Annotated in this window: 50 protein-coding genes (1 of these 50 running past the window's edge); 20 read left to right on the forward strand and 30 right to left on the reverse strand. The window is 59.3% G+C overall.

Features of this window, described 5'->3' with window-relative positions:
- Positions 1 to 143: 143 nt before the first annotated feature.
- The 7 genes from CU102_RS18580 to CU102_RS18615 form a co-directional block, all read right to left on the reverse strand.
- Positions 144 to 551: a F0F1 ATP synthase subunit epsilon gene (locus CU102_RS18580; RefSeq protein WP_106712602.1), complete on the reverse strand. Its 408-nt coding sequence runs from the start codon at positions 549 to 551 to the stop codon at positions 144 to 146.
- Positions 552 to 683: 132 nt separating this feature from the next.
- A complete protein-coding gene (gene atpD / locus CU102_RS18585) occupies positions 684 to 2,294 on the reverse strand; it encodes a F0F1 ATP synthase subunit beta (RefSeq protein ID WP_106712603.1) in 1,611 nt (536 codons plus the stop codon).
- 18 nt (positions 2,295 to 2,312) lie between these two features.
- Positions 2,313 to 3,191: a F0F1 ATP synthase subunit gamma gene (locus CU102_RS18590; protein ID WP_106712604.1), complete on the reverse strand. Its 879-nt coding sequence runs from the start codon at positions 3,189 to 3,191 to the stop codon at positions 2,313 to 2,315.
- Between the two features lie 22 nt (positions 3,192 to 3,213).
- Positions 3,214 to 4,743 (reverse strand): F0F1 ATP synthase subunit alpha, encoded by a 1,530-nt coding sequence (gene atpA / locus CU102_RS18595; RefSeq protein ID WP_106712605.1) that lies wholly within the window; start codon positions 4,741 to 4,743, stop codon positions 3,214 to 3,216.
- The gene (locus CU102_RS18600; protein WP_106712723.1) at positions 4,743 to 5,303 is read right to left on the reverse strand and encodes a F0F1 ATP synthase subunit delta; all 561 of its coding nucleotides are present in this window, start codon (positions 5,301 to 5,303) and stop codon (positions 4,743 to 4,745) included. The genes atpA and CU102_RS18600 overlap by 1 nt, the downstream gene beginning before the upstream one ends.
- A 246-nt stretch (positions 5,304 to 5,549) precedes the next feature.
- The gene (locus CU102_RS18605; RefSeq protein WP_106712606.1) at positions 5,550 to 5,939 is read right to left on the reverse strand and encodes an AGROH133_08824 family phage infection protein; all 390 of its coding nucleotides are present in this window, start codon (positions 5,937 to 5,939) and stop codon (positions 5,550 to 5,552) included.
- Between the two features lie 168 nt (positions 5,940 to 6,107).
- Complete coding sequence (locus tag CU102_RS18615) at positions 6,108 to 8,291, reverse strand: primosomal protein N' (RefSeq protein ID WP_106712608.1); 2,184 nt, start codon at positions 8,289 to 8,291, stop codon at positions 6,108 to 6,110.
- A 90-nt stretch (positions 8,292 to 8,381) separates the two neighbouring features.
- Here CU102_RS18615 and fsa point away from each other — a divergent pair, with 90 nt between their 5' ends.
- A complete protein-coding gene (gene fsa / locus CU102_RS18620; protein WP_106712609.1) occupies positions 8,382 to 9,035 on the forward strand; it encodes a fructose-6-phosphate aldolase in 654 nt (217 codons plus the stop codon).
- 130 nt (positions 9,036 to 9,165) lie between these two features.
- On the opposite strand, the gene CU102_RS18625 is transcribed toward fsa, so the two are convergent.
- From CU102_RS18625 to leuS, 7 genes are all read right to left on the reverse strand, one after another.
- Entirely contained in the window at positions 9,166 to 9,963 is a 798-nt protein-coding gene (locus CU102_RS18625; protein ID WP_106712610.1) for an ATP-binding cassette domain-containing protein, read from the reverse strand.
- 9 nt (positions 9,964 to 9,972) lie between these two features.
- Positions 9,973 to 10,752: an ABC transporter permease subunit gene (locus CU102_RS18630; protein ID WP_106712611.1), complete on the reverse strand. Its 780-nt coding sequence runs from the start codon at positions 10,750 to 10,752 to the stop codon at positions 9,973 to 9,975.
- On the reverse strand, positions 10,749 to 11,912 hold the full coding sequence (ssuD, locus tag CU102_RS18635; protein ID WP_106712612.1) for an FMNH2-dependent alkanesulfonate monooxygenase: 1,164 nt from the start codon (positions 11,910 to 11,912) through the stop codon (positions 10,749 to 10,751). The genes CU102_RS18630 and ssuD overlap by 4 nt, the downstream gene beginning before the upstream one ends.
- A gap of 171 nt (positions 11,913 to 12,083) precedes the next feature.
- Positions 12,084 to 13,040 (reverse strand): aliphatic sulfonate ABC transporter substrate-binding protein, encoded by a 957-nt coding sequence (locus CU102_RS18640; RefSeq protein ID WP_106712613.1) that lies wholly within the window; start codon positions 13,038 to 13,040, stop codon positions 12,084 to 12,086.
- A gap of 221 nt (positions 13,041 to 13,261) precedes the next feature.
- Complete coding sequence (locus CU102_RS18645; RefSeq protein ID WP_106712614.1) at positions 13,262 to 14,416, reverse strand: AAA family ATPase; 1,155 nt, start codon at positions 14,414 to 14,416, stop codon at positions 13,262 to 13,264.
- A 59-nt stretch (positions 14,417 to 14,475) separates the two neighbouring features.
- Positions 14,476 to 15,051, reverse strand: a complete 576-nt coding sequence (locus CU102_RS18650) for an LPS assembly lipoprotein LptE (RefSeq protein WP_106712615.1) — start codon at positions 15,049 to 15,051, stop codon at positions 14,476 to 14,478.
- Positions 15,038 to 17,656 carry a leucine--tRNA ligase gene (gene leuS / locus CU102_RS18655; protein ID WP_106712616.1) on the reverse strand — a complete coding sequence of 873 codons (2,619 nt, stop codon included), beginning with the start codon at positions 17,654 to 17,656 and terminating at the stop codon, positions 15,038 to 15,040. The genes CU102_RS18650 and leuS overlap by 14 nt, the downstream gene beginning before the upstream one ends.
- A gap of 132 nt (positions 17,657 to 17,788) precedes the next feature.
- Here leuS and CU102_RS18660 point away from each other — a divergent pair, with 132 nt between their 5' ends.
- On the forward strand, positions 17,789 to 18,451 hold the full coding sequence (locus CU102_RS18660) for a YggS family pyridoxal phosphate-dependent enzyme (protein WP_106712617.1): 663 nt from the start codon (positions 17,789 to 17,791) through the stop codon (positions 18,449 to 18,451).
- Positions 18,452 to 18,453: 2 nt separating this feature from the next.
- Here CU102_RS18660 and CU102_RS18665 read toward each other — a convergent pair whose 3' ends face one another.
- Positions 18,454 to 18,990: a YcbK family protein gene (locus CU102_RS18665; protein WP_106712618.1), complete on the reverse strand. Its 537-nt coding sequence runs from the start codon at positions 18,988 to 18,990 to the stop codon at positions 18,454 to 18,456.
- Between the two features lie 296 nt (positions 18,991 to 19,286).
- On the opposite strand from CU102_RS18665, the gene acs reads away from it, so the two are divergent.
- Positions 19,287 to 21,239 carry an acetate--CoA ligase gene (gene acs, locus CU102_RS18670; protein WP_106712619.1) on the forward strand — a complete coding sequence of 651 codons (1,953 nt, stop codon included), beginning with the start codon at positions 19,287 to 19,289 and terminating at the stop codon, positions 21,237 to 21,239.
- 146 nt (positions 21,240 to 21,385) lie between these two features.
- On the opposite strand, the gene CU102_RS18675 is transcribed toward acs, so the two are convergent.
- The 3 genes from CU102_RS18675 to CU102_RS18685 form a co-directional block, all read right to left on the reverse strand.
- Positions 21,386 to 22,651 carry an SAM-dependent methyltransferase gene (locus CU102_RS18675; RefSeq protein ID WP_106712620.1) on the reverse strand — a complete coding sequence of 422 codons (1,266 nt, stop codon included), beginning with the start codon at positions 22,649 to 22,651 and terminating at the stop codon, positions 21,386 to 21,388.
- A 346-nt stretch (positions 22,652 to 22,997) separates the two neighbouring features.
- Positions 22,998 to 23,285, reverse strand: a complete 288-nt coding sequence (locus CU102_RS18680) for an addiction module antidote protein (RefSeq protein WP_106712621.1) — start codon at positions 23,283 to 23,285, stop codon at positions 22,998 to 23,000.
- The gene (locus CU102_RS18685; RefSeq protein ID WP_106712724.1) at positions 23,278 to 23,583 is read right to left on the reverse strand and encodes a type II toxin-antitoxin system RelE/ParE family toxin; all 306 of its coding nucleotides are present in this window, start codon (positions 23,581 to 23,583) and stop codon (positions 23,278 to 23,280) included. Before CU102_RS18685 ends, CU102_RS18680 begins: the two co-directional genes overlap by 8 nt.
- Positions 23,584 to 23,771: 188 nt before the next feature.
- Between CU102_RS18685 and CU102_RS18690 the strand changes: the two genes are divergently transcribed.
- The gene (locus CU102_RS18690; protein ID WP_245425406.1) at positions 23,772 to 25,169 is read left to right on the forward strand and encodes an MATE family efflux transporter; all 1,398 of its coding nucleotides are present in this window, start codon (positions 23,772 to 23,774) and stop codon (positions 25,167 to 25,169) included.
- Here CU102_RS18690 and CU102_RS18695 read toward each other — a convergent pair.
- Entirely contained in the window at positions 25,166 to 25,399 is a 234-nt protein-coding gene (locus CU102_RS18695; RefSeq protein WP_106712622.1) for a DUF1674 domain-containing protein, read from the reverse strand. The genes CU102_RS18690 and CU102_RS18695 overlap by 4 nt on opposite strands.
- Positions 25,400 to 25,513: 114 nt before the next feature.
- Here CU102_RS18695 and htpX point away from each other — a divergent pair, with 114 nt between their 5' ends.
- The 3 genes from htpX to CU102_RS18710 all read left to right on the forward strand — a co-directional run bounded on the left by htpX (position 25,514) and on the right by CU102_RS18710 (position 29,654).
- Entirely contained in the window at positions 25,514 to 26,488 is a 975-nt protein-coding gene (htpX, locus tag CU102_RS18700; protein ID WP_106712726.1) for a zinc metalloprotease HtpX, read from the forward strand.
- Between the two features lie 14 nt (positions 26,489 to 26,502).
- Positions 26,503 to 27,882 carry an RsmB/NOP family class I SAM-dependent RNA methyltransferase gene (locus CU102_RS18705; protein ID WP_106712727.1) on the forward strand — a complete coding sequence of 460 codons (1,380 nt, stop codon included), beginning with the start codon at positions 26,503 to 26,505 and terminating at the stop codon, positions 27,880 to 27,882.
- Between the two features lie 62 nt (positions 27,883 to 27,944).
- On the forward strand, positions 27,945 to 29,654 hold the full coding sequence (locus tag CU102_RS18710; protein WP_106712623.1) for a heparinase II/III family protein: 1,710 nt from the start codon (positions 27,945 to 27,947) through the stop codon (positions 29,652 to 29,654).
- 126 nt (positions 29,655 to 29,780) lie between these two features.
- Here the strand turns inward: CU102_RS18710 and CU102_RS18715 are convergent, their stop codons facing one another.
- Positions 29,781 to 31,013 (reverse strand): aminotransferase-like domain-containing protein, encoded by a 1,233-nt coding sequence (locus CU102_RS18715; protein ID WP_106712728.1) that lies wholly within the window; start codon positions 31,011 to 31,013, stop codon positions 29,781 to 29,783.
- Between the two features lie 263 nt (positions 31,014 to 31,276).
- On the opposite strand from CU102_RS18715, the gene purH reads away from it, so the two are divergent.
- Positions 31,277 to 32,893, forward strand: coding sequence for a bifunctional phosphoribosylaminoimidazolecarboxamide formyltransferase/IMP cyclohydrolase (gene purH / locus CU102_RS18720; protein WP_106712624.1), 1,617 nt, complete (start codon positions 31,277 to 31,279; stop codon positions 32,891 to 32,893).
- On the opposite strand, the gene CU102_RS18725 is transcribed toward purH, so the two are convergent.
- From CU102_RS18725 to CU102_RS18745, 5 genes are all read right to left on the reverse strand, one after another.
- The gene (locus CU102_RS18725; RefSeq protein WP_106712625.1) at positions 32,883 to 34,241 is read right to left on the reverse strand and encodes an MFS transporter; all 1,359 of its coding nucleotides are present in this window, start codon (positions 34,239 to 34,241) and stop codon (positions 32,883 to 32,885) included. The two genes, purH and CU102_RS18725, sit on opposite strands and share 11 nt — an antisense overlap.
- A 32-nt stretch (positions 34,242 to 34,273) precedes the next feature.
- Complete coding sequence (locus tag CU102_RS18730; protein ID WP_106712626.1) at positions 34,274 to 39,067, reverse strand: NAD-glutamate dehydrogenase; 4,794 nt, start codon at positions 39,065 to 39,067, stop codon at positions 34,274 to 34,276.
- A gap of 108 nt (positions 39,068 to 39,175) precedes the next feature.
- Positions 39,176 to 39,808, reverse strand: coding sequence for a TPM domain-containing protein (locus tag CU102_RS18735; RefSeq protein ID WP_106712627.1), 633 nt, complete (start codon positions 39,806 to 39,808; stop codon positions 39,176 to 39,178).
- A gap of 3 nt (positions 39,809 to 39,811) precedes the next feature.
- A complete protein-coding gene (locus CU102_RS18740; RefSeq protein ID WP_425351572.1) occupies positions 39,812 to 40,675 on the reverse strand; it encodes a TPM domain-containing protein in 864 nt (287 codons plus the stop codon).
- A gap of 36 nt (positions 40,676 to 40,711) precedes the next feature.
- Positions 40,712 to 41,428, reverse strand: coding sequence for a LemA family protein (locus tag CU102_RS18745; protein WP_245425408.1), 717 nt, complete (start codon positions 41,426 to 41,428; stop codon positions 40,712 to 40,714).
- A 227-nt stretch (positions 41,429 to 41,655) separates the two neighbouring features.
- On the opposite strand from CU102_RS18745, the gene CU102_RS18750 reads away from it, so the two are divergent.
- The 4 genes from CU102_RS18750 to CU102_RS18765 all read left to right on the forward strand — a co-directional run bounded on the left by CU102_RS18750 (position 41,656) and on the right by CU102_RS18765 (position 44,222).
- Positions 41,656 to 41,904, forward strand: coding sequence for a hypothetical protein (locus CU102_RS18750; RefSeq protein ID WP_106712629.1), 249 nt, complete (start codon positions 41,656 to 41,658; stop codon positions 41,902 to 41,904).
- A 296-nt stretch (positions 41,905 to 42,200) separates the two neighbouring features.
- Positions 42,201 to 43,082 (forward strand): pyridoxal kinase PdxY, encoded by an 882-nt coding sequence (gene pdxY / locus CU102_RS18755; RefSeq protein WP_106712630.1) that lies wholly within the window; start codon positions 42,201 to 42,203, stop codon positions 43,080 to 43,082.
- Positions 43,083 to 43,131: 49 nt separating this feature from the next.
- Complete coding sequence (locus CU102_RS18760) at positions 43,132 to 43,800, forward strand: carbonic anhydrase (RefSeq protein ID WP_106712631.1); 669 nt, start codon at positions 43,132 to 43,134, stop codon at positions 43,798 to 43,800.
- Between the two features lie 11 nt (positions 43,801 to 43,811).
- Positions 43,812 to 44,222 (forward strand): nuclear transport factor 2 family protein, encoded by a 411-nt coding sequence (locus CU102_RS18765; RefSeq protein WP_106712632.1) that lies wholly within the window; start codon positions 43,812 to 43,814, stop codon positions 44,220 to 44,222.
- A 103-nt stretch (positions 44,223 to 44,325) separates the two neighbouring features.
- On the opposite strand, the gene CU102_RS18770 is transcribed toward CU102_RS18765, so the two are convergent.
- On the reverse strand, positions 44,326 to 45,147 hold the full coding sequence (locus tag CU102_RS18770) for a lytic murein transglycosylase (RefSeq protein WP_106712633.1): 822 nt from the start codon (positions 45,145 to 45,147) through the stop codon (positions 44,326 to 44,328).
- A 587-nt stretch (positions 45,148 to 45,734) separates the two neighbouring features.
- On the opposite strand from CU102_RS18770, the gene ffh reads away from it, so the two are divergent.
- From ffh to CU102_RS18790, 4 genes are all read left to right on the forward strand, one after another.
- Complete coding sequence (ffh, locus tag CU102_RS18775; RefSeq protein ID WP_106712634.1) at positions 45,735 to 47,327, forward strand: signal recognition particle protein; 1,593 nt, start codon at positions 45,735 to 45,737, stop codon at positions 47,325 to 47,327.
- A gap of 2 nt (positions 47,328 to 47,329) precedes the next feature.
- Positions 47,330 to 47,635, forward strand: a complete 306-nt coding sequence (locus tag CU102_RS18780) for a chorismate mutase (RefSeq protein ID WP_106712635.1) — start codon at positions 47,330 to 47,332, stop codon at positions 47,633 to 47,635.
- Between the two features lie 23 nt (positions 47,636 to 47,658).
- Positions 47,659 to 48,114, forward strand: coding sequence for a 30S ribosomal protein S16 (gene rpsP / locus CU102_RS18785; protein WP_106712636.1), 456 nt, complete (start codon positions 47,659 to 47,661; stop codon positions 48,112 to 48,114).
- A 170-nt stretch (positions 48,115 to 48,284) separates the two neighbouring features.
- Positions 48,285 to 49,856, forward strand: a complete 1,572-nt coding sequence (locus tag CU102_RS18790; RefSeq protein WP_106712637.1) for an alkaline phosphatase D family protein — start codon at positions 48,285 to 48,287, stop codon at positions 49,854 to 49,856.
- Between the two features lie 15 nt (positions 49,857 to 49,871).
- Here the strand turns inward: CU102_RS18790 and CU102_RS18795 are convergent, their stop codons facing one another.
- On the reverse strand, positions 49,872 to 50,483 hold the full coding sequence (locus CU102_RS18795) for a TetR/AcrR family transcriptional regulator (protein WP_106712638.1): 612 nt from the start codon (positions 50,481 to 50,483) through the stop codon (positions 49,872 to 49,874).
- Between the two features lie 93 nt (positions 50,484 to 50,576).
- Between CU102_RS18795 and CU102_RS18800 the strand changes: the two genes are divergently transcribed.
- Positions 50,577 to 51,323 (forward strand): SDR family oxidoreductase, encoded by a 747-nt coding sequence (locus tag CU102_RS18800; RefSeq protein ID WP_425351573.1) that lies wholly within the window; start codon positions 50,577 to 50,579, stop codon positions 51,321 to 51,323.
- Positions 51,324 to 51,498: 175 nt separating this feature from the next.
- Here the strand turns inward: CU102_RS18800 and CU102_RS18805 are convergent, their stop codons facing one another.
- Positions 51,499 to 51,888, reverse strand: a complete 390-nt coding sequence (locus CU102_RS18805; RefSeq protein ID WP_106712640.1) for a DUF983 domain-containing protein — start codon at positions 51,886 to 51,888, stop codon at positions 51,499 to 51,501.
- Positions 51,889 to 52,080: 192 nt separating this feature from the next.
- On the opposite strand from CU102_RS18805, the gene CU102_RS18810 reads away from it, so the two are divergent.
- On the forward strand, positions 52,081 to 53,466 hold the full coding sequence (locus CU102_RS18810) for an aminotransferase-like domain-containing protein (RefSeq protein WP_208113857.1): 1,386 nt from the start codon (positions 52,081 to 52,083) through the stop codon (positions 53,464 to 53,466).
- Positions 53,467 to 53,487: 21 nt separating this feature from the next.
- Here CU102_RS18810 and CU102_RS18815 read toward each other — a convergent pair whose 3' ends face one another.
- Positions 53,488 to 54,057 (reverse strand): methylated-DNA--[protein]-cysteine S-methyltransferase, encoded by a 570-nt coding sequence (locus CU102_RS18815; protein ID WP_208113856.1) that lies wholly within the window; start codon positions 54,055 to 54,057, stop codon positions 53,488 to 53,490.
- 61 nt (positions 54,058 to 54,118) lie between these two features.
- Positions 54,119 to 54,886, reverse strand: a complete 768-nt coding sequence (locus CU102_RS18820) for a DeoR/GlpR family DNA-binding transcription regulator (protein ID WP_106712642.1) — start codon at positions 54,884 to 54,886, stop codon at positions 54,119 to 54,121.
- Positions 54,887 to 55,210: 324 nt separating this feature from the next.
- Between CU102_RS18820 and CU102_RS18825 the strand changes: the two genes are divergently transcribed.
- Both CU102_RS18825 and CU102_RS18830 read left to right on the forward strand, forming a co-directional pair.
- Positions 55,211 to 56,110, forward strand: coding sequence for a choline/ethanolamine kinase family protein (locus CU102_RS18825; protein ID WP_106712643.1), 900 nt, complete (start codon positions 55,211 to 55,213; stop codon positions 56,108 to 56,110).
- On the forward strand, positions 56,107 to 57,671 hold the 5' portion of the coding sequence (locus CU102_RS18830) for a GcvT family protein (RefSeq protein ID WP_106712644.1). Its footprint extends 877 nt past the window's final position; 1,565 of the gene's 2,442 nt are visible here — the first part of the coding sequence; its start codon is at positions 56,107 to 56,109; the stop codon falls past the right edge of the window. The genes CU102_RS18825 and CU102_RS18830 overlap by 4 nt, the downstream gene beginning before the upstream one ends.

Below are 57,671 nucleotides of genomic sequence, written 5' to 3' on the forward strand. Positions count from 1 at the left end.
CTCACGAAGATCATTGGAATAGGGTCGCGTCATGGATGCTGGCCTCCAATCCCAGCATCCATGATGAATCACATATCAACTGATTTGGGAATCCCGGTGCGATTCCGACAAGCAATGATCCGCTCTAGTCCGCAATGGCCAAATCAAGCCGCCTTGATGGCTTCCTCGAGCGTCGTCAGCTGGCCTAGAAGATCCTCGGCCTTGGCGCGATCTTCGCGCGTCGTCGCATCTTCAAAATCTTCCTTGGCGTCCTGGATACGGCGCTGCAACTCATCAGCCCTTATATCGGTGACGTGTACCGCCGATTCAGCGAGCAAAGTGCATCCATCCGGCGTGATATCGACGAAACCGCCAAACACGACATAACTGTCGGGCTTGCCATCCGCCATCTTCACGGTGACAACGCCCGGCTTGACCGTTGCCATCAACGGCGCATGGTGTGCCATCACAGTCATGTAGCCTTCCGTACCCGGAACCACGACTTCAATAACCTGCTCCGAGAGAAGCAGGCGCTCTGGCGACACGAGTTCGAACTGGAAGGCTTCTGCCATGATATTCACTCAATCCTCAAGGTCTTGACCCGGAGCAACTCCAGGAAAAGTGCGAAGCGGTTTTCCATCCGGAGTTGCATCAATATGAAGTTGACAAAGGCGGGCCGGGACCCGCCATCATCGGTCTCGCGATCAGGCAGCCTCGGCGGCCAGACGCTGTGCCTTTTCGATCGCCTCGTCGATCGAACCGACCATGTAGAACGCTGCTTCCGGCAGATGGTCGTAGTCACCATTGCAGAGGCCCTTGAAGCCCTTGATGGTGTCGGCCAGATCAACCAGCTTGCCCGGCGAACCGGTAAAGACTTCAGCAACAAAGAACGGCTGCGACAGGAAGCGCTCGATCTTGCGGGCACGGGCAACCGCAATCTTGTCTTCTTCCGAGAGCTCGTCCATGCCAAGAATGGCGATGATGTCCTGGAGCGACTTGTAGCGCTGCAGGATCGACTGAACCTGACGTGCCGTCTGGTAGTGTTCCTCACCAACGATTAGCGGATCGAGCATGCGCGATGTCGAGTCCAGCGGATCCACAGCCGGGTAAATACCCTTCTCGGAAATCGCGCGGTTAAGAACTGTTGTCGCATCAAGGTGCGCGAAGGATGTTGCCGGCGCAGGGTCGGTCAAGTCGTCGGCGGGGACGTAAATCGCCTGCACCGAGGTGATCGAGCCCTTGTGCGTCGTGGTGATGCGTTCCTGCATCTGGCCCATATCGGTCGCTAGCGTCGGCTGATAACCCACAGCGGACGGGATACGGCCAAGCAAAGCGGACACTTCGGAACCAGCCTGCGTGAAGCGGAAGATATTGTCCACGAAGAACAGAACGTCCTGGCCTTGGTCGCGGAAGTGCTCGGCGACAGTCAGGCCGGACAGAGCAACACGGGCACGGGCCCCTGGCGGCTCGTTCATCTGGCCATAAACGAGGGCAGCCTTCGAGCCTTCGCCGCCGCCTGCCTTGTTCACGCCGGATTCGATCATTTCGTGGTAAAGGTCATTGCCTTCACGGGTACGCTCACCCACGCCGGCAAACACCGAGTAACCACCATGCGCCTTGGCGACGTTGTTGATCAGTTCCATGATGAGAACTGTCTTGCCAACACCGGCACCGCCGAAGAGGCCGATCTTGCCGCCACGTGCATAAGGCGCGAGCAGGTCGACAACCTTGATGCCGGTCACAAGGATCTGGGCTTCTGTCGACTGTTCGACATATTCCGGTGCCGGCTGGTGGATGGCGCGGGTCAGCTTGGTGTTCAACGGACCTGCTTCGTCAACCGGCTCACCGATGACATTCATGATGCGGCCGAGGGTTTCCTCGCCGACCGGAACCATGATGGGCGAACCAGTGTCATAAACGGCCTGACCGCGAACGAGACCTTCGGTCGAGTCCATGGCGATCGTGCGGACAGTGTTTTCACCGAGGTGCTGTGCAACCTCGAGAACGAGACGGTTGCCGAGGTTATCGGTTTCCAGCGCATTCAGGATCTGCGGCAGCACGCCGCCATCGAAGGCAACGTCGACAACAGCGCCGATAACCTGACTAACGCGTCCGGCGACACCAGTCGCCTTCAGCGTTGCCTTCGGTGTTGCCGCCTTGGCTGCCGGAGCCGCCTTTGCTGGTGCCTTGGGCGCTGCAGCTTTCGCTGCTGGCTTGGCAGCGGCTTCCGCCTTGACGGCTGCCGTCTTGGCGGCCGCTGCCTTCGGGGCAGCCTTGGCGGCTGCGGGTGTTTTCGGGGTCGCTGCTTTTGCCATCGATCCTTACCTTCGCGATTAGAGCGCTTCCGCGCCCGAAATGATTTCGATCAGTTCTTTGGTGATCTGGGCCTGACGCTGGCGGTTGTACGACATTGTCAGCTTGTTGATCATGTCACCGGCATTGCGGGTTGCGTTGTCCATGGCGGACATGCGCGCACCCTGTTCCGATGCCGCGTTTTCAAGGAGAGCGCGGAAAACCTGGACTGAAATATTGCGTGGGATCAGATCACCCAGAATGGATGCCGGATCCGGCTCATATTCGTAAACTGCATCGCCTGCGCTTTCCGGTTCAGCGTCGCTGATGGAATTGGCCGGGATAAGCTGCTGTGCGGTCGGGATCTGCGCGATCACAGACTTGAATTCCGAATAGAACAGCGTCGCAACATCAAACGCACCCTCATTGAAGAGCGCGATGAGCTTGTGGCCAATCTGGTCCGCATTCACAAAGCCAAGCTGCTTGACGTCACGCAGATCGACATGGTCGATGATCTGCTTGCCGAGGTCACGGCGCAGAATATCTGCGCCTTTCTTGCCGACCGTAATGATCTTTACGGTCTTGCCGTCTGCGATCAACCGGCGGGTGTGTTCGCGAGCCAAACGCGCAATCTGCGCATTGAAGCCGCCGCAAAGACCGCGCTCGGAAGTGCAGACGACGAGCAGATGCACATCGTCCTTGCCGGTTCCGCTCATCAGAACTGGCGCATCATCGCCATCCACGTTGGAAGCGATGTTTGCCAGAACTGCGGCCATCCGCTGCGAGTAGGGCCGCGCAGCTTCCGCAGCTTCCTGCGCACGACGCAGCTTCGCCGCGGCGACCATCTGCATCGCCTTGGTGATCTTCTGCGTCGCCTTGACCGAGGCGATCCGGTTTCTCAGATCCTTTAACGAAGGCATCCGTTCATCCCGTCAGTGAGTTTTAAGCGAAAGACTTGGCAAAGGCGTCAACAGCCGCCTTGAGCTTGCCTTTGACATCGTCGCTAAGCTGCTTTTCCTTGGCAATCGCGTCGAGAACATCCTTGTGCTCTGTGCGCAGCCATGTGAGCAGACCATGCTCGAACTTGCCGACCTGATTGACTGCCAGCTTGTCGAGGTAGCCATTGACACCCGCGAAGATCACCGCAACCTGCTCTTCCGTCTTGAGCGGCGAGAACTGCGGCTGCTTGAGGAGCTCTGTCAGGCGCGCACCACGATTGAGCAAACGCTGCGTCGAGGCATCGAGATCGGAACCGAACTGTGCAAAGGCCGCCATTTCGCGGTACTGCGCCAGTTCACCCTTGATCGAGCCTGCAACCTGCTTCATCGCCTTGATCTGGGCAGCAGACCCCACGCGGGAAACCGACAGACCGACATTCACGGCCGGGCGGATACCCTGGTAGAACAGGTTGGTTTCAAGGAAGATCTGTCCATCGGTGATCGAAATCACGTTGGTCGGAATATAGGCCGACACGTCGTTCGCCTGAGTCTCAATGATTGGCAATGCGGTCAGTGAACCGGCGCCATTGTCGTCGTTGAGCTTTGCAGAGCGCTCGAGAAGCCGTGAATGCAGATAGAAAACGTCGCCCGGATAGGCTTCGCGGCCTGGCGGGCGGCGCAGCAGCAGCGACATCTGGCGGTAAGCCACAGCCTGCTTTGACAAATCGTCATAACCGATCAGCGCGTGCATTCCGTTGTCACGGAAATACTCGCCCATTGCGCAAGCGGAGAACGGTGCGATGTACTGCATCGGCGCAGGATCGGAGGCCGTAGCGGCGATAACGATCGAATATTCGAGGGCGCCGCGCTCTTCCAATATCTTGACGAACTGGGCAACCGTTGAACGCTTCTGGCCGATGGCGACATAAACGCAATACAGCTTGTCCGCTTCATTGCCAGCATCGTGAGCCGGCTTCTGATTGAGGAAAGTATCGAGAATGATCGCGGTCTTGCCGGTCTGGCGATCGCCGATGACCAGCTCGCGCTGGCCGCGGCCAACCGGGATCAGCGCATCGATGGCCTTGAGGCCCGTCGACATCGGCTCATGCACCGATTTACGCGGGATGATGCCGGGGGCCTTGACGTCAACGCGCGAGCGCTGCGTCGCCTTGATCGGGCCCTTGCCGTCGATCGGATTGCCAAGCGCATCGACAACGCGGCCGAGCAGTTCCTTGCCGACAGGAACGTCAACGATAGCGCCAGTACGCTTGACTGTATCGCCTTCCTTGATGTCACGGTCCGAACCGAAAATAACAACACCAACGTTGTCGCTTTCAAGGTTCAGGGCCATGCCACGGGTACCACCCGGGAATTCGACCATTTCACCAGCCTGAACGTTGTCCAGACCATATACGCGAGCGATACCGTCACCGACGGACAGAACCTGACCGACTTCGGAGACTTCTGCCTCCTGGCCGAAATTCTTGATTTGCTCTTTCAGGATTGCGGAAATTTCCGCGGCGCGGATGTCCATCAGCCGACCTCTTTCAGTACAAGCTTAAGCGAAGAAAGTTTTGTGCGAAGTGAAGTGTCGATCTGGCGGGACCCCAACTTGACGATGAGACCTCCAAGGATCGACGGATCAACGGTGACATTGATTGTCACGTCCTTGCCGGCAACGCTTTTCAGCGTGGCCTTCAATTCTGTTTCCTGCGCTGCCGTCAGGGCATGCGCGGATGTTACATCGGCCGTAACCTCGCCGCGATGGTTGGCAGCGATCTGGCGGAACGACTGGATCATGGCCGGCACGGAGAAAAGACGACGGTTCTGCGCGACGACGCGCAGGAAGTTGCCGACGAGGCCGCCGATCTTGGCTTTGTTAAGGATGGCAGAGATTGCCTTGACCTGATCATCCGACGAGAAAACCGGGCTCTGGATCAGCCGCTTCAGATCGGCGCTGCCATTGATGAGAGCCTCGAATGCGTCGAGATTCTGTTCGACCTCAGCAAGCGATTTCGCTTCCAATGCGAGGCCGAACAACGAACCCGCATAACGCTGGGCAACACCGGATATGAGCGACGAAGTTTCTGCCACGAACGACAAGCTCTCTGCGTTGGGGCCAAAAATCAGGAAACCGGAAGGAATTTTCGGTCAAATCTTTGGCATTATTGATTTTTTTAACCGTCTGGACACAACTCGAAAGCCGCCCCCCACGGGATTTGATTGCCGTCTAGCATAGGAAGACAGGACTCGCAACACGCGAATCCGCGAAAACAGGCGGCAGAAACGCCGCAGCTCGGGATAATTATGACTCCGGGATTCCAGTAATGATGGTATGGCCTATGCGATGAAGCCGAATGCAAACAGCAACGGGCCCGCGGCGAGGGCAATTTCAACTATGACGGATACCCAATTGTAAAGCGTGTTCCCACGGTCGGACATCATCGAGATCAGACGGCCGAAGACCGTGAAGCCCCAAGAGAGGCCAAGCGCGATCCACAGGAACGGCTGGGCGAAAATCAACGCGCTGAGACCGAGACCGAGATAAAATCCCGCAAACGTGCCGCGAATTTCGGAAAGGGCTTCCGGTCGCTCCGGCTTGGTCTGGAGCCGGAGAATCTTCAGGGCGACACGTGGTGCAAAGAACAGAACCAATCCGAAGATGACTGTAATTGCCGCTGACAGCCAAGCCAGCCATTCGCCCGTCGTCGCCGGCCAATAAAATTCCATTTCCTGTCCCTTCCCCAAAATACCTGTAATAGCGCCGATCCAAAATTGGTCATGGGGTGGCGAAAATGGTGGTTTTCCAGCACCGGCGCGGAGCGTACTTTTGGATACGTGAGCACCGGAGCACAGAAAAACGCCATTTGCAGCCCGCCATGGCCAATTTTAATGGTTTTATAGAAAGCTTTGCGGATCGATATCAACCTGTACGCGGACCGATCCCCGTTCTTTTGGCCCCGCAGCCAGCATGGCGCGGATAAAGCCCTGGATATCCGCTTTGCGGGTGCCATGGATCAGCAGCCGGAACCGGTGTCGCCCACGGACCAGCGCAAGTGGCGCCTCCGCCGGTCCAAGCACACTGATCTGCGGCGATACGGGCGCGGCGCGGCGCAAGGCCCGCGCATGGTTCTCCGCTTCGACGCGTGTCGCTGCCGAGATGATCAGCGAACCCAGGCGTCCGAATGGCGGCAGACCGGAGCGCTCGCGTTCCTCGATCTCGCGCTCGTAGAAAGCCTGCGAGTCGCCTGAGACGATTGCCCGCATCACCGGATGATCCGGCTGGTAGGTCTGCAACAGCCCGAGGCTCTTCTTGCCGGTGCGCCCTGCCCGCCCGGTGACCTGGCTGAGCAGCTGGAACGTGCGCTCGGCCGCCCGCGGATCGCCATTGGCGAGGCCGAGATCCGCGTCGACAACGCCGACCAGCGTCATGTTGGGGAAGTTGTGCCCCTTGGCAACGAGCTGCGTGCCGATGATGATATCCGCCTCGCCGCGCGCGATCGCATCGAGCTCGAGCCGCAACCGCTTGACGCCCATGAGGTCGGAGGACAGCACGATGATGCGCGCATCGGGAAACGTCTTCTCGGCCTCTTCGGCGATGCGCTCCACGCCGGGTCCGCAGGCAACAAGATGGTCGAGCGTACCGCAGGACGGACAAGCCTCCGGGCGCGCTTCGTGGTGACCGCATTGGTGACAGACCAGTTGGCCACGAAACCTATGCTCGACAAGCCAGCTCGAACAGTCCGGACACTGGAACCGGTGTCCGCACACCCGGCACAAGGTCAGCGGCGCATAACCGCGGCGATTGAGGAACAGCAGCGATTGCTCCTGACGATGCAATGTCCGATTGATTGCCTCGACTAGTGCCGGCGACAGGAATCCGCCCGGACGCGGTGGTGACCGGCGCATGTCGATCGATTTGAGATCGGGCATTGCCGCTTCGGCATAGCGGCCGGTCAACTTGATACGGTTGTAGCGTCCCTGCCCCGCATTGACCTGACTCTCGATCGACGGCGTTGCTGAGGCGAGCACCACCGGAAAATTGCCGATATGCCCGCGAACCACGGCCATGTCGCGCGCATTGTAGTAGACGCGGTCTTCCTGCTTGTAGGCGGGATCATGCTCTTCATCGACAACGATCAGGCCGAGTTCCTGGAATGGCAAGAACAGTGCTGAACGCGCCCCCGCGACAACCCGGATCTGACCTTCCATGACCTGCCGCCACACCCTTTCGCGCATGCGCGGCGCCAAATCGGAATGCCATTCTCCGGGTTTCGAACCGAACCGGTCGTGAAAGCGATCCAGGAATTGCTGCGTCAGCGCGATTTCAGGCAGCAGGATGAGCACCTGCTTGCCCTTTTCAATCGCTTTGGCAACTGCCTCGAAATAGACTTCTGTCTTGCCGGAGCCGGTAACCCCGTCAAGCAGTGACACCGAAAATCCGCCCGCTGAAACCGCATCCACGAGCTGTGCCGCTGCACCCTCCTGTTCGCCGGACAACGCGGCCTTCGCGTAGTCCACGTCCGGCGCCGCAACAACGGGTCGCGGCGGGATCATCACGTGTTCGAATACACCCTGCGTGACTAGCCCATCGACGACCGTAGCCGAGACCCCCGCCGCATGGGCAAGCCCCGTGCGCGTCCAGGCCATGCCGTCCTCGGCCAGTTCCAGCACGCGGGCCCGCGCACCGGTCATCCGGTCGGGCTCGCGGCCGGCAAATCGCAGGCCCGGTACTGGCGGTTCCGGATCGAAAGCCGCAGGAACGCGCAGCACCATCCGCGCCACCATTCCGGGCGGCGAGATCGTATAGTCCGCGGCCCAGCGCATGAAGCGAAGCATGTCACCGTCGACAGGCGGACAATCGAACAGTTCGGATATCGGCCGCAGCTTCTTGGCGTCGATGGAGTCCGTCGAGCCATCCGTGACGATGCCCGCGACCTCACGGGGTCCCAGCGGCACGCGCACGATTGAACCCGCCTTCACCTCCATCCCATCCGGCACGGCATAGCTATACGGCCGCTCGGCCGGCATCGGCACAAGCACCGGAACTATTTTTTGCGGGATGAACGAATCCTGGCTCATATGGGCGTGACCTTGCCGCGGCTTTGAGCTAAAGAAAAGCCAATTTCCGGGAAGAAATATCCCATCTATCATTTAGGAAGGACTGCACCGATGAAATTCTTTGTCGATACTGCCGACGTAAAGGAGATCCGCGAGCTCAACGATCTCGGATTGCTCGACGGCGTAACCACCAATCCATCGCTGATCCTTAAGTCTGGCGGCAGCATCATCGAAGTTACCAAGGAAATCTGCTCGATCGTCAAGGGACCGGTTTCTGCCGAAGTCACCGCGACCGAATACGAAAAGATGATGAAGGAAGCAGCAGTCCTTGCCAGGATCGCGGACAATATCTGCATCAAGGTGCCGTTGACCCTCGATGGCCTCAAGGCTTGCAAGGCGCTCCGTTCCGACGGCCACCTCGTCAATGTAACGCTCTGCTTCTCCGCAAATCAGGCACTTCTCGCCGCCAAGGCCGGGGCAACCTTCATCTCGCCCTTCATCGGCCGTATCGACGATATCGGTATCGATGGCATGGAACTGATTTCTGAGATCCGTACCATCTATGACAATTACGATTTCCAGACGGAAATCCTCGCTGCCTCGATTCGCACGGTCAATCACGTCAAGCAGGCCGCGCTGATCGGCGCTGATGTCATCACTGCACCGCCAGCGACACTGCGGGCGCTCGTGAAGCATCCACTGACCGACAAGGGCCTTGAAGCCTTCCTTGCCGACTGGGCCAAGACCGGCCAGTCGATTGCTTGATCAGGTTGATGCCGATTATCTCTCCCCTTGTGGGAGAGAAAGCGATTTCAGCTAAAAATCGCAAGAGAGGGGATTTGCCTCATTTACCCCCTCTCTTGGATTTCTTCCCCACAAGGGGGAGATAAATACCTCACCGATTATAAAGTCGATCCAAGATCTGGCGCTCAAAGAACGCCAGTTCGGGCGACGCATGGCGGCGCGGCCGCTCGACCGGGATATCGAGATCAAGCGCGATCCTGCCGCTGTCGATGACGACGACACGGTCGGCGAGCGCCACTGCTTCGGTCACATCATGAGTAACCAGCACCGCAGTGAACTTCTTGGCAAGCCATATCCGCTCCAAGAGCTGCTGCATCTCGATCCGCGTCAGCGCATCGAGGGCGCCGAGCGGCTCGTCCAGCGCCAAAATGGACGGATGACCAACGAGAGCGCGAGCCAGCGCCACCCGTTGCCGCTGCCCGCCCGAAAGAACCGACGGCCACTCGCCCCCGCGATCGTCCAGGCCAACTTCCGCCAGGATCTCGAGACCTTTCTTCCGCGCAACATCGCCTTTCTCAATACCGGTCAGGCCCACTTCGACATTGCGCGCAACACGCGCCCACGGCAGAAGCCGCGGCTCCTGAAACATGATGCGCGTACGTTTGTGATCATGCGTGCCCGATCCATGCACCAGTTCGCCGGATGTCGGCTTGTCGAGTCCTGCGAGTAGCCGCAGCAGCGTACTCTTGCCGCAGCCGCTCTTGCCGATGACCGCAACGAACTGCCCCTCGTGAACATCGAGGTTGATGCCTTGCAGCACGGCCTTGCCGCCAAACTGTTTCGCCACATTGCGAAAGGAAAAGGCGAGCTCGCCTTTGGGTCTCGACGTATATGTCAGGGCAATCGGAACGGTGAATGACTGGCGTGCTGTGATGGTCGCGGCGGTCATGTTCTTTCCTCAAACGGTCTGGAAGGCAGGGTGCCATTGCAGGGAAATCCGCTCGAGAAAGCGCGCGAGTGAATCGGCCAGCTTTCCAAGCAGCGCATAGATCAGTATCGACAGGACAACCACGTCGATCAGCAGGAATTCACGCGCCTGCATCGCCATATAGCCAAGCCCCGACGATGCAGAGATGGTTTCGGCAACGATCAGCGTCAGCCACATGATGCCAAGCGCGTAGCGCAAGCCAACGAAGATCGAAGGCAATGCCCCCGGCAGGATCACGCGCAGGAATAACTCTGTCCGCGACATGCCATAGATGCGGCCCATCTCGACCAGCTGCGGGTCGACGCCTTGGATGCCGAGCAAGGTGTTCACATAAATGGGGAAGAACACACCCAGCGCGACGAGAAACAACTTTGCCTGTTCGTCGATGCCGAACCACAGGATCACCAGCGGTATGAGCGCCAGATGGGGAATGTTGCGGATCATCTGCAGCGTCGTATCGGTCAATTCGCGGCTCAGCGCTGAAAGCCCATTGGCAAGCCCGAGCGAGAAGCCGATGGCGCCACCGATGACGAAGCCGCTGAGCGCCCTTAGCGTCGAGATCCGGATATTTTCGATCAGCTCACCCGACCAGAGAAGCTTCCAGAAGGCTTCGCCAACGGCCGACGGAGCGGGAAGAACATTGGCGGGAATGAGACCCGCTCTTGATGCGCCTTCCCACCCGGCGAGTAGAACTGCCGGCAACAGCCAGCCAAGCGCACTACGACCGAACTGATGAAGCGCGCGGCTCATGAGGCAGCCTGCAGGCGCTTGTTGCCATAGAAGCCGACACCGAACTCATTCTCGATCGAACGGCGCGGCGTGCGGCGTTGTCCATCCAGTCCAAGCACCGGGAACAGCAACTCGGCCACACGATAAGCCTCTTCCAGATGCGGATAACCCGACCCGATAATGGTATCGATACCAATGGCCTGATACTCACGAATACGCGCGGCGATGCTCTGCGGCGAACCGACCAGGGCCGTCCCCGCTCCGCCGCGTACCAGACCAACTCCTGCCCACAGATTGGGCGCGACCACCAGTTTGTCACGGCGCCCGCCATGCAGCTCTGCCATGCGTCGCTGTCCGACGGAGTCCATCTCCTTGAGAAACCGCGACTGGGCGATTTCGATCTGCTCGTCGGTGATCTTGCTGATCAGCCGGTCCGCCGCCGCCCAGGCCTCGTCTTCCGTTTCGCGAACGATGAAATGCAGCCGGATGCCGAACCGCAATTGGCGACCCCGAGCCGCCGCCTTCCTGCGGGCACGCTCGATTTTCTCTGCAACCTGTGCCACCGGCTCGCCCCAGGTCAGATAGAGCTCAACCTGCTCGGCAGCCAGCTCCTGCCCGGCATCAGATGAACCGCCAAAGTAGAGCGGAGGCTTGTCCTGCGCCGGCAGCAGATCGAGTCGACCACCCTCAACACGATAATGTTTTCCTTCGAAATTCACCGTTTCACCGGAAACCAGCTGGCGCCAGATGGTCAGGAACTCGGCCGCCTGCTCGTAACGTTCGTCATGTGGCAGAAACACGCCGTCGCCCGCCAGCTCAACCGGATTGCCGCCGACCACCACATTGAGCAGGAGGCGGCCGTTGCTCAGACGGTCGAGCGCCGCCGTCTGCCTTGCGGCAAAGACCGGGGATGTCACGCCGGGGCGCAAGGCAACTAGAAACTTCAATCGCTCCGTATGCGCGGCAAGACCAGCGGCAGTGATCCAGGAATCCTCGCAGGATTGTCCGGTAGGCAACAGCACCCCGGGAAAGCCGAGCCTGTCCACCGCTTGCGCGATCTCGCGGAAATAAGCGAACTCCTGCGGGCGTTGTTGACGTTCGGAACCGAGGTAGGACCCATCTCCATGGGTGGGAATGAACCAGAAGAAATCAAGCGGCGCGTTGTTTGCAGGCTGTGTCATACGAAAATCCAATCCTGATTTTGTAGGCCAAGGCTTGTGGAGATTCAGGTCATGATGCGTCGAAAATGGTGGTTTTCGAGAACCGGAGCGCGACGTACATTTTGGTACGTGAGCATCGGATCGCAGGAAAACGCCATTTGAGGGCTAGCATGGCGTGAATATCGACAGCCTCTAGTTGCTTGGGGCCGACCATACGGCATCGGCAATCTTGATGGCGTTGGGGATGAGTTTCAGCCGGTAGAAACGGTCCGCTGTCTCCTGCTGGTGCGCGACGATTTCCGGAGTGACCGGTCCAACGCTGAATACCGAGCGATCGGCGGCAAGGGTCTGCGCATCCAGGGGAACGCCCGTTACCTCGTGCAGGGCTTCCGCAACCTTGTCCTTGTTGGCATTTGCCCAGATGGCCGCGTCCTTCAGCGAATCGATGGTTGAAGTCACGATTTCCGGATGGTTGGCCGCAAAGTCGCGATTGGCGATGAGATAGGTGCTGACGTCGAGAACATCGCTGCTGCGTGTCAGAATGCGCGGCTTGTAGCGAGTCTCCGCGATCGCAAAGAACGGGTCCCATACGGCCCAGGCGTCTATCTTGTCGCTGGCAAATGCCGCGGCCGCATCGGCAGGGCTGAGATAGACCGTGGTGATTTCATCGAACCCGATCTTTGCTTTTTCCAATGCGGCTATCACCAGGTTGTGGGCGCTTGTCCCCTTGCCGACGCCGATCTTCTTGCCTTTGAGGTCAGCGAGGCTCTGGATCGATGAGTCCGGCTTGACGAAGATCGCCTCGCCCTTGCCGTTTGGTGCCAGCGCCGCGGCATAGACGATGGCCGATCCCGCTGACTGGCCAAAAATGGGCGGTGCATCGCCCACCCAGCCGACGTCGATGCTGCCGACATTCAGGGCTTCGACGAGCGGTGGACCGGCGGTGAACTCGACCCATTTCACCGCAATATTCTTGGGTTCCAGCGCTTTCTCGATCACGCCTTGTTGGCGGGCGACAACGGGTAATCCAGTCTTCTGGTAGCCGATCCTCAATTCCTTGAGCGGCTCGGCGGCATAGGCGATGGTCGATGCAAAGGCTGCGGCTGCAAACAGAGCCGCGCCAAATGTTCTGCGTGTCAATCTGGACATGGTCCCTCTCGATGGCACGGGCTTTGTTGATCCGCAATCTTCCCGCCCGGTCAGGAATGGAACCAATGCTAGTTAACTCGACCAATATGGTAGAGAAAAGAATTTTCATAGAATTGCAGGGGGCGGGATTAGTTTTCTCAGGCGCCTGCCAGCTCGCGCAATGTGGGCGAAGTTCGTGTCAGGTCTTGGCGTCAGCGCAGTTGCGGAGGCGCGGGGCTCTCTCAGTCGTCCTCGAAGCCGCCGCTCAGCTTCATTCCCTCGATCGAGGTAGCACCGTCCTGCTTGATAACGGTCAGAGCGCGCACCCCCGTCCGCGCCGTAATCTCATCGGCGAGCACACGTGAATGCGTGACAATCCACAATTGGGTCCGCTCTGCCGCCTGGGCAATCATGTCGGCGAGCGCCGGGAGCATTGAAGGGTGCAAGCTGGTTTCCGGTTCGTTCAAGGCAACCAGGCGAGGCAGCCGGTAGGACAGCAACGCGCCCGCAAGTGCCAGAAATCGTATCTGGCCGTCGGAGAGTTCTTCCGGCCGGAACAGACGCTGCGGAAACTCCGGGAGGCGCAGCCCGAACGTCGCCGTTTCACCGGGAACAGGGACGTCGAGCGTTGCCCCGCCCAGTGCATCGGCAATGCAGCGGTCGAGATCGACCGTATCCTCGCGAATATGCACAAGCGTTGCAAAAACCGCGGCAAGATTGCCGCCATCCTCGTCGAGAAGCGGGGCCGTGATCGCCAGTGACGGTTGACGAACGGGCGAATCCCGATCCGTCCGGAACCCGTGATAGAAACGCCAACCGAGAACCGTTGCGCGCAAATCGCCGATTTCCGGATAGCGCCCCGAGCTGCCAAGGATTGCCAGCGCTGTCTCCGAATCGAGAAGCCTGACCGGATGTTCGATTCGCCGCCCCTTGTCGTCGCGCGCAAACACGGCCGGCCCCTTGCGGCCCATCATCTCGACAGGCCGCCGGCCGCTGTCGATGCTCAGCGTTTCTTCCTTGATCTGCGGCTCGAAGGCAAACCCGGCCGCGGCCGGCGGTCTCAGCCCAATTTCCACCTGGTAACTTGGCGCCAGACCGGTCTCCACCGAATAACCCGACCGGATTGCGGTTTCGTCGTTGTCAAACTCGTTATTGAAAACCATGCGGACAGGTCCGGATCGGCGCGTGCCGGTCCACAATGCCGATTGCATGCCGCCCTCGCGCGCAATCTCGTATGACAGCGTACCCTCCGCCGAAGCTTTGATGAGCTGCATGGCCCGATAGAGATTCGATTTTCCGACGCCGTTCTCGCCGACGAACAAGGCGAGCCTGCCGATATCGAGACGGATGGAGCGCAACGACCGGTAACCGGTCGCGGAAAGCGAGGTCAGGCGCATTCGGGCCCCTAATAGTTAGAGACTGACTGGAAAGTCGTGTCGAATTTCAAAACAGTCTCTTAGAACTTGGAGAGATCCTGCGCCACACTGAGATTCAATGCCTCCGCAAGCTCGCGCGCAGCGCGATTGGCCGCATCCCTCTGGGCTCTCGTCACGGCATACCGCTGTCTGGGCGCATCATAATTGGCAGTTACGAGCCGGCTTCCCTTTCCGACGACCTGTCCATCGGAAATACGTGTCACGACATAGCTACCTGTCATGCGCACCAGGCCAGCCGTTGGCTGACCGGATTTGTCGTTGGTCGCATTCTGCACGAGCATCAGCGACAGATATTGCGGGGCCACGCTAAGCTGCATCGAGTAGGCCGGGCTTGCCGGCTCGCCTGCCCCACCGGCAAACAGGAAGATCAAATGGTTGCGAACTTCCTGGGCTTCACGGGTGCCCGGCTGATTGATTGCGACCGTAGCCAGTCGCGAACGAACGCTGCCATTCACACCAGCACCGGTGCTGGCCACCGGGCTGGGGTCGGAATACAGCGGCCGCACCTGACATCCCCCGACGACCAAGGCCATACCGAGAACGCAGGCGCACAAGAGGCGCTTTGGGACCGGCTGAAAACGATCAGGCAACGACATTGATGATCCTCTGCGGTACAACGATGACTTTCTTCGGTAAACTGCCGTTCAACGCTGCCTTGACAAAATCAAGCGCGAGCGCGGCTTCTTCGACCGCCAATTGATCTGCGTCGCGGGCAATTGTCAAATCACCACGCTTCTTGCCATTGATCTGGACGGGTATGGTCACATCATTTTCGACGATCAAAGACTCGTCATATGCCGGCCAAGCCTGATGCGCTACAAGGCCGCTGCCGTTCAGCGCTTGTCCGCACTCTTCGGCCAAATGCGGCATCATCGGTGCAATCATGGCGACCAGCATGTTGGTCGCATCCCGGCACGCACCAATCAAGGCCTTGTCGGCCTCGCCGGCAGCGACCTTCTGCAAGGGTCCGGACAAGACATTCACCAGTTCATAGAGACGTGCGACCGCCTTGTTGAACGCCAGCTTCTCGATGTCCTCGCCGACAGCCTTCACTGTCTTGTGCGCGGACTTGGAAACCTGCAGCGATTCGCCCTCCGAGGCAGCGGCCGGCTCGGCAGTCTTCAGCACGTCTGCGGCTTCGGAGATCAACCGCCAGACGCGCTGAACGAATCGGTGCGCACCCTCGACGCCGGCTTCCGTCCAGATCACATCCCGTTCTGGCGGCGAATCGGACAGCATGAACCAGCGTGCGGTATCGGCGCCATAGGAAGCGATGATGTCATCCGGATCGACGACATTCTTCTTCGACTTCGACATTTTTTCGATCGAGCCGATCTCGATTTCCTCGCCGCTGTCGATCCTCACCGCACGGCGCTGCCCGTCTATCTCCTCGAGCCTGACCTCCGCCGGTGTGACCCATCCATCTTTGCCTTTGTACGTCTCGTGCACTACCATGCCCTGTGTGAACATGCCCTTGAACGGTTCGCTGACATCAAGATGTCCCGTCAGCTTCATTGCGCGGGTAAAGAAGCGCGAATAAAGCAGGTGCAGGATCGCGTGTTCGATACCGCCGATATACTGATCCACCGGCAGCCAGTGATTGGCGGCTTTCGGGTCAGTCGGCGCATCTTCCCAGGGTGCGGTAAAGCGGGCGAAGTACCACGATGAATCGACAAACGTATCCATCGTGTCCGTTTCGCGGCGCGCAGCCTTGCCGCACTGCGGACAGTTGACGTGCCGCCAGGTCGGGTGACGGTCGAGCGGATTGCCCGGACGGTCGAACTCGACATCGTCCGGCAGCTTGACCGGCAGATCAGCCTTGGGAACCGGAACCACACCGCAATCATCGCAATGGATCATCGGGATCGGGCAGCCCCAATAGCGCTGACGCGAAATACCCCAGTCGCGCAAGCGGAAATTCACCTTGCGCTCGCCTTGTGGGCGGTTACCGATGGTCTGCTTTTCCAGCCGGTTCGCCACATCATCGAATGCCTCGGCAGGTGACATTCCATCGAGGAACCGTGAATTGATCATCACCCCGTCATCGACATAGGCCGTTTCCGTGATCTGGAACGTCGCCGCATCGGCATCCTTCGGCATGACAACAGCGACCACCGGCAGGCCATACTTGTTGGCAAAGTCCAGGTCGCGCTGATCCCCGGACGGGCAGCCGAAGATCGCGCCCGTGCCGTAGTCCATCAGGACGAAATTTGCGACATAAACCGGCAGCTTCCAGTCCGGATCGAATGGATGCTCGACGCGCAGCCCGGTGTCGAAGCCCTTCTTCTCGGCTGTCTCCAGTGCAACAACAGAGGTGCCGGCGTGTCGGCATTCCTCGTTGAATTTGGCCAGTTCCATATTGGCTTCCGCCGCCTTCTTGGCGAGCGGATGATCCGCAGCAATCGCGATGAACGAGGCGCCAAACAATGTGTCCGGACGCGTCGTATAAACCTCGATCTCGTTTTCGCCGCCGGCGTGCGACTTTTCATCCAGCGCCCAGCGGATCAGCATGCCCTCGGACTTCCCGATCCAGTTGCGCTGCATCAGGCGCACTTTTTCCGGCCACTGATCGAGACCGTCAAGCGCGCTCAGCAGTTCTTCATTGAAATCGGTGATCTTGAAGAACCATTGCGTCAGCTCGCGCTGTTCGACCAGCGCGCCGGAGCGCCAGCCGCGACCGTCGATCACCTGCTCGTTGGCAAGAACGGTCATGTCCTCCGGATCCCAATTGACCTTGGAGGATTTACGCGTCACCAGTCCTTTCTCGACAAAGTCGAGGAACAGCATCTGCTGGCGATGATAATATTCGACATCGCAGGTAGCGAACTCTCGCGACCAGTCGAGCGACAGCCCCATGGATTTGAGCTGGCCGCGCATCGTCTCGATGTTCTGGTAGGTCCAAGCCTTTGGATGGACCTTGTTTTGCATCGCGGCGTTTTCCGCGGGCATGCCGAACGCATCCCATCCCATCGGATGCAGGACATTGAACCCCTTGGCACGCTTGTAGCGGGCAACGACATCGCCCATGGCATAGTTGCGCACGTGCCCCATATGGATGCGTCCCGATGGATAGGGGAACATCTCAAGCACGTAATACGGGTCGCGCGGATCATCATTCGGCGTCTCGAAAAGTTTGGCATCGTCCCAAACTTTCTGCCAATGCTTTTCGGCTACGCGTGGATTATATCGTTCGGTTGCCATGAACGGAATTCTCTTGCAAAGGATAATGGTTGCGGGACCTTCACCATGGATTGGTGGGACCGTCAACCATTTGAAGCTGAAGGAACCCGCGAAAACCGGGCTCGTGTATCATAAATAGGACTCAACCGCGCCATGCCCAATGCCGTTGACCAACTTTTTGCCGTTCAAAACGAAATTCGCAAAGCCGAAGCCGAGGCCAATCGCCCACAAGGCTCAGTTACATTGGTCGCCGTCTCCAAGACCTTCGACGCGGATACGATCCGGCCCGTCATCGAAGCGGGCCAGCGCGTTTTTGGTGAGAACCGTGTGCAGGAAGCGCAATTGAAGTGGCCGTATATGCGCTCCGATTTTCCGGATCTCGAGCTGCATCTGATCGGGCCGCTGCAGTCCAACAAGACACAGGAAGCGGTCGCTCTTTTCGATGTCATCGAGACCGTCGATCGTGAGAAGATTGCCGCTGCATTGAGTCTCGAAATGAAGAAGCAAAACCGCTTCCCAAGGCTTTACGTACAGGTCAATACCGGTTCAGAGCCGCAAAAGGCCGGTATCGAACCGAAAGAGGCCGTAGCGTTCGTCACGCGCTGCCGGGACGTTCACGGGCTCATCGTCGAGGGGCTCATGTGCATCCCGCCGGCCGACGAAAACCCGGGGCCGCATTTTGCCCTGCTGGAAAAAATCGCGCGGGAAGCTCAGGTCGAGAAACTTTCGATGGGCATGTCGGGAGACTATGAGATCGCCATTGGTTTCGGCGCGACTTCGGTACGGGTCGGCTCTGCCATATTCGGCAGCCGGTAAGATTACCAGCTGCGGCGCGGCCCTGTGTCGATGTGATAATAGCCCGCAGGATAGCGCTTCAAACCACCGACTTCCTTGATGCCCGATAGATGCTGCATAAGGCCCGAGGCCTTGCCATGCACGCGGAAATCAACAGCCTGGCAGTTGAGGTGATAGGACTTGTCCCGGCCGCCGACACTGCGGTTGCGCGATCGTGACCGAACCGTCGAGTTGACTGTGAGCGGTCCATATTTTGCTGAAACGCGATTGAGAACATTCTTCAACTGTTCCGGAATGCACTTGGACGGCGCCTTGTAGTCTATATAAGCCTTGCCGCGAGGCATCGCTGCGAGTACCAGCGGGCTGATCTTGTCGAAAACGGAATCGTTGAGGAGATGCGCGTGCTCCTCGTCAAAAAGATGAGCTCCCACCCGCTCCTGCGGATTGGAAGGCTCAGGCAATGTCCCAGCATCCGCTGGAAGGGCCAGGGCAAGAACGGTCAGGGCAAACGGCAGGAATTTCGCGCGGAACGCAACGCTGCGCAAGGGTTGAATGGTCATTCTTCGATCCTTGGTGTGGCGCAGACTTTTTATGATTGTGCGGCGCGCCTTATGTGTCCTCCCAAGTCAAGGCGGCGACCGTTCACGCCTAAATGTGTCCAAAATGGACCGGGTTCCATGACAAAATGTAACGGTATATTACAACGGGTGGTTGCGCTGTCCGACCGGGGCATCAGCCCATTCTGCTGATTTGCCATATTTACGCATTGATTTGCTTGGTGATAATGAAAGCTATCCGTCTCCCGCCCGGGAGACATCGGGTGGAGGCCCGACATCTCAGATTCTGGAGGAAATTGATGTCCGAGAAGGTTTATCCCGTGCTGGCAAGCGCGAAGAAAGACGCGCTCATCGACAATGAGACCTATCTCAACTGGTACAAGCAGAGCATCAAGGACCCGGAAAAGTTCTGGGCAAAACACGGGAAACGCATCGACTGGTTCAAGCCCTATACCAAGGTCAAGAACACCTCGTTCGAAGGCAAGGTCGCCATCAAATGGTTCGAGGACGGGGTCACCAACGTTTCCTACAACTGCATCGACCGCCACCTGAAGAAGCGCGGCGATCAGGTCGCCATCATCTGGGAAGGTGACAATCCCTACCTCGACAAAAAGATCACCTATAATGAGCTTTACGAGCAGGTCTGCCGCCTCGCCAATGTGCTGAAGAAGCACGGCGTCAAGAAGGGCGACCGCGTCACCATCTACATGCCGATGATCCCCGAAGCATCCTACGCGATGCTCGCCTGCACACGCATCGGCGCCATCCATTCCGTCGTTTTCGGCGGCTTCTCACCGGACGCACTTGCAGGGCGCATCGTTGACTGCGAGTCGACCTTCGTCATCACCTCGGACGAAGGCATGCGTGGCGGCAAGCCGATCCCGCTCAAGGACAATACCGACAAGGCGATCGATATCGCCGCCAGGCACCATGTTATGGTGAAGAACGTGCTTGTCGTACGCCGCACGGGCGGCAAGACCGGCTGGGCGCCGGGCCGCGATCTCTGGTACCATGAGGAAATTGCCAGCGTTAAGCCGGAATGCAAGCCGGAGAAGATGAAGGCGGAAGATCCGCTGTTCATCCTTTACACCTCCGGTTCCACCGGCAAGCCGAAAGGTGTTCTTCACACCACTGGCGGCTATCTGGTCTACGCATCGATGACCCACCAATATGTCTTCGATTACCATGACGGCGATATCTATTGGTGCACGGCCGATGTCGGCTGGGTCACCGGCCACTCCTATATCGTCTACGGACCTCTGGCCAATGGCGCGACGACGCTGATGTTCGAAGGCGTTCCGAACTACCCGTCCGTATCCCGCTTCTGGGACGTCATCGACAAGCACAAGGTCAACATCTTCTATACCGCCCCAACCGCCATCCGCGCCCTGATGAGCGCCGGCGATGAGCCGGTGAAGAAGACGTCGCGCAAGTCACTGCGTATCCTCGGTTCGGTGGGCGAACCCATCAATCCGGAAGCCTGGGAATGGTATTATCAGGTGGTCGGCGACAAACGCTCGCCCATCGTCGACACGTGGTGGCAGACCGAGACCGGCGGTATCCTCATCACGCCGTTGCCCGGCGCAACTGCTCTGAAGCCAGGCTCTGCCACACGGCCGTTCTTCGGCGTCCAGCCGCAGCTTGTCGACAATGAAGGCGATGTTCTCGAAGGCGCTGCCGACGGCAATCTCTGCATCATCGATTCCTGGCCCGGCCAGATGCGCACGGTCTATGGCGATCACAAGCGCTTCATCGAAACCTACTTCTCCACCTACAAGGGCAAGTACTTCACCGGCGACGGCTGTCGCCGTGACAAGGACGGCTATTACTGGATCACGGGCCGCGTCGATGACGTCCTCAATGTCTCCGGCCACCGCATGGGAACGGCTGAAGTGGAATCAGCGCTGGTATCGCACGACACCGTTTCCGAAGCCGCTGTCGTCGGCTATCCCCACGATCTCAAGGGCCAGGGCATCTACTGCTATGTCACGCTGATGGCAGGTCTCGATGGCACCGACGAGCTGCGCAAGGAACTCGTCACCCATGTACGCAAGGAGATCGGTCCGATCGCCTCGCCGGACAAGATCCAGTTTGCACCTAGCCTGCCCAAGACCCGCTCTGGCAAGATCATGCGCCGTATCCTGCGCAAGATCGCGGAGGATGATTTCGGCGCACTTGGCGATACGTCAACGCTCGCCGATCCGGCTGTCGTCGACGACCTGATCGCCAACAGGCAAAACAGGAAGGGCTGATCTTTCCTTCCTTCAATAAGCACTGCCCGTAAATTCAGCCTGATGAGTCAGCTGATGTGGTTTCCGAGAACCGTAGCGCAGTGGACTTTTGGGTCCATGAGCACCGGAAGCGCAGAAAATCGCATCAGATGGCCATCAGGGTGGATTTACCGATAAAGATCAGCCCGCGTCTGCGGCACGGCCGACAACCCGCGCTTGCGCTTGGATGCCAGTGTCTGATTGATCTGCACGGTACCCCGCTCGAAAGCCAGCGCGCAGCCGGTCAGATAGAGCAGCCAAAGCCGAGCCTTGGGCGCGCCGACTTCGGCGATCGCTTCGTCAAACCGGGCGTGGAGCCGGTCCGCCCACATTCGGCAGGTCTTGCCGTAATGCTCGCGCAAATTCTCGACATCATGCACTTCGAAACCGTGACCCTCGAGGTTCTCGACGGTCATACCGAGGTGATCAAGCTCACCACCGGGGAAAATATACTTCACCAGCGCCAAGTGCTCGGCACTTTTGCGCCCGAACGTCTTCTTGTTGCGTTTCATACGCCGCGTGATCGCATGATGCAGGTAAAGCCCGCCCGGGCGCAGCAGGCGGCGCACGCTGGAATAATAGGTGTCGTAATGCGCTATGCCTACCGCTTCGAACATGCCGATTGACGAGATCTTGTCGAACTGACCCTCGAGGTGTTCGTAGGATTTGACGTGGATAGTGATCTTGTCTTCGAGTCCTTCGGCCTTGATCCGCTCTCGCGCCAGTGCCGTCTGCGCTTCGGACAGCGAGACTCCCGTCCCCGTCACGCCATAATGCTTCGCCGCATAGATCAACATCGCGCCCCAGCCGCAACCGATATCCAGCAGCCGGTCGCCCGGTTGCAAACGCAGCTTGCGGCAAATGAGCTCGAGCTTGTCGGCCTGCGCCTGGTCGATCGTATTGGCCCAATCGGTGAAATAGGCACAGGTATAGACCATGCGATCGTCGAGAAAGAGCTGATAGAAGGCATTCGACACATCGTAATGATGGGTGATGGCTTCCTTGTTGGAGCCGCTGACGTAGGGGTCCTTGCCGCCTAATCCGGAATTGCTGGCCTTGCTGCGGCCAAGCAGCAGCGAAGGCACATCCTTCAGCAACTGCCACTTCGGCAGGCTCTTGAGCTTCTGCTTGAACTTTCCCTTGGGACCGCGCTCGACGAGATCGAACAGCGTGCCGTTCTTCACATCGATTTGTCCGGAAACCCACAATTCGACGATGGAGCCGATATTCGGCTTCAAGGCAATCTGGCGCACCGCCATCGGGTCGTTGATGGCGAGCACAGGACCATCCGTTTCGCCAATTCTGCTACCGTCCCATAATTCGACGGCAAATTGCGGCTCGAGTACGTCGATTACCGTGCGGATAATCCGCGCCGCTCTATCTTCAGCTGCCATCCTGTGCCTCTAACCATCTGTCCGAATACGCCATCGACGCTTTGTGAAAAACTCGACTTGGCTTATGGCGGCAATTGCGGTTTGGCAAGCTGTCTGCAAGACCCGTCAAATTTTTCTCTTGAATCGCGGGCAAAGACACCCCATTCTTGGTTTGTGTTCAACGAATGTAAAGGAGGTGATCCGATGTCTCGTGATTTCGAAAACTGCCACAAGGCGTCCGATGCTTTCCATCGGGGATCGTCTCTCCGTTGAATAAGCACCTTGGCTGAGTCCAAGGAAGAAGGCCAAACGACAGCTTTGTGCCAGACGGAATTGCGGGGCCACCCTTCGGGGTGGCCCTTTCCGTTTATGCAGCGCGCTTGCCGCTGATCTGGAAGCCGATCGCTTTCAAAACAGCGATGGTAGTCTCCAACGTGGGATTGCCGTTCTCGCTCAAGGAGCGGTAAAGCTGTTCGCGTGCCAAACCCGTCTCCCGCGCTATCTTCGTCATGCCTTTTGCACGTGCCACAACACCGAGCGCTCGCGCGATGTACCGTGCATCTCCAGTCTCGAAAGCATCGGCGAGAAAGACTTCTATCGCCTCATCAGTAGTCAAATCCTCAGCAGGATCATACGGGATCAATTTTTCAACCACTCCACCCCCTCCATTCAGCAGCCAAATGCTGCGCTGTGCGGATGTCCTTCGCCTGCGTACTCATGTCACCGCCACAAAGAAGGACCACAATCACATCTCCCCGCCTCTGAAAGTAAATGCGATACCCGGGACCATAGTGAACTCGTAGTTCGCTGATACCGTGCCCTACGGGTTGCACATCGCCTGTGTGCCCGAAAGCAAGGCAATCTAACCGCGACGCAATCAAAGCTCGTGCTCGCTGATCTTTGAGTTCCGTTCGCCATTTTCGATATGTTTCAGTTTGCTCAAGCTCGATCATAAATGTATTTTTTAAATCACAAAAGTCAATAATCTGGGATTGTATATCCCAATGGCCTTTCGCAACACCAACGGCAGATTGCAACGCTCCAGGGTTTGCTCTTCTGCAAATTGGTGATACCAAGATTTTGCCTGAAAATGGTGCAATCTGCCTTTATTGAAGGCAAACCCCTCTGAAAGATCGAACAAATGTCGGTTGCTATAGCCCAAAACGCTGAGTCGAAGCGTGCATGGCGTGATGAAATCGTTGCGATGCTCTCTTTGAGCTGGCCAATGATCCTCACCAATCTTGCGCAGACCGCGATGACAGCGACCGACGTCATGATGATGGGCTGGGTCGGCGCGAGCACGCTTGCCGCCGGTGCGCTTGGAACCAACTTCTATTACCTGCTGATGATCTTCGGCCTTGGCTTGATGCTCGCTACCTCGCCAATGATGGCTCGCGAGCTCGGCCGCAATAGGTTCGCCGTACGGGAGATCCGACGTACGGTGCGCCAGGGCCTGTGGGTCGCTGTTGCTGTCTCCATTCCGATTTGGCTTGTCCTGTGGAACACCGAATCCATCCTGGTGGCCATGGGTCAGGATGCAGGCCTTGCCGGGCAAGCCGGCAATTACATGCGCGCCCTGCAATGGGCGGTCCTGCCCTTCTATGGCTATATTGTTCTGCGTTCCTTCATCGCTGCGCTTGAGCGCCCAGGTTGGGCGCTTGTCATCGCCATCGTTTCCGTTGCCTTCAATGCGCTTGCCAACTGGGTGCTGATTTTCGGACATTTCGGTTTTCCCAAACTCGGCATCGTCGGCTCCGGTATCGCGACGACCCTGTCTTCAATGATGATGTTTGCCGGGCTGGTTGTCGTCATTTCCATGGACCCGAAGTTCCGGCGGTACCGCCTGTTCGGCCGGTTCTGGCGTGCCGACTGGCCACGCTTCGCTGACCTGTTGCGTCTTGGCTTGCCTATCGCAGCGATCTTGAGTTTCGAAGTGACGATCTTCAATGCCGCTGCCTTCCTGATGGGCCTGATTGGCGCCGATTCGCTCGCCGCGCATGCGATCGCAATCCAGATCGCGTCGATAGCCTTTATGGTACCAATGGGCTTCGGCCAGGCTGCGACAGTGCGGATCGGCCGTGCCTATGGCGCGCAGGATCGCGATGGCATCAAGCGCGCAGGTTGGGTCGCATTCGCAGCGGGTACGGGCTTTATGGTGCTCACGGCGCTACTGATGCTGCTCGCGCCCCATCAGCTGATCAGTGCGTTCATCGATATCAACGACCCGGCGAATGCCGATGTGATTTCGCTCGCCGTGACATTTCTAGCCTTTGCAGCCTTGTTTCAGATCTTTGATGGCGGCCAGGCCGTCGCCAGCGGCATGCTGCGCGGCCTTCACGATACGACCATACCGATGATCTACGCCGCGATCGCCTATTGGGGCATCGGCCTGCCCCTCTCGGTCGGCTTCGGTTTCTGGCTGGACATGCAGGGTGCCGGCATTTGGGTCGGGCTCCTATGCGGTCTTGCCGCGGCGGCCGTGCTTCTGATCAGCCGCTGGCTGCGCCGGGAGAAACTCGGGATCGAAATTATCCGTTAGAAATCGATCGTTCGACCCTTGATCTCCCAATCGCCGAACCGCGCCGGATCCTTGCCGCCACGACCGCCGATCTCGCGCGGCCGATCGGCCTCTTTCGTCTCAGCCTTCCGGCGCTCCTCGGCCTCCTTCAGCGCCCGCTGGGCGGCCGGAGGGAGTTGGCCGAACGCGGGACGCGGCGGCTGGTCGTCATTATCTGCGTGCGGCGTCACTGATGTCTCGTCGTCATTCATTGTCGGTTGCACTCATCATTGAAGCTTGCTGTACAAAACACCATCATATAGCGGATGATGTTCAATATAGGGAATGACGTTGATACAACAACGATTCAAAGCAGGAGGGATGTCATGAACGTAATGCGCACTGCAATGCTGCTGGCTTTCATGACAGCCCTGTTCATGGGCGTCGGCTTTCTCATCGGCGGCACCGGCGGCATGATGATCGCCCTCGTGATCGCCGCGGGCATGAACCTCTTCAGCTACTGGAATTCCGACAAGATGGTGCTCCGCATGCACCACGCGGTCGAGGTAGACGAGCAAAACGCGCCCGAATATTACGGCATCGTCAGGGATCTCGCCGCCCGGGCGGGTCTGCCCATGCCCAAGGTCTATCTTATCCAGAACGACCAGCCCAACGCCTTCGCCACCGGCCGCAATCCCCAAAACGCAGCCGTCGCAGCCAGCACCGGGCTATTGCAACGCCTGTCACCTCAGGAAGTTGCCGCCGTCATGGCGCATGAACTCGCCCACGTCGAGAACCGCGATACTCTTACCATGACGATTACGGCCACTCTCGCCGGCGCCATATCGATGCTCGGCAATTTCGCCATGTTCTTTGGCGGCGGCAATCGCGAAAACAGCAATCCGCTCGGCTTCATCGGCGTCCTCATTGCCATGATCGTAGCGCCCTTTGCCGCAATGATCGTGCAGATGGCCATCAGCCGCACCCGTGAATATGCCGCCGATCGGCGCGGTGCGCAGATTTGCGGCAATCCGCTGTGGCTGGCTTCCGCCTTGAACAAGATCGCACGCGGCGCCCAGCAGATCGTCAATGAGGACGCCGAGCGCAATCCTGCCTCTGCGCCATTGTTCATCATCAATCCACTCAGCGGCCGGGGTGCCGACAATCTGTTCTCGACCCATCCAAGTACGGATAACCGCATTGCAGCACTTGAAGCCATGGTTGAAGAGTTCCGGCAGGCACCGCCCGCGCCGCGACAGGCGAACGCACCCGAACCGCCGATTGATGATGACGAGCCACGTGAAGACCGGCCCAATCCCTGGGGCCGTGACGGCGCCAGCCGCAAAGGCCCGTGGGCATGAGTGCAGATAAGGGCATGAGCGTCCCACACGGCACCAAACGAGCATTCGGCAAGAACCAGAAACCGGCAAACTTCATCGATGCGGAAGACCGTCCCGGTCTCGCCGCTAGGCAATGTGCGACGCGCCTCCTCGGCGCCGTCATCGAGAAACACACCTCGCTCGATGGCCTGACCGACAACACGGGCGGTCATCCGCAATATATGGCACTCGACGATCGTGACCGGTCGCTTGTCCGCGCCATCCTCGGCGCTGCGCTGCGCAATCGCGGCACGATCGAAGCGGCCATCGGACAGTTGATCGACCGGCCTTTGCCAGAAAATGCCGTGGCCTTGCGCCATCTTCTGCACATTGCCGCCGCGCAGATCCTCTATCTCGATGTGCCCGATCGCGCCGCCGTCGATCTGGCGGTGACGGCAGCCAATAATGATCCGCGCAATCGCCGCTTTGCATCCATGGTCAATGCGGTGCTGCGCCGGCTCTCACGGGAGAAGGAGAACCTCGTCTCCGAAGCCAGCAATGTCCCTGCCTGGTTTGAGGAGAGCCTCATTGCCGCCTATGGCAAGGAAAAGACCCGCGCCATCCTCGCCATCCAGAGCAAGGAGCCCCCGATAGACCTGACCGTGAAGGGCGACGCGCAGGAATGGGCTCTCAAGCTTGGTGGAATTGCGCTGCCGACAGGCTCCGTGCGCCTCGGCAGCGTCGATGGCGCGCTCACTGCTCTTCCCGGCTTCGCGGAAGGCGATTGGTGGGTGCAGGATACGGCTGCCAGCCTTCCGGCAAAACTGTTCGGCGACATAAGGGACAAGCGCGTGGCCGATCTTTGCGCGGCACCCGGTGGCAAGACTGCACAGCTTGCGCTCGCGGGTGCTAATGTCACCGCGCTGGACCTTTCTGCCAACCGGCTGAAGCGGCTCCGTTCGAATCTGGAACGCCTTGAACTATCGGCCGAGACGGTCGAGGCCAACCTCTCTGCGTACCAGCCCGCCGAGCTCTTTGACGCGATACTCCTCGATGCACCCTGCTCATCGACAGGCACAGTGCGGCGCCACCCGGACGTGCCCTGGACGAAAACCTTGGGCGACATCCAGAAGCTGGCGCATCTACAGGCGAAACTTCTCGATCATGCGGTGACGATCGTCCGGCCCGGCGGCATTGTTGTCTTCTCCAACTGCTCGCTTGATCCGCTCGAAGGCGAAAAGGTTGCCAATGACCTCCTGGCCAAGAACCCTGCCGTCGAACTGGTCCCGGTCACCAAAGATGAAGTTGGCGACCTCGCTGAACTCATCACTCCGGAAGGATTCGTTCGCTCGACTCCGGCCGATCTTCGCCATGAAAATCCCGCGCTTTCCGGCATGGACGGGTTCTTTGCCGCGCGTTTCAAGAGGAAATACTAAAATTTTAACCGTTTTGGTTCCATAGTTCTCCTTTGTCGACGACGATTCGAAGCAATAACAACATGGTCGCGCTGAGCGAAACACCGCAATTGTGGGGACTTGCAACGGCGCAACTGTGGCGCCGCTTCCGCAGGCGTGTGCGCATGGGCCCGCTCTATCGCTGGCGATTCACCGGATTCACACCGGAACGTGTGCTTATAGCACCTCAGGACCTTCGCCCCGCCGATCCGCAACTCGCCGAGGAGTTTTACCATGGCCGCTTCGCCCTTGCGGGCAAGGTTGTCGAAACCGGTGGACGCTCGCCGTTTCTGATTGAGCCGCCCAATGCCGCGTGGCAGGCTGCCCTGCACAATTTTGGCTGGCTGCGCAATTTGCGCGCCGCAGGCACCGAACTTGCCACCGCCAATGCGCGCGCTCTGCTCGGTGACTGGATCACCACGCATGGCCGCTCGATTGGCGGTCCTGCTTGGGCACCGGAGGTCACGGCACAGCGCATTATTGCCTGGCTCCAACATTCAAACCTCATTCTTGCCGGAGCGGACCTGCGAGCCTATCGCCAGTTCATGCGTTCCCTCGCCGTGCAGGTGCGTTATCTGCGCACCATGGCCGCCGTCATGGATGACGGCGAAGAAAAATTACGAGCTCGTATCGCCCTCGCGCTGGCAGCCTTGGCTCTCCCGGTCGCATCAAGTACAAGCCGCTCGGCACGGCGCAATCTGGAGTTTGAACTTGTCCGGCAGATCCTCCCCGACGGCGGACATATCTCGCGCAACCCGCTGACCGTTCTGGAGCTGCTGGCGGACCTGCTGCCTCTGCGTCAGACCTATGCGAGCGGCCAGGAAGCTCCCCCCAAGGCGCTCATCGAAGCGATCGAGCGCATGCTGCCTGCCTTGCGGTTCTTCCGCCACCACGACGGGAGTCTCGCCCTCTTCAATGGCGTGGGCGCCACAATGCCGGAACGGGTCATTGCCGTCCTTCGCCATGACGATATTGGCGGTCTGCCACTCATCCATGCTGCGCATTCGGGTTATGAGCGCCTTTCAATGGATTCGACGACCATTATTGCCGACACCGGACTTGCCCCACCGGTCACCGCCTCACGCGATGCCCATGCGGGCTGCCTCTCCTTCGAGATGTCGTCGGGACGCAATCGCTATGTCATCAACGCAGGCGTCGACCGCTATGGCCCGCCGGAGTTCCGCCCGCTGGCGCGCTCGACCGCTGCCCACTCGACCGCAACGATCAACGACACGTCCTCCTGCCGGTTCAGCAACACGTCCGGCCTCTCCAATATGATTGGAACGCCGATCATTGCGGGTCCAACCAAGGTCAATATCGAACGCATCGAACGTGAAGGCGTGATCGGTTTCGTCGCCAACCACAACGGCTATGTCCGGCCGTTCGGCATTTATCACGAGCGGCAGATTGTCTTGTCGCACAATGGCAGCGTCATCGAAGGCATTGACAGCTTCTTCGCTGCAGGACGCAATCCGCTGCGTGACACCGGCGCAGAGGATGTCGTCATCCGATTCCATCTACATCCCTCGGTTGCCATCACCGTCGATGACAACGGATTGATCGTCCTCCAGGCAGAGAATGACGACATCTGGATGTTCTCGGCGACCGTCCAGCCGTTCATCGAGGATTCGCTGTTCTTCGCCGGTTTCCGCGGACCAGTCAAAACCCGGCAGATCACGCTTTCGCTCAATGCCTCGCAGCGTTCCGAGGTAGAATGGCAGTTCACCAGGACGACGCTCGGCGTTTACGGTTAGGTGGTCTGGGCGCGCCGAAAACGGTGATTTTCGAGAAGCGGAACGCAGTGAACGTTCGGGATCACGAGCACCGGATCGCAGAAAAGCGCCGTTTGCAGGCCGTCATGGTGTGAATATCAATAGACCCTAGCTCGCTGATTCCGCCATGACCTTGCGGAGCAGGCGGCCAAGACGCGCAATTCCCGTATCAGCCATCTCCTCGCTCGCAAGCGAAAAGCTCAGCCGGATCGTGTTGGTTCCGCTGCCATCCGCATGGAAGGCCTGTCCGGGTACGAAGGCAACGCGCTCGGTTTCGATCGCGCGGGCAAGCAGCGCAGCGCCGTCGATACCCTCCGGCAGCGTGACCCAGATGAACATCCCGCCCTCAGGCTTCGTCCACCTGACGCCTTCCGGCATATATTTCTCAAGTGCGCCAAGAACATTGTCACGCCGGCGCCCATAGGTCGCGCGCAGAAGCTCGATCTGCTTCTCGTAGATGTCGACAGCGGCATGGTACATCGCCATCTGGTTGATGGTCGGACTGTGCAGGTCGGCCGCCTGCTTCATCAGAACCAGCTTGCGGATGACGGGCTTCGCCGCGCAGACCCAGCCAAGCCGCAGGCCCGGCGACAGCGTCTTTGAGAATGTGCCGCAGTAGATTGTCCGCGTCTCGTCAATATCGCCCTTGCGCTCGATGTCGAGGGCAAGAATCGGCGGCACGGGTTCGCCATCATAGCGAAGTGCCTGATAGGCGCCGTCCTCGATCACCGGGATATTCATCTCATCGGCGAGATCGAGCAGTTTTTCGCGCGCAGCGCGATCGAGCGTCTCGCCTGCAGGGTTGGAGAAATCCGGATTGACATAGGCAAACTTCGGCTGGCCGCCGGCATTTGCCGCTGCGTCGCGATAGGCAGCGGGCGTCATATTGCCCTGATCCGGCAGCAGTCGGTCATACTCCGGCTCGTAGGCATTGAACGCCTGCAACGCCCCGAGATAGGTCGGGCTCGTCACCAGTGCCGTATCGGACGGCGACAGGAAGAGCTTGCCCAGGTAATCGAGCGCCTGCTGCGAACCCGACGTGATAACGATGTTGTCGATGCCGCAGACGATGCCCACGTCGGCGAGATTTGCGGCAATCCACTCCCTGAGCGGCGCATAACCTTCGCTGACCGAATATTGCAGGGCGGCACTGGCCTGATCATCCGCGAGGGCTCGCTCATAGGCCTTGCGGAAAGCGTCGGCGGGAAACAGTGCCGGGTCAGGAATACCGCCAGCAAAGGAAATGATGTCCGGCTGGTCGAGCAGCTTCAGAAGCTCGCGAATTTCGGAAGCGCGCATCCGGTTTGCACGCGTTGCGTATCTGGCGTCCCAGTTGCTCATTTTGCATCCATCCGATCGTTCCATCCCAGAATTGCCTAGACGCCTCCCGTTCGGAAAATTCCATCTCGAACGCCGTGTAAGCCGGAGCGATATGATCGCGCGACCAATAATATGTCAATATATCTGACCTAATTTCTGCGATGTTCGGTGCAGAAAAACAGCATTTGGCCCGCAAATGCGTGATCGGAAGTAGGATTCCTCGGCTTCCTATGCTAACCGGCTGGCAAATCCGTAACATTGAATATCGCTGAGGACGAACACCCATGGCCGTCGCCGCAAAATCATTCACCCCTCCAAACCTTCATCCTGTGCGGCGGGCGCTGCTTTCCGTCTCCGACAAGACCGGCCTGACAGCCCTCGCCCATGCCCTGCACCGGCATGGTATTGAAATACTCTCCACCGGCGGTACATCCAAAGCGATCGCCGCAGAGGGCATCCCGGTTCGCGACGTCTCCGACATCACCGGATTTCCGGAGATCATGGATGGCCGCGTAAAGACCTTGCACCCGAAGGTGCATGGCGGCCTGCTCGCCGTGCGCGACGATCCCGCACACACGGCGGCAATGGAAACGCATGGCATCGGCGCCATCGATCTCGTCGTCATCAACCTCTATCCGTTTGAAGAGGTCCGCCATTCTGGCGCCGACTACGCGAACATCGTCGAAAACATCGACATTGGCGGTCCGGCGATGATCCGTGCCGCTGCAAAAAACCACGCCTATGTCGGCGTCGTCACCGATACCGGCGATTATGACATGGTCATCGCCATGCTGGAAAAGCATGAAGGCTCATTGCCCTACTCGTTCCGCCAGAACCTTGCCGCCAAGGCCTATGCCCGCACCGCCACCTATGACGCGGCGATTTCCGGCTGGTTCACGGAAGCGCTGATGACCGAGACGCCATCGCGCCGCGCCATTGGCGGCCATCTGCATTCGGTCATGCGCTACGGCGAGAACCCGCACCAGTCTGCCGGATTCTATCTGACCGGCGAAAAGCGTCCGGGCGTTGCCACCGCAACCCAGCTGCAGGGCAAGCAGCTCTCCTACAACAACATCAACGACACGGACGCCGCCTTCGAGCTCGTTGCCGAATTCGACCCGGCGCGAACATCCGCCGTCGCCATCATCAAACACGCCAATCCCTGCGGCGTCGCCGAAGGGCGGACATTGAAGGAAGCCTATCTCAAGGCGCTTGCCTGCGATCCGGTCTCCGCTTTCGGCGGCATTGTCGCGCTCAACGGCACGCTTGATGCGGAAGCTGCGACGGAAATCGTCAAGACCTTCACCGAAGTTATCATCGCACCCGATGCGACACCGGAGGCCCAGGCGATCGTCGCGGCAAAGAAGAACCTGCGCCTGCTGGTCACCGGCGGCCTGCCTGACCCGCGCGCCTCCGGCATCAGCGCCAAGACTGTCGCCGGGGGAATCCTCGTCCAGTCGCGCGACAGCGGCGTCGTCGACGATCTGGAACTCAAGGTCGTCACCAAGCGCGCGCCGACCGAAGCGGAAATGTCCGATCTCAAGCTTGCGTTCCGCATCGCCAAGCACGTGAAATCCAATGCCATCGTCTACGTCAAGGATGGCGCGGCTGTTGGCATCGGCGCCGGGCAGATGAGCCGCGTCGACAGCGCCCGCATAGCAGCGCGCAAGGCCGAGGATGCTGCCGAAGCGGCAGGAAACGCGACGCCTCTCACCAAGGGCTCTGTCGTCGCCTCCGACGCGTTCTTCCCCTTCGCCGACGGCTTGCTGTCAGCTGTCGCCGCTGGCGCCACGGCCGTAATCCAGCCGGGTGGGTCGATGCGCGATGACGAGGTGATAGCCGCTGCCGATGAGCATGGCATCGCCATGGTCTTCACCGGCATGCGCCATTTCAGGCACTGACGCGCGCGGCCGGATAGGGCGTTCTCCAAAGGATCGCCAGTCCGGCCAGCAGGAACAGGATGATCATCGCCATGCCAAGGCGTGGCGATCCGCTCAGCGCTGTCACGGTTGCAACCAGGAAGGGCGCAAGAAAGCTCGTCGCCCTTCCCGACAACGCGTAGAGGCCGAAATAGCGCCCGGCCTCGCCGGCCGAAACGCTGCGCGCCATGTACGAACGTGACGAAGCCTGCACCGGTCCGAACGCAACACCAATGAGCAGGCCGAAACCGATATAGGCTTTTTCCGCCGGCGTTCCGAACAGTCCGCCGCTATCGGCGCCCGGCAATTGTACGATACCGAAAAGCGTATAGCCCGGACCGGTCGAGACGATGCCGATCGTCGCGATGGTCAGCAAGACCAGCGAGATCACCACCACAACCTTCGACCCCAGCATCGTGTCGAGCTTGCTAGCGGAAAGACAACCAAAAATGGCGACCATGTTCAGTATGATGCCGAATATGCCTATTTCTGCCGTCGCCCAGCCGAACATGGTGGCGGCAAAGGCGCCTCCGAGCGCGATCAGCGCATTCACACCATCCTGGTAGATCATGCGCCCGACGAGAAAGCGGAATATCCCCGGGCGCTGCCGAACCTCGTTCAATGTCGACTTCAGTTCGCCAAGGCCCGCACGCACCGCCCTGCCAGCCGGAAGACCTCTCGTGCCATCCGGTGTAAACAGGAACATCGGCAGGATGAAGACGAGATACCACAGCGCCGACAGCGGTCCGGTTGCCCGATCCCCTTCTCCGAGCGCCGGGTCGAGCCCGAAAATTGGGGCAAGACCCAGCATCGTCTTGCCCGTCGTGGGCGACCCGGCCATGAAGGCAACAACGAAGATCAGCACGATCATGCCGCCGAGATAGCCGAGCCCCCACGCCATGTTCGAGATGCGGCCGATATCCTTTGGCGCCACCAGCCGTGGCATCATCGAATCGTTGAAGACGATAGAGAACTCCGCCGCAATCGATGCCAGTGAGAAGAACACCAGCGGCAAGATCAGGCCGGAACCGGGCGCGGCGAACCACAGCATGATCAGCGACAGGATCTTGATGACGGCGAAGAAGCCGATCCAGGGCTTGCGCCGTCCAGTCTGATCGGCGATCGATCCAAGCACTGGTGAGAGCACGGCGATGATCAGACCGGAAACGGCGATGCCGTAACCCCAGGCCGCCTGTCCGATTGCCGGATCGCTCGCCAGGCGCGAGACGAAATACGGCCCGAAGATGAAGGTCGTCACAACAGTGAAGAATGGCTGCGCCGCCCAGTCGAAGAGCATCCACCCCCAGATGCCCCTTCTCGGCACAGCCATTCCCGATCCTTTTTCGATTGCTTCCAAACCGCTTATGACAGGTCGGAGAGCAGACCGGCAGCGACCGCTAGTCGCGAAACCGTCAAATCGCCGGTTTCCACGATATTGGCCATGCGCTGCCTCACCTCGTCAACGCGTGCGCCGCGGCTCACCAGCCAATCCTTGGCGGGATCGGTCTGCTTGCCGTATTTGCTTAAGGCCGCCACGGCGATACCGCGCCGCGCCTGACCGATCAGGTCTGTGGCACGCGCAAGCGCCAGCCCGTCATAGTAGTCGGCGACCGAAACCCCGCGTGCTGCATCCTCGATACGCCCGATACGGAAGGCCTCGGAAATGTCGAAGTAAGCCTTGCCGGCGCTGGCAATGTCGATGTTCGCCTGCTGAGCGACGGCAGCAATGTCCGGAATGATCGGCGCGATTTCGAGCCTTGCCAGTTGTGCAGCGAGTGCCGGCGATGCGCCAAGGGCGGCATTGCTTGCCGTGTCCTCGCGAATAAGGCCAGTCATCGACATTGGCAACAGCTTGTCCAAGCGCGGCTGCAGGGCATTGCGGGCCTGCCGGATCTCATCAATTGCTGCCCTGAGGCCGACCGTGGCTGTCCCGTTGCGCAGCACCCAAGCCGTTGTCCAGTTCAGCATCTGCGCCACCTTGGCGTAGAAACCGTTCTGCGTATCACCCGAAATTGCATTGTCCAGCGCGTCGATCCCGGCAAACACCCCGTCGAGCTCGAAGCCATCGCGGACGATCACGTAGGCACGAACAATCTCCGGCCCCGATTGACCGGTCAGATCAGAGAGCCGGCTAACGAAGGTTGGCCCGCCCCGGTTGATCACGTCATTGGCGAGCTGTGTTGCAATGATTTCCCTGCGAAGGCGGTGCGTGCGAAGCTCTTCGCTAAACCCGGCCTTCATCTGGCTCGGGAAATAATCCATGAGCTCCTGTTCGAGATAGGGATCGTCCGGCAGGTTGCTCGCCAGCAGCTGATCGGACAACACGATCTTGGCATAGGCCAGGAGAACACCGAGTTCAGCGCGGGTCAGCGGTATGCCATCCACCTGCCGTTCCGCCAGCGCCTTGTCATCGGGCAGCGTTTCCACTTTCCGGTTGAGGAGCTTCTTTGTTTCGAGATCGCTGATGAAGCGGGCCTGATAGGCAAGGTCGGCGACACCGCGCCGCTGCGCCAGCGACAGGGCCAGCGTCTGCAGATAATTGTTGCGCAGCACCAGATCGCTGACCTCGTCAGTCATCGATTCCAGGATCGTGTCGCGCTTCGCGCGTTGCAGCCTGCCCGTACGCATGGCCTGCGATAGCGCGATCTTGATGTTGACCTCAACGTCGGACGTGTTGACACCCGCCGAATTGTCGATCGCATCGGAGTTGCAGCGGCCGCCGAGCAGGCCGAACTCGATGCGCGCCTTCTGCGTCACGCCGAGATTGGCGCCCTCACCGATGACCTTGGCACGCACGTCGCTGCCAGTGATGCGGATGGCGTCGTTGGAGCGGTCTCCTGCCTCTGCGTCGCTCTCCAAAGTCGAGCGTACATAGGTGCCGATACCGCCAAACCACAGAAGATCGACCGGCGCCTTCAGGATTGCCGTCATGATTTCGAAAGGCGTTGCCGTCGTCTTGGCTAGCCCGATGACTTTGGCCGCCTCCTTCGACAGGGTGATCGACTTCTGTGAACGTGAGAACACGCCGCCGCCTGCCGAAATCTTCGTCTTGTCGTAATCCTGCCAGCTGGAACGCGGCAGGTTGAACAGCCTCTGGCGCTCCTTCAGGCTGGCCTTCACGTCCGGCTCCGGATCGATGAAAATGTCGCGATGGTCGAAGGCGGCAACCAGCTTCGTCTGCGGCGACAACAGCATGCCATTGCCGAAGACGTCGCCCGACATGTCGCCGACACCGACGACAGTGAATGGCGTCTTCTGGATATCGGTGCCGATCTCGCGGAAATGGCGCTTGACCGCTTCCCAGGCACCGCGGGCGGTGATGCCCATCTTCTTGTGGTCATAGCCGGCAGAGCCGCCGGACGCGAATGCATCGTCCAGCCAGAAGTCATGCGCCTGGCTGATCGCGTTCGCCGTATCGGAGAATGTCGCCGTACCCTTGTCGGCTGCGACGACGAAATAGGGATCGTCCCCATCCAGCCGGATAATGTTTACCGGCGGCACGACCTTTTCGCCGTCAAGATTATCGGTCACCGAGAGCAGCGTCGAAATGAAAGTGATGTAGGCGGCACGCCCTGCCTCGAAGATGGCATTGCGATCGCCCCCGGTCGGCAGGTGCTTCGGATAGAAGCCGCCTTTCGCGCCCACTGGCACAATCACCGCATTCTTCACCTGCTGCGCCTTGACGAGGCCAAGCACTTCGGTGCGATAGTCCTGGGCGCGATCGGACCAGCGCAGCCCGCCGCGGGCGACAGGGCCAAAGCGCAGGTGTACGCCCTCGACTTCGGGGCCGTAGACAAAGATCTCGCGATAAGGCCGTGGCTCCGGCAGGTCATCGAGCAGGCGCGGATCCAGCTTGAAGGCCAGTGTCACGCGCTCGCTTCCATCTTCCTCCGGCGCGAAGGCGTTCGTCCGCAACGTCGATTCGATCAGATTGAGGAAACGCCGCAGGATGCGGTCGTCATCGAGACTTGGAACTCCCTGCAGTGCCTCTTCGATGGCGGTCTTGATCACAGTCTGCTTGCGCTGTGATTGGGCGGCACCGGCCTTGGCGGGGTTAAGGCCCTGCTCGAACAGCTCGAACAACTGCTTGGCAATGAGCGGGTAGCGGTTGAGCGTTGCGGCAATGAAATCTTGCGAATAGGGAATGCCGGCCTGCTGCAGATAGCGGCCATAGGCGCGCAGGATAATGATCTGGCGTGCTGTCAGCTGTCCGGTCAGGGCAAGAGCGTTGTATCCATCATTGTCCGACGCACCGCCCCAGATACTGCGGAAGACGTCCTCGTAGAGATTGCCATTGTCGGAAAGGTCAATCGGCGACCCCGAGGCACTGACAAGCTCCATGTCGTGTACATAGAGCGGGCTGCCGTCGCCGGCAGGAAGTGCAAAGGTCTGCTCGCTGATGACGCGAAAGCCCATATTCTCGAGGAGCGGCACGCGCTGCGACAAGGCAACGGCCGAGCCATAATGATAGATCTTCAGCGAGGCAGCATTCGGCCCATCGGTCCGATGCCGGTAGAAATCGACAAACAGCGGGTTGTTTCGCGAAAGGCCGGCAATGCGGCTCGCATCGACCAGCGCCTCGTCGGCCGAGAAATTCTCCCGGTAGGAATCCGGGAAAGCTGCGGCCAGGGCCGTAAATTCGGACAAGCCGGTGCGGTCACCGACTTCGGCAACCGCATCGTCCCAGGTGCGAACGATGGCGCGTACCGCTTCTTCCAGGGTCTCCCTCTTGACCTTGGGGAACTCGTCCTCGGCATGGCCGATGATGAAATGCACGCGGGCGAGATTGCCCTCGGGAAATGCCGGATAATAAGCCGACACATGCCCCTCATAAGTGGAGGCGAAGTAAGAGCCCATCTTCTCGCGCACCACGGAATCATAACGCTCGCGCGGAACGAAGACGATGATCGAAGCGAAGCGGCCGAACGGATCGACGCGCGGCAGCACGCGGACGCGAGGACGCTCGCCAAGGGCCAGAATGGCCTCGGCATAGCGGGTCAGCGTCTTTACATCGATCTGGAACAGATCATCACGCGGGTAGCTCTCGAGAACATTCAGCAGCGCCTTGCCGGAATGATCTTCGCGATTGAAGCCGAGCCGGTTGATGACGGCTTCCGTCTTCGAGCGCAGATAAGGAATCTTGAGCACCGAACGCGTATAGGCGCCCGACGTGAAGAGGCCGACAAAACGAATTTCGCCAGTGACGTTGCCATCACTGTCGAAGGTCTTGACGCCGATATAATCCATATAACCGCGGCGGTGCACCAGCGACTTGGTGTTCGACTTGGTGACGATCAGCGGCTCCGGGCCAGTGAGGAAGGCGATGATCTGCGGAGTAGTGGTGACACCCTGACTGCCGCGCTTCAGCACCCGCACGTCCGGGTCTGCCAGAATGCCGAGACCCGGCCTGCCGGACCGCTCCAGCTCGCCTGCGCCTTCGCTGCCCAGATAGTCGTATTCGCGCACACCGAGGAAGGTGAAATTGTCGTCGCGCAACCATTCGAGGAACGCCACGGCTTCCTCGGCCGCTGCCTTCTTCATTGGCAGCTTACCGGTCTTGTAGGCCACGATCGCGTCACTGAGGCGCGACAGCATAGGCTTCCAGTCTCTCACTGCCTCGCGAACATGTTTGAGCACCAGTGTGAGCGCCGCAGTCATGATCTCGCGTGACGCCGCATCAAGCGCCGAAACATGAATCTGCATCACGCTGACGCGCGAAACGTCCTTGCCGGGTTTCTCCGGACCGGCCGCACCGATGACTTTGTTCGACTTCGCATCGATATCCATGACCGGATGCAGCACCAGATGGACGGTGCTGACCCTCTCGCTGATCTCGCCGAGGACCGAATCGAGCAGGAACGGCATGTTGTCGTTGATCAGTGAGATGACGGTGACCGGGCGGCCATCACGGTAGACGAGGTTATTCTCGCTGACATCGACAACGGACTGCCCCGGCGTAAAGCGGGCCAGCGCGGCTTCAGCGAACCCCGCAGAGGTGCTTACAGCACCCGCATCGTAATCAGCGAGATCTTCTTCTGGAGCCCGGGCAAACAACAGCTCTTCGAACAGCCCTATTTCAGCTTTCTTCTCTTTTGCAGCTTTCGGCGGCTTTGACTTCGTCGCGGCTTTTACGTCTGTTTTCTTCTTGGAAGCCATAAAATATTCCCCCTCGGCTCTATGATTGAGCCGATCATAGCCATTCGGAAGGCATTTTCGACCACAAACTGCACGGTTGCGGTGAAAATCATGTGACACGCAATAAAACTACAATTCGACCAGATGATCATCCAGTTCGTTGACATCATCGGGGCCTGTCGGGAAATGTTCTTCCAGCAACTGACCTGCTTTTTCGATCGCCTTGAGGAAGCCCGCGGTCAAATCATCCCTGTCCGCATGATCCGTTAGAATCGCAACGATATTGTTCCATTCATCCTGACGAACCTTGGCATTGATGCCGGCATCCGCAACGACCTCGGCATACTGTTCAGCCAGCGAAACGAACAGCAGGATGCCGGTGCGCTCGGTGGTCAGGTGAACATTGCGCGCCAGGAACTGCTGGATGGCATTGAGATGCGCACGCCGGTAGAGGATGCGCTTTGGAACAAGCCACAGCGTGATGCTAGGTGCCAGCCACAACACCAGCACGGCCGTCAAGAATGCAGCGAGAATGGCAAGGCCGAAGACTGGCAGCGGCACAGTGTACCAGAACCAATGCGCCGTCACGGCGACGATCACCGCGGCCAAGAGAATGCCGCAGGCGACAGTAAAACCCGCAACGAAGAAATAGCTGTCGCTGCGCCGCGCCAGCACCGCGTAGATTTCGCCGCTCGTACGGCTTTCAGCGTCACGGATCGCCTCGGCTATGCTCTTATGGTCAGCTTCGTTCATGAGCTTCATAATTCACCAGCTCCCCGATGCACCGCCGCCGCCGGATGATCCGCCGCCGCCGGAAAAGCCACCGCCTCCCCCGCCGCCCGAAGACCAGCCACCACCGCCACCTGACCAGCCCCCGCCTCCGCCGGACCATCCGCCGCCACCTCCGCCACCATTTCGGGATGATCCTATGTCGAAGATCATGCCCAGCCATTCATATCGGCCGGGAGAAATCTTGCGGCCGAAAGATGTCACGATGGCTGGCAGAATGAGCCCGCTGAAGAACATGAAAACAAAAATCGTGACGAAGATGAGCATGAACCAGTCAACATCCGACGACTCTTCCTGAATATTGCGCCTCGCCCGCGCCTCGAGCTCGGCTGCGTCGCCGGACAGCACCGTCAAAATGCCGTCGACGCCGCGCGAAATGCCCCCGGAGAAGTCGCCGGAGCGGAACCCGGGAATAATCGCGTTCTCGATAATCAGCTTCGAGAGGAGATCGGTCAGCGTGCCTTCGAGACCGTAACCGACTTCTATCCGAACCTTGCGGTCGTTCGGGGCTACGACCAGCAGCACGCCGTTGTTCTCCTGTTTCTGCCCGAGCGCCCAGGCACGGTAGAGCCGGTTGGAATAGGGCTCAATCTCCTCGCCGTCGAGGCTCGGCACGGTCACCACAACCACCTGGTCAGATGATTTCGCCTCGAAAGCCGCCAGTTTCTGGGTAATCTGCTCCCGCGTCGCCGGATCGATCACATTGGCGGCGTCGACCACACGTCCGGTGAGCGCCGGCAGCTCGGCAGTAAAGGCGCTGGCGAGCATCAAGAGCAGGAGTACGGCAGCCAGCAGCAAGCGGCCGGGCATCAAACCGGCCGTTCGCTTGCGGTCGGTCATGACCGCGATTTGACCCGAAAGGGGCATCGCAAGGGCCTAGAATTTGACTTGTGGCGTCTGCTTGGCGGCGTCGTCGATCGTGAACGTCTGGTAGGGCTCGTTCCCGGTGAACCAGATCCAGCTCCAGATCATCGTCGGCATGGTCTTGAGTGACGTATTATAGACGCGCACCGCCTCGATATAGTCACGCCGGGACACCGCGATGCGGTTCTCCGTACCCTCCAGCTGCGATTGCAGCGCCAGGAAGTTCTGGTTTGATTTCAACTCGGGATAATTCTCGACCACAGCCAACAAGCGTGACAACGCGCCGGTCAGGTTGGCCTGGTTGTCCTGGAACGCCTTGAACGCATTGGGATCGGTCAGCGTTTCCGGCGTCACCTGAACCTGCGTCGCCTTGGCGCGCGCCTCGACGACGGATGTCAGCACATCCTTTTCCTGCGCCGCATAGCCTTTGACCGTCTCGACGAGGTTCGGGATCAGATCGGCACGGCGCTGATACTGGTTCAGCACTTCGCTCCAGGCGGCCTTCGCCCGTTCCTCATTGGTCGGAATCGTGTTGAACCCGCAGGCCGAGAGCAGCGGTACGAGAAGTGCGAGAGCAAGAACGGAAAGCGCACGGCGTGGCGCTAAAGCAATTCCAGGAAAAGTGGGAACCGGTTTTCCGTCTGGAATTGCGTCAATACAGAGAGGGAGAGCATTTCCATGTTTCCGTTTGAAATGGAAATGCTCGATAAGGCTGGTCACATAGTGCATCGGAATCCTCTCCCGGAGTTCAGATTCTTTGGCCGGACGGCCCGTGACTGATGATTCTAGTGGAACTTTGAATTTGACATTTGAACCCGCGCGTTGCTGCAAATTGGGACTCAAATGTCAAATTCGTTTCACTAGCGAACGAAGCAATACGAACCTAGCCATTTTTTTCTGCAAAAGGAACTGGCAAAGCGCTATGGTGATTTGCATAGCAATCACATGGAATTGTCATGCCCGACCAGGACAAAACGCGCGATCATGAAACTGAGTCCAAGCGCATTCTGGATCGACTCAACCACGAATCCGCCAGTGGCGGCCTGTCCGCCGTCGACCGCGCCAAGGGCCATTTTTCCGCCAAGGACGCCGATGCAGCCGACCCGATCGAGGTCTGGGGGACGCGGATCGGCCGGCTTCTGGGATTGCTTGTCGTGATCGCCATGTTTATCTGGTTCCTCGGCTCCATTTTCGGCGTGTTTTAGGCAGTAAACTCATGAACAGGATCGACAATGGCGTCTGAAACGGCAAGAAGATGCGAGGAGAGTTGCGAAGGGCGGGGTGTTTCCCCCGGCCGAGCAGCTCGACACTGCAGCTTGCAGCCGTTTCGGCGTCCGCAGGATAGGGTCCATTTGCCCGGCAACCTCGTCGCAAAGGCTCGACAATGGATAAACATTTCCATCGCCTATGCTCCTCGTATCCGAACAAATGGCCTCCTGCCATTTCGACCCTGTTCATGAGTTTACGGCCCAGATTTCTCCTCCTGCATGAGTATCCCTGAATGACCGGTCCTGCTGCCTCCTCCAATGCCGTCATCGTCATATCCAGCCACGTTGTCCGTGGCTCGGTCGGCAATCGCGCCGCGGTCTTTGCCCTTGAAACCCTCGGCCATCCGGTCTGGGCCGTCCCGACGGTCATTCTCCCCTGGCATCCGGGTCATGGCCCGGCAAAGCGCATCGTGCCCGAACCGCAGCAATTCGACGAGCTGATTGCCGATCTGGAGCGTGCCCCCTGGCTTGGTGAGGTCAGCGGTATCATGACCGGATATCTCGGCAATGCAGCGCAGTCGGCAGCTGTTGCGCGTCTCGTCAAGACCGTGAAAGCCCGGAACAGGAATGTGCTCTATCTCTGTGATCCGGTGATCGGTGACGAAAAAGGTCTCTACGTTCCCGAAGCAACCGCCATTGCTATCCGCGACCAGCTGATGCCGCTCGCCGACATCGCGACACCGAACCGCTTCGAACTTGCCTGGCTGGCCGGTGCTGAGCTTCCCGACAACAAAGCGATCATGCAGGCAGCGCTGCATGCCGGGCCGGGCACCATGCTTGTCACCTCCGCACATCCGATGATCGCCGGGAGCACCGGCAACCTTCTCGTCACCCACTCGCTGGCGCTCCTCGCCGAGCATCGCCTGGTCACCGGGCCAACCAACGGCCTTGGCGATTTGACGTCCGCATTGTTTCTCGCCCGCATGCTTGCTGGTGTCGATCTCGAACAGGCCTTGCAGCGCACCACCGCGTCAGTTTTCGAGATCATGGCGCGCTCGGCCAAGCGCGGCGCCGACGAATTGATGCTCGAAGCCGATGCATCGAGCCTCTCGACGCCGATGGCCATGACGCAGATGCGCCGCCTGGTCCACCCAAGCAAGGGCGTGCGCGCATGAGACAAAGGGTCAATTGATCTTCCGCACGATCAGGATTAAGCAAATGCCCATGACCTTGCTTCCAGAGAGACTCCTTAACGGTTATCGCAACTTCATGGCGCATCGCTATGCGAACGAGACGATGCGCTACCGGGAGCTCGCGGATCAGGGACAGACCCCTGAAACGCTGGTCATCGCCTGCTGCGATTCCCGTTCGGCACCGGAAATCATTTTTGACACAGCGCCAGGCGAAATCTTCGTTGTCCGGAACGTCGCCAATCTCGTGCCGCCCTATGAACCCGACGGCGAATACCACGCGACATCCGCGGCGCTGGAGTTCGCCGTGCAAAGTCTGAAGGTCAAAAACATCGTCGTCCTCGGCCACGGCCGCTGCGGTGGCATCAAGGCGGCGCTCGACACGACGAGTGAACCTTTGTCGCCCGGCGACTTCATCGGCAAATGGATGAGCCTTGTCGCGCCCGCCGCCGAAGCCGTTTCCGCCAACGCGCTCATGACCCCATTCGAACGTCAGACGGCCCTTGAGCGCATTTCCATTCGCTATTCGCTGAACAATTTGCGCAGCTTTCCCTGCGTGGATATTCTCGAGAAGAAGGGGCGCCTTAGCTTGCACGGCGCCTGGTTCGATATCTCGACCGGTGAACTCTGGATCATGAATCCGGAAACCGGAGATTTCCTTCGCCCCGACCCGGAAGAGGTCGGCGCTGCGACGCTCGAATAGGAGAAATCAGAATGGCGCGGTTGATATTCACGATCGCCGTCATTCTCTCGCTGATCCTTCCTGCCCTGGCGGATGATACGCCGGAAGCGCTCGTCGACCGCTGGTATGCAGGCCTTGCCAATGCTGACCGGGCCACATTCAGTGACCTTCTGTCCGATGACGCGAAGGTCATTCTCGAAGATATCGATGCGATCCAGACCAAGGAAGAATTTCTCGGTTCTCTCGACGAATGGAAGAATGCCGTGCGCGGCGCCACGATCCGGCATCGGATCAGCAATATAGGGGACGGCACAATCACCGTTTTTGTCTGCTATCAGTTTCCCGGCAACACGACCTACACCCGGGAAATTTTCAATTTTCGAGGTACGAAGATCATCGAAAGCGCGCAGAGCTCAGTCGGCGAGGCGTGTGAGGGCTTCTAGAGCAATTCCAGGAAAAGTGCGGTGCGGTTTTCCGTCCGGAATGACGCAAAAACAAAAAGGGCCGGCATTCCGCCGACCCTTTCACAATTATCAACCGGCTTGGTTATTCGCCGTCGATCTGCGCGCCGATAATGGCGATCGCCTGCTGGTAGACACTGGCAGCGTTCCAACCTTGGATGGCACCGTAGTTCGCCTGCCCGGGCTGGTAGCCGGCCCCTGCCTGCCAGCCATGGGCACGCAGGAAATTCGCTGTCGATGCAAGTGCGTCTGCCCTGGAACGGACCATGTCGATCCGCCCGTTGCCATCGCCGTCGACACCATATCTCAGCACACTGGCTGGCAGGAACTGCGTCTGGCCAATCTCGCCATGCATAGCGCCTATGGCATCTGGCGATAGCGTTCCATTGTCGATCAGCTGCAAGGCAGCATCGAGCTGGTTGCGGAAATATTCGGACCGCCGGCAATCATAAGCGAGCGTTGCGACTGCCGAAAGCGTGTTCTGGTTGCCCATGGAGCTGCCGAAGCCGGTTTCCATGCCCCAGATGGCGATCAGTGGTCCAGCAGGAACACCAAAACGCTTTTCGATGCTGGCAAACAGCGCAGCATTTTTTGCCTTATGGGCCCTGCCGCGCGAGATGATCGTCTGGCCGCCACGCACTTGCATGAATTTGTCCAGCGAATATTTGAAGCTTTTCTGGTTGCGGTCGGCATTGATCGTCTTGGTTGAATATTTGGCGTTGTTCAACGCGCTAGCAGCCCGGTTGCCAATGCCTCGCGCCTGCGCTTGGCTCCCGTACTCCTGGACCCATTCCGAGAATCCTGCGGAATTGTTTCCGCACCCGGCAGCGGCCTGTGCCGCGCCGGCCGTTACGAGAAGTGCGGTCGCTGCAGCCGCAAGAATTCTGCCTTTGGCAACAAATGCCATGAAAATCTCCTTAAAAGTTGAGTCACTGGTGGAACTTTGAATTTGACATTTGAGCACGAGCATTGCTGCGGACTCAAATGTCAAATTCGTTCCACCAGTGCCCCTATCTGCCACTTTTCCACAACCGTGTCATCTGGGACAATCCCTGATTCTATGCTCAAAATGTCCCAATTTTGTTTAATTCAGGGCGATTTTGCAGGTCTTGCGGCCCCCGTGTCCGCACGGCAACATCTCCATGGCTCGAAGCAATTGCAATTTACAGTTGCAGAGTGAAGTCGTCTCGACGACTTCGTGCATCCAGAGTCTCGTGGTGTTTTATACCAGAATGCAGATTTGGCGGAAACAGGTCATCTGCCCGCGCAGCTTGACTTTATGCTGCACATCCTGTTTAAGCCGCGCTATTCACCGCGACGAGTTTTGTACTCCGAGCAGCCGACCGGGACCCCAAAAGGGTTCAAACGATCCCGGAGGTCAACACCCGACAGCGCGATGCGCCCTCGGGTGCCATTTTGCTTTGAGCTTCTGGCTTTGGCGCGGTTGATGCTTATCTTTCGGAGAAGGTCTTCGAAGGGATAAAGGAAAACTGGATGTTCGAGAGCTTACAGGAACGACTAGGTTCGATTTTGAACGGCCTTACCGGCCGTGGCGCGCTGTCGGAGGCCGACGTCGCGGCAGCCTTGCGCGAGGTTCGCCGCGCCCTCCTCGAAGCCGACGTAGCGCTTGATGTCGTTCGCTCCTTCACTGACAAGGTTCGCACCAAGGCTGTCGGTGCCGAAGTTCTGAAAAGTATCAAGCCCGGCCAGATGGTCGTCAAGATCGTCCATGACGAGCTTGTCTCGATGTTGGGCGAAGAAGGCGTTTCCATCGACCTCAACGCGCCTGCCCCGGTCGTCATCATGATGGTCGGCCTGCAGGGTTCCGGTAAGACCACGACCAGCGGCAAGATTGGCAAGCGTCTTACCGAGCGGTCGAAGAAGAAAGTTCTGCTGGCGTCACTCGATACACGCCGTCCCGCGGCGCAGGAGCAATTGCGCCAGCTCGGCGTGCAGACCGGTGTCGATACCCTGCCTATCGTCGCAGGCCAGTCTCCGGTCGAGATTGCCGCTCGCGCCGTGCAGGCCGCCAAGCTAGGCGGCCATGATGTGGTCATCCTTGATACAGCAGGCCGTACTCATATCGACGAGCCGCTGATGGTCGAAATGGCCGACATCAGGAAGAAGGCCAACCCGCATGAAATCCTGCTCGTGGCCGATGCGCTGACCGGTCAGGATGCCGTCAATCTTGCCCGCTCCTTCGATGAGCGTGTCGGAATTACCGGCCTCGTGCTCACCCGCATGGACGGCGACGGGCGCGGCGGCGCGGCGCTTTCGATGCGTGCGGTTACAGGCAAGCCGATCAAGCTGATCGCCACCGGCGAAAAGATGGACGCGCTGGAGGAGTTCTATCCCCGGCGTATCGCAGACCGCATTCTCGGCATGGGCGACATCGTCTCGCTGGTCGAAAAGGCCGCCGAGAACATCGATGCGGAAAAAGCCGCGGCGATGGCCAGGAAGATGCAGTCGGGCAAATTCGATCTCAACGATCTGGCCGACCAGATCGGCCAGATGCAGAAGCTTGGCGGCATGGGCGGCATCATGGGCATGATGCCGGGCATGGGCAAGATGAAGGATCAGATGGCCGCTGCCGGCCTCGACGACTCCATCTTCAAGCGCCAGCTCGCCATCATCTCGTCGATGACAGCCGCCGAGCGGACAAATCCTGACATTCTCAAGCATTCGCGCAAGCAGCGCATCGCCAAGGGTTCCGGCACCAATGCCGCCGATATCAACAAGCTTCTGAAAATGCATCGCCAGATGGCGGACATGATGAAGGCGATGGGCGGCAAGGGCAAAGGCGGCATGATGAAACAGATGATGGGCGGTCTTGGCGCGAAGATGGGCCTTGGCGGCTTGGGTGGCCCAGGGGGCTTCGGCGGCGGTATGCCTGATCTGTCCAAGATGGATCCGAAGCAGCTTGAAGCTTTGCAGAAACAAGCGGAAGCGGCCGGTTTTGGCAAGGGCGGCGGTCTGCCCGGCGGACTCGGCGGTCTTCCTGGCGGCCTCGGTGGACCAGGCGGCGGTATGCCGCGCCTACCTGGTCTTGGTGGCGGCCTTCCCGGCCTTCCGAAGAAGAAGGGGTAATCATGTCCTCATCGTCCCTCCCGAAAGAACTCATCGAACTGCGCGCTTCCATCGACAATATCGATGCGGCACTCATCCATATGCTCGCCGAACGTTTCCGCTGCACCAAGGAAGTGGGCCTGCTGAAAGCCCAGAACGGCCTCGCACCGGCCGATCCAGCGCGAGAAAAACTCCAGGTCGAACGTCTGCGCTCGCTTGCCCAGTCGTCCGGTCTAGACCCCGATTTTGCCGAGAAGTTCCTGAACTTCATCGTCAAGGAAGTGATCAGGCATCACGAAACAACAGCCGCCAAGGAAAACGGCGGTTAACTCAACTACCAAGGAGAATACCAATGTCACTGAAAATCCGTTTGGCCCGCGCAGGGTCGAAGAAGCGCCCCTACTACCACGTTGTCATTGCTGACGTCCGCGCCCCGCGCGATGGCCGTTTCATCGAAACCGTTGGCGCCTGGAACCCGATGCTCCCCAAGGACGGCGACCGCGTCAAGCTCGATGCCGAACGCATCAACTACTGGATTGGCCACGGCGCACAGCCGACGGACCGCGTTCTGCGCTTCCTCGACCAGGCCGGTATCGCCAAGCGCGACACCCGCAACAATCCTGAAAAGGCAGTTCCAGGCAAGAAGGCACAGGAGCGCGTTGCTCTCGCCAAGCAGGCCGAGGAAGATGCGAAGGCAAAGGCCGCCGCTGAAGTAGAAGCAGCCAAGGCTGCTGCAGAAGCTGCTAAGGCTGCTGCAGAAGCCCCGGCTGAGGAAGCTCCCGCTGAGGAAGCCGCTGCCAGCGAATAAGCTGACGCGTTATCTTCGTTCGATTGCGAAACGGGTGGCTCTGCCGCCCGTTTTCGTTTGTGCACTACGATGGTCGCACGAGGCGTAAACTTCACACGACTGTAAAAATCCCGCAACATTCTCCGCGCAAAGAAGTGGCAGCCAGCGACCGCCAGCCCCGGAGATTATCCATGACCAGATCCGCTTCCGTCACCCGCCGTCATTTCCTTGCCTCATCGGGCGCCATTGCCCTCACCGCTGCGTCAGGCCTCGCCCTGCCGTCCTACTCGCGTGCCAATACCCGCCCCGTCTTCACCCATGGCGTACAGTCGGGCGACGTCGATGCAACGACGGGCATGATCTGGACGCGAACCGACAGGCCATCCCGCGTCAATATCGAGGTTGCCACCACGGAAAGCTTTGCAAACGCGGTCCGATTGCCTCCGCTCAACGCCTTTCCCGACAGCGATCTTGCCGTGAAGCAATTGCTCACCGATCTCGCATCCGACCAGGACATCTTCTATCGTCTGACTGCAGTGGATCTCGGCGACCTCAATGCGGTGTCAGAACCAATCATTGGGCGTTTCAAGACGGCGCCGATGACAAAGCGCAATATCCGGTTTGCCTGGTCGGGTGATACGGTCGGCCAGGGCTGGGGCATCGATGAGACGGGCATGAAAACCTATGCCACCATGGCTCAGCATACACCGGACTTCTTCCTCCATTCTGGCGATACGATCTATGCCGATGGACCCCTGGTCGAGGAGGTCGACCTCAAGGACGGCACCAAATGGAAGAACCGCATCGTCACCGATGAAAAGCGCAAGGTTGCCGAGACGCTGGACGAATACCGCGGCCAGTGGAAGTACAATCTTCTCGATGACCATGTCCGCTCGCTGAATGCCATCTGCCCGACCTTCTTCCAGTGGGATGATCACGAAGTGACGAATAACTGGTCAGCTTCGAAGGTCCTCGACGAACGCTACGAGGAAAAATCCATCGCACTCCTGTCCGCGCGGGCTGGCCGGGCGTTCCACGAAATGACGCCGATCCGTTATACCCCGGCTGAACCGGGCCGTGTCTATCGCAAGATTGCCTATGGCCCCCTGCTCGATGTTTTCTTCCTCGACCTGCGTTCCTATCGCGGCCCCAACGGTCCAAGCATGGAAGAAACGATCACGCCGGAATCCGCCATCCTCGGTGAGCGGCAGGTGCGGTGGCTGAAGCAGGAACTTCTGAACTCCAAAGCTACGTGGAAGGTGATCGCCTCGGACATGCCGCTTGGGGTCATCGTCTGGGACAATGCCAAGGACAAGAAGGGCACTGAGGCCGTTGCCAATGGCGACAATGGCCCGGCAAAGGGCCGCGAACTCGAGATTGCCGACCTTCTGCGCTTCATCAAGTCTGCGGGGGTCACGAACACCGCCTGGTTCACCGCCGACGTGCATTACACGGCAGCACATTACTACAATCCGGACAAGGCGCAGTTCCAGGACTTCGAACCGTTCTGGGAATTCGTGTCTGGTCCGATCCACGCCGGAACCTTCGGCCCCAACGATCTCGACCAGACTTTCGGGCCCGAACTCAAGTTCATCAAGGCGCCGACGCCGGAGCGGGGTCAGAATCTGCCGCCTTCCGCCGGCCTGCAGTTCTTCGGGCTCGTCGATATCGACGGCACCAGCGAGCAGATGACCGTGCGCCTGATGGACCGCGAGAATGTCGAGCTCTACAAGGTGACGCTGGATCCCGTCCGCTCGATCTAGAGCGGATTGCTTTCGTCAAGCCGCGTGTGATGTCAGCGCATCCCAGGCGGCCATGGCCGCATCTGCGGTTTTCATGAGGGCCTCGACCGTCGCTCCATCGCGCGCGGTGATCGACATGCCGTGTTGTACCGTTGCATAGAACTCCGCGACCTGCTGGCAATCGACGGACGCCGGCAATTCTCCTTCGCGCACGCCACGTTCCAACCGCTCGCGCAGCTGCGTCACGTTCTCCAGACGCTGCCTGCGCAGCAATGCGCAGGCCGCTTCGGATCCGGGTTCGCCGTGCAGTGCGCCGAGGACAATCAGGCAGCCGTGGGGCTGGTCGTCATGCGTGTAAGCAAGCGCCGTTTCCTTGAGGAAATTGGCGAAGCCTTCGCGCACCGTCGCCGCTTCCGGCAGGGCACCCCAGATATCCGTCCCAATCTTGGTGCGATAGACTTCGACGGCCTCCGTGAACAATTCCGCCTTGCTGCCGAACGCCGCATAAAGGCTCGGCGCATTGATCCCCATCGCCCCGGTGAGATCGGCCATGGAGGCGCCCTCATATCCCTTGGCCCAGAAGATCTCCATGGCGCGCGCAAGGGCGGCATCCCGGTCGAATTCGCGCGGACGGCCTCTTTGCGCCATGACATATCCTTTCTGTAATGAACAATACATAAAATACTTGACGACTCAAGGCAAGCGCCCTACTTCTTTATGTATCGATCATTACACAAAGGAATTCCCATGAGCCGTCTCAATAACAAAGTCGCTCTCGTCACGGGCGGAAGCCGCGGCATCGGTGCTGCAATCGCACTCAAACTGGCCGAGGACGGCGCAGATGTCGCGATCACCTATTCCAGCGCAGGTGAGAAGGCAGCAGCCGTCGTAAAGGACATCGAAAAGCTGGGCCGCCGTGCGGTCGCCATCAAGGCGGACAATCTCGACGCCGCCGCCGTTGAGGCGGCCGTCAATGAGACCCATGCGAAGTTCGGCAGGCTGGACATCCTGGTCAACAGCGCCGGTGTTTTCTCGGTCGATCAGATCGAAACGGCGACGCTCGACGAGTTCGACCGCGTCATGTCCATCCACGTCCGGGCTAGCTTCGTCGCATCAAAGGCTGCCGCGTCGCTCATGGGTGCCGGCGGGCGCATCGTTTCGATCGGCAGCAACCTTGGCGAGCGCGTACCATTTCCCGGCCTCAGCATTTATTCGACCAGCAAGGCAGCGCTTGTCGGCTTGACGAAAGCCCTGGCGCGCGACCTCGGAACGAAGGAGATCACCGTCAATATCGTCCAGCCCGGCTCAACCGACACGGACATGAATCCCGCCAATGGCAACCACGCCGATGCCCAGCGCGCGCTGATGGCGATTCCGCGTTTCGGCCAGGCGAAGGATATCGCCGGGCTCGTCACATTCCTTGCCGGCGAGGAAGGCCGCTTCATTACCGGCTCGGCATTCACCATTGATGGCGGCACTAATATTTGACAGCCGTCGACTTACGGGTGTGGTCTCAGAGGCCGTTTAAGAATTCAGCCAGCCTGACGAGGCAGATGGTGTGGTTTTCGAGAACCGGCGCGCAGTGGACGTTTTGGTCCATGAGCACCGGAAGCACAGAAAACTGCATCAGATGCCCGTCAGGGTGAATTTATCAAACGGTCTCTTATACGTCGCCCTTGCGCACGAGCCTGCCCTCTTCCGCCTTGTGGAAAAATTGCGAGCAGACCAGCCAGCCTTTCAGCGGCCGCAACAGGATGAGGCTACCGAACAATGTCAGCGGCAGCGTCGTGATGAGATGGACCCAGATCGACACTTCAAAGGTCGTCTGCAGCCAGAGCGCGAAGATCATGGCGGGCACCGCGACGATGGTCATGGCAAAGAATGCCGGGCCGTCAGCCGGATCGGCAAAGGAATAGTCAAGCCCGCACACCTCGCAGGACGGCGCCAGTTTCAGGAAACCGTTGAACAGATGCCCCTGCTGGCACTGTGGACAGCGCCCGAGAATGCCGGTCTTCATCGGATTTTCGGTCGCATGATAATGAACGTGTGACATGGCTCCAGCCTTTCATCGCGGATCCGCTTGCTGGCGTCATCTTGGTCCATACAATTCGGATCTTCTCTGGCCGCTATATATTCCTTGTATGGACTATAATAAAGAGCTTCCCAACAAATCGCGACAATTTGGCTTGTGTGCGGCTATCTCTTGCTATAATTGTATGGGCAATATCCATACAATAGGTTCATCATGGCCATCTGGAAACCACGTATCGAAGCCGCTGCCCGCTACAAGCATCAAGGCATCGCCGATGCGCTGCAGGTCGATATTGCAGCGGGCCTGCTGATAACCGGAGATGCGCTGCCCCCGCAGCGCGAGATCGCCCGGCAGCTCGGCGTCGATCTGACCACTGTCACCCGCGCCCTCAACGAAGCGCGCCGTCTCGACCTGATCGAGGCGAGAACCGGCTCGGGTACCTTTGTCAAAGCAGGCCCCAATCAGCCGCAGCCCGCTACACCGCCCGTGACAGTCGAGCTTGATCTGAGCATGAACATCCCGCCGCAACCGGCCGAGGCCGATCTGCATGGGCGCATGGCAATTGGCATCAGCGCCTTGCTTCGCAATGCCTCCAGCCAGTTTCTGTCTTACCAGGAAACCACCGGCACGGAAGCAGATCGCCGCGCCGCAGCGCAGTGGCTTTCCCCCCGCTTCGGTGGCCCACCCGCCGTCGACCGGCTGCTTCGCGCTGGAGGCGCGCAAAGCGCCCTCTTCGCCATCTGCAATCTCGTTGCCGCAGGCGGCAGCATCTGCGCCGGCGCAATGACTTACCCCGGGCTGAAATCAGTTGCGGGCATCCTCAACCTGGCCGTTCATCCGCTCGTCATGGACGAATTTGGCATCGTCCCCGAGGCCTTCGAAGAATGCTGCCGGCGTCATTCTCCGAGGGCGCTCTATGTCATTCCGTCCATAGACAATCCGACCACAGCAACCATGCCGCTGACCCGGCGCCAAGAGATTGCCCGTCTGGCAGATCGCTACCGCGTCGCGATCATCGAGGACGATCCCTATGCCGAGTTGCTCGATCAGCCGTTGCCAGCCATTGCAACGCAGGCGCCGGACATCACCTGGCACATTGCCACCCTGTCCAAATGCGCAACGCCAGCGCTTCGCATTGCCTATGCCGCATGCCCGTCACCGCTCGATGTCCTGAAACTTGCGTCCAGCCTGCGTGCCAGCAATCCGGGCGCCTCGCCGCTGCTGGCGGCGCTGGCCACAAACTGGATCGAAGCCGGTACATTGCAACAGATCGCTGGTGCGATCCGGGCCGAAAGCCGTGCACGTCAATCCCTGGCGTCGGCCATTCTGAGAAACTGGACCTATGCGGCCGAACCCGCCGGCCACCACCTCTGGCTCAAGCTGCCCCGGCAGTGGCAGGCAGGCGAGTTCGCAGGCCTTGCACGGCGCTCGGGCCTCGGCATCGTTCCCGCGGAAGTCTTCAGTACCGGCTCCCCGGCAATGGCGGCCGTCCGGGTGTCACTCGGTGCCGCGCCGGATCGGGCAAGGCTTGAACAGGGACTGGTCCTGCTCGACCGCCTCCTCAACGAACCGCAGTTCTCGACGGGCCTGATTGTCTAGGATCGATGATCTGGTCCTGCTCTAAAACAGGCTTCCCTGCGCAGTGATCGGATGAAACACCGGACGATTTGCCATGCCTGCGAAAACCCGGTGTTCCAGGTCAAGCAGGAAGCGCTTGCGGCGCTGGCCGCCGCCATAACCGGTCAGCGAGCCGTCCGCGCCAATGACGCGGTGGCAGGGGATGACGATCGCCACGCGGTTTTGTCCGTTGGCTGCGCCGACCGCACGGCTGGAGCCCGGATTGCCGATGGCCCGTGCTAGGTCGCCATAGGTACAGGCTTCCCCATAGGGAATGTCCTGCAGTCTTGACCATATCTCCAATTGGAACGGCCTTCCCGGCACCACCAGCGGCGTTTCGAATTGCGTCAGTTTGCCAGCAAAATAGCCATTCAGCTCGGCTTCGATATGATCGAGAATGGCGTTGCGGCCGGGCTCGATCGTATAGCCGTAACGCCTTTCCAGCTCTTCGATTTCGGGTGGCAGGGCCGGCCGGTCGTCGAATTCGAGCAAGGACAAGCCGACATCGTTCGCCATGGCAACCATCGGGCCGATAGGGGTCTGTATATTCCTGTACTGCAAAAACTTGGTCACATCACCGCTCCGAATCGAAGGCGATTTTAGCACCCTGAGAAATCGGGCCAATCCAATTCTGTCAGGAGTGCTTGGATGCGACAGTGACAGTAGTGCCGGCAGCCCGGAGTGCGTGTAGAATGTCATCCGGCGGCTCCTGGTCCGTCACCAGTTCACCAATGCCTCCGAAACCGCAGACCTGCACCAATCCGCGCTTGCCGAACTTCGTCGCGTCGGTAATCGCAATGGTCCGGGCACCACGCGACAACACGGTGCGGGCGAATTCCGCCTCCTCCAGATCATAGTCGGTGATCCCGCCCGCGGCGTCGATCGCACCCACCGAAATCACAGCGTGAGAAACGCTGAATCGGCTGACGAAATCATTGGCCGAAACGCCAAAGGCCGCGCCGCTGTCGCTGCGCAACTCGCCGCCGGCCATGAAAACCTTGTTGCCGTTGACGGTGGCCAATGTGCGGGCGATATCCGATGAATTGGTCACGACCGTGAGATTGCGGTGCTGCAAGAGTTCGCGCGCCAGAAAGCTTGTCGTCGTTCCTGTGTCCAGCATGATGGATTCCCCATTCTGGATCGTTCGCGCGACAAACTCGGCAATCGTGCGCTTGGCGCCCGCATTCTCACGCATGCGCAGCTCGAACGGCGCTTCACCCAGGTATTGCGGTACGCCAACGGCACCGTGCACACGGGTGACGATGCCCGCATCGGTCATTGGCTTGACGTCGCGCCTGATTGTTTCGAGAGAGACCCCCAGCTTTCGCGCCAGATCTGCAATCGATATCGTTCCTTCGTCCTGCAATAGCCGCGTGATTTCACCACGCCGTTTGGAACTCATGCCCGAAACCTCATCCTGCTACGCTCATATACCAGCAATATCACAGAATTTATCACTGTTCCGACATCAAAACCACAAATTACCACAAAATCCTGTTGACAGCTGGTCGGCGATGAGTGAACCTCGCCATGTGGGATTTAGCGTGGTTCGACAGGCTCACCATGAGGGGGGCGTTTCCTTGCAGGTACCCAGATGTCGATGCGAGGATTCTAGAGTGAAAGTCTTTGCCACAGACGAGTTTCCTGCAGATGGAGAGCCCACAACCCTCTTGATGCAGGCCACCCGCCTCATGGTGAGTCTATCGAACCACGCACTGGTCCGCCCATGACCCTTTCCGAGTCCACCAAGACAGACATTGCTGCATTGCCACTCTGGCGAGGCAAGATAAAGGTTGCGCTGCTCAAAGGCGGGATCAGCAACGAAAGCTATGTGGTCGAGGACGACAATCGCAAATATGTCGTTCGCTTCGGCAAGGACTATCCATTTCACCATGTGTTCCGCGATCGGGAGGCGATGACCGCACAGGCCGCGTATCGCGCCGGTTTCGCTCCCGAGCTGTTTCATGCCGGTGACGGGGTCATGGTCACAGCCTTCCTTGGCGCACGCACCTATAACGCGGACGATGTGCGGGCCAATATACCGCGCATAGCCGAACTGATCCGGAAATTCCACACGACGATGCCCGAACACATCCTGGGACCGGGCTTCATGTTCTGGGTCTTCCACGTCATCCGTGACTATGCCCGCACTCTGCAGCAGGGCAAAAGCAGAATGGCTTCCCAGCTTGGCAGTTACCTCGCCATCGCTGCCGAAATGGAGGCCGTGCAAAGGCCCCTGCCGATCATCTTCAGCCACAATGACCTTTTGCCCGCCAATATACTCGATGACGGCGACCGCCTGTGGCTGATCGACTTCGAATATGCCGGTTTCTCCACCGCCATGTTCGATCTCGCCGGTCTTGCCTCCAATGCCGGGCTTGATGCCGATGAATCCGACGCCTTGCTGACGGCCTACTTCAAAGACCCGCCCGATTTCGAGCTCAAGCGTGCCCACGCCGCCATGCAATGCGCTTCTTTGTTGCGAGAGGCCATGTGGAGCATGGTTTCGGAGCTTTACCTCGATGCACCCGGTGTCGATTACGTCGCCTATACGACTGAGAACCTGCAGCGCCTTGACCAGGCCCTTGATCACTACAGAAGTAGCTACGGAAAGACGGCCCTATGACCATTCCATCACAAGCCCAGATCGTCGTGATTGGCGGCGGTATCATTGGCTGCTCAACGGCCTATCATCTTGCCAAGGAACACAAGGCCGACGTGGTATTGTTGGAGATGGGGCAATTGACCTCCGGCTCGACATGGCACGCGGCGGGGCTGGTCGGGCAATTGCGTTCCTCCGCGTCGATTACCCGTGTCCTCAAATATTCCGTCGATCTCTACAAGCGCCTCGATGAGGAAACCGGACTGGCGACCGGCTGGAAAATGACCGGCTGTCTGCGCCTTGCCACCAATCAGGATCGCTGGACCGAGTTCCGCCGCCTCGCAACCACTGCGGGAAGTTTCGGCATGGAGATGCACCTCCTGTCGCCGCAGGAGGTCAAGGCCATGTTCCCGTTGATGCGCGTCGATGATCTGGTCGGCGCCAGCTGGCTGCCGACCGACGGGCAGGCCAGTCCATCCGACATCACCCAGTCGCTGGCACGCGGCGCCCGCATGCATGGCGCGAAGCTGATCGAGAACATCCGCGTCACGGGATTCGACATGGATGGCGACCGGATCATCAAGGTCAGGACTGACCAAGGCGACATCGCCTGCGAGAAGGTGGTCAACTGTGCCGGCCAGTGGGCACGGCAGGTCGGTGAGATGGCAGGCATCAATGTGCCGCTGCAGCCGGTCAAGCATCAATACATCATCACCGAAAAGATCGATGGGCTGTCATCCAATGCACCGACGATCCGCGATCCCGACCGGCGCACCTATTTCAAGGAAGAAGTCGGCGGTCTGGTCATGGGCGGTTATGAGCCCAATCCGCAGAGTTGGATGACCGACGACGTACCGAATGATTGGCAGTTCCGCCTGTTCGATGATGATTTCGATCATTTCGAGCAGCATATGCTTGCGGCGATCGAGCGTATCCCCGCGCTTGAAACCGTTGGCGTCAAGCAGATGATCAACGGCCCGGAGAGCTTCACGCCCGACGGCAATTTCATCCTCGGTGTCGCGCCGGAATGTTCCAACATGTTCGTCGGGGCCGGTTTCAACGCCTTTGGCATTGCCTCGGGCGGCGGCGCAGGCTGGGTGCTGGCACAATGGGCCATCGATGGCGAAGCGCCGCTCGACCTCTGGACGGTCGATATCAGGCGCTTCTCCAATCTTCACCGCAACCGCGATTGGGTGCGCGACAGGACCCTCGAAGCCTATGGGAAGCATTACACCATCGGCTTCCCGCACGAGGAATATACGTCTGGCCGTCCGGCCATCGTCTCACCGCTCTATGAGCGCTTGCAGCAGCATCGCGCCGTCTTCGGTTCCAAGCTTGGCTGGGAGCGACCGAACTGGTTTGCACCCGAAGGGACGCCTGCGGAAGACGTCTATTCTATGGGCCGACAGAACTGGTTCGATGCTGTGGGCGCCGAACACCGCCAGGTGCGCGACAAGGTTGGCATCTTCGACCAGTCGTCCTTTGCCAAATTCGAATTGACCGGCAGGGATGCTGCCACGGCTCTCGACTATATCTGCGCCAATGACGTGTCGAAACCGGCGGGCCGCCTGACCTATACCCAGCT

The sequence above is a fragment of the Phyllobacterium brassicacearum genome (assembly GCF_003010955.1).
Lineage (GTDB): Bacteria > Pseudomonadota > Alphaproteobacteria > Rhizobiales > Rhizobiaceae > Phyllobacterium > Phyllobacterium brassicacearum.

What these genes read in the sequence shown, in the direction of transcription:
- CU102_RS18580 (WP_106712602.1), bottom strand. Translation starts at nt 551, where the DNA reads ATGGCAGAAGCCTTCCAGTTCGAACTCGTGTCGCCAGAGCGCCTGCTT.
- atpD (WP_106712603.1), bottom strand. Translation starts at nt 2,294, where the DNA reads ATGGCAAAAGCAGCGACCCCGAAAACACCCGCAGCCGCCAAGGCTGCC.
- CU102_RS18590 (WP_106712604.1), bottom strand. Translation starts at nt 3,191, where the DNA reads ATGCCTTCGTTAAAGGATCTGAGAAACCGGATCGCCTCGGTCAAGGCG.
- atpA (WP_106712605.1), bottom strand. Translation starts at nt 4,743, where the DNA reads ATGGACATCCGCGCCGCGGAAATTTCCGCAATCCTGAAAGAGCAAATC.
- CU102_RS18605 (WP_106712606.1), bottom strand. Translation starts at nt 5,939, where the DNA reads ATGGAATTTTATTGGCCGGCGACGACGGGCGAATGGCTGGCTTGGCTG.
- CU102_RS18615 (WP_106712608.1), bottom strand. Translation starts at nt 8,291, where the DNA reads ATGAGCCAGGATTCGTTCATCCCGCAAAAAATAGTTCCGGTGCTTGTG.
- fsa (WP_106712609.1), top strand. Translation starts at nt 8,382, where the DNA reads ATGAAATTCTTTGTCGATACTGCCGACGTAAAGGAGATCCGCGAGCTC.
- CU102_RS18625 (WP_106712610.1), bottom strand. Translation starts at nt 9,963, where the DNA reads ATGACCGCCGCGACCATCACAGCACGCCAGTCATTCACCGTTCCGATT.
- CU102_RS18630 (WP_106712611.1), bottom strand. Translation starts at nt 10,752, where the DNA reads ATGAGCCGCGCGCTTCATCAGTTCGGTCGTAGTGCGCTTGGCTGGCTG.
- ssuD (WP_106712612.1), bottom strand. Translation starts at nt 11,912, where the DNA reads ATGACACAGCCTGCAAACAACGCGCCGCTTGATTTCTTCTGGTTCATT.
- CU102_RS18640 (WP_106712613.1), bottom strand. Translation starts at nt 13,040, where the DNA reads ATGTCCAGATTGACACGCAGAACATTTGGCGCGGCTCTGTTTGCAGCC.
- CU102_RS18645 (WP_106712614.1), bottom strand. Translation starts at nt 14,416, where the DNA reads ATGCGCCTGACCTCGCTTTCCGCGACCGGTTACCGGTCGTTGCGCTCC.
- CU102_RS18650 (WP_106712615.1), bottom strand. Translation starts at nt 15,051, where the DNA reads ATGTCGTTGCCTGATCGTTTTCAGCCGGTCCCAAAGCGCCTCTTGTGC.
- leuS (WP_106712616.1), bottom strand. Translation starts at nt 17,656, where the DNA reads ATGGCAACCGAACGATATAATCCACGCGTAGCCGAAAAGCATTGGCAG.
- CU102_RS18660 (WP_106712617.1), top strand. Translation starts at nt 17,789, where the DNA reads ATGCCCAATGCCGTTGACCAACTTTTTGCCGTTCAAAACGAAATTCGC.
- CU102_RS18665 (WP_106712618.1), bottom strand. Translation starts at nt 18,990, where the DNA reads ATGACCATTCAACCCTTGCGCAGCGTTGCGTTCCGCGCGAAATTCCTG.
- acs (WP_106712619.1), top strand. Translation starts at nt 19,287, where the DNA reads ATGTCCGAGAAGGTTTATCCCGTGCTGGCAAGCGCGAAGAAAGACGCG.
- CU102_RS18675 (WP_106712620.1), bottom strand. Translation starts at nt 22,651, where the DNA reads ATGGCAGCTGAAGATAGAGCGGCGCGGATTATCCGCACGGTAATCGAC.
- CU102_RS18685 (WP_106712724.1), bottom strand. Translation starts at nt 23,583, where the DNA reads ATGATCGAGCTTGAGCAAACTGAAACATATCGAAAATGGCGAACGGAA.
- CU102_RS18690 (WP_245425406.1), top strand. Translation starts at nt 23,772, where the DNA reads ATGTCGGTTGCTATAGCCCAAAACGCTGAGTCGAAGCGTGCATGGCGT.
- CU102_RS18695 (WP_106712622.1), bottom strand. Translation starts at nt 25,399, where the DNA reads ATGAATGACGACGAGACATCAGTGACGCCGCACGCAGATAATGACGAC.
- htpX (WP_106712726.1), top strand. Translation starts at nt 25,514, where the DNA reads ATGAACGTAATGCGCACTGCAATGCTGCTGGCTTTCATGACAGCCCTG.
- CU102_RS18705 (WP_106712727.1), top strand. Translation starts at nt 26,503, where the DNA reads ATGAGCGTCCCACACGGCACCAAACGAGCATTCGGCAAGAACCAGAAA.
- CU102_RS18710 (WP_106712623.1), top strand. Translation starts at nt 27,945, where the DNA reads ATGGTCGCGCTGAGCGAAACACCGCAATTGTGGGGACTTGCAACGGCG.
- CU102_RS18715 (WP_106712728.1), bottom strand. Translation starts at nt 31,013, where the DNA reads ATGAGCAACTGGGACGCCAGATACGCAACGCGTGCAAACCGGATGCGC.
- purH (WP_106712624.1), top strand. Translation starts at nt 31,277, where the DNA reads ATGGCCGTCGCCGCAAAATCATTCACCCCTCCAAACCTTCATCCTGTG.
- CU102_RS18725 (WP_106712625.1), bottom strand. Translation starts at nt 34,241, where the DNA reads ATGGCTGTGCCGAGAAGGGGCATCTGGGGGTGGATGCTCTTCGACTGG.
- CU102_RS18730 (WP_106712626.1), bottom strand. Translation starts at nt 39,067, where the DNA reads ATGGCTTCCAAGAAGAAAACAGACGTAAAAGCCGCGACGAAGTCAAAG.
- CU102_RS18735 (WP_106712627.1), bottom strand. Translation starts at nt 39,808, where the DNA reads ATGAAGCTCATGAACGAAGCTGACCATAAGAGCATAGCCGAGGCGATC.
- CU102_RS18740 (WP_425351572.1), bottom strand. Translation starts at nt 40,675, where the DNA reads ATGACCGACCGCAAGCGAACGGCCGGTTTGATGCCCGGCCGCTTGCTG.
- CU102_RS18745 (WP_245425408.1), bottom strand. Translation starts at nt 41,428, where the DNA reads ATGCACTATGTGACCAGCCTTATCGAGCATTTCCATTTCAAACGGAAA.
- CU102_RS18750 (WP_106712629.1), top strand. Translation starts at nt 41,656, where the DNA reads ATGCCCGACCAGGACAAAACGCGCGATCATGAAACTGAGTCCAAGCGC.
- pdxY (WP_106712630.1), top strand. Translation starts at nt 42,201, where the DNA reads ATGACCGGTCCTGCTGCCTCCTCCAATGCCGTCATCGTCATATCCAGC.
- CU102_RS18760 (WP_106712631.1), top strand. Translation starts at nt 43,132, where the DNA reads ATGACCTTGCTTCCAGAGAGACTCCTTAACGGTTATCGCAACTTCATG.
- CU102_RS18765 (WP_106712632.1), top strand. Translation starts at nt 43,812, where the DNA reads ATGGCGCGGTTGATATTCACGATCGCCGTCATTCTCTCGCTGATCCTT.
- CU102_RS18770 (WP_106712633.1), bottom strand. Translation starts at nt 45,147, where the DNA reads ATGGCATTTGTTGCCAAAGGCAGAATTCTTGCGGCTGCAGCGACCGCA.
- ffh (WP_106712634.1), top strand. Translation starts at nt 45,735, where the DNA reads ATGTTCGAGAGCTTACAGGAACGACTAGGTTCGATTTTGAACGGCCTT.
- CU102_RS18780 (WP_106712635.1), top strand. Translation starts at nt 47,330, where the DNA reads ATGTCCTCATCGTCCCTCCCGAAAGAACTCATCGAACTGCGCGCTTCC.
- rpsP (WP_106712636.1), top strand. Translation starts at nt 47,659, where the DNA reads ATGTCACTGAAAATCCGTTTGGCCCGCGCAGGGTCGAAGAAGCGCCCC.
- CU102_RS18790 (WP_106712637.1), top strand. Translation starts at nt 48,285, where the DNA reads ATGACCAGATCCGCTTCCGTCACCCGCCGTCATTTCCTTGCCTCATCG.
- CU102_RS18795 (WP_106712638.1), bottom strand. Translation starts at nt 50,483, where the DNA reads ATGGCGCAAAGAGGCCGTCCGCGCGAATTCGACCGGGATGCCGCCCTT.
- CU102_RS18805 (WP_106712640.1), bottom strand. Translation starts at nt 51,888, where the DNA reads ATGTCACACGTTCATTATCATGCGACCGAAAATCCGATGAAGACCGGC.
- CU102_RS18810 (WP_208113857.1), top strand. Translation starts at nt 52,081, where the DNA reads ATGGCCATCTGGAAACCACGTATCGAAGCCGCTGCCCGCTACAAGCAT.
- CU102_RS18820 (WP_106712642.1), bottom strand. Translation starts at nt 54,886, where the DNA reads ATGAGTTCCAAACGGCGTGGTGAAATCACGCGGCTATTGCAGGACGAA.
- CU102_RS18825 (WP_106712643.1), top strand. Translation starts at nt 55,211, where the DNA reads ATGACCCTTTCCGAGTCCACCAAGACAGACATTGCTGCATTGCCACTC.